Here is a 57,370-nt window from a genome sequence, read left to right as displayed (position 1 = left end):
GGTTTTTGCAGGATGGCATCAGGAACATGCACTTTACCGATATCGTGCAACATTGTGTGCTTTCATACGGTTTTTGCGGGCATGCCGTGAAAACGGAGTGTTGTTTGGCAGTGCCGCATAATTGCCTCAGAACCGGAGCAATTCTGACTTTTTACAGTGATATATCACCGTAAACTAGTTAGAGCAAGGCTGCTAGGATATTCTGGTGAGAGGTAGCTATATGTTGAGAAGCAATCTTAAAAAGATAATGAACGAAAAAAAGGTGACGTATAAAGAGCTTGAAGCGCGAACAGGCTTGTCGAGTCAAACTATAACACGGGCAAGAAATCACCTTATTATCGAATGTCGTATGTCTACGCTTTTGAATATCGCCCAGGCGCTGGATGTAAAAGTTAAAGATTTGTTCTCAGAATAGTCTGTTCCGGAGGAAATAACATTTTGTCTGATTTCAACGATATTTTATTTTTAGATATCTTTTTAAAATTAAATATACTTAATACTCAATACATATAGTTTGTGTTGCATGTTATGCATTTTTGTTGTGTTATTTAAGCTGAATAGGCATAAATAATTTGGCGTTGCTGCAATGGTCACGTACGTTTTCTGCTTTGAATGACCGATAAACACTCCCTGACCGCAACACACTGTGCTGTTGTTCCGACCCTGCCCGCAAAAAACTGCCCTGTTTTTGTACAAGGTCCTGGCAACTGGCGTTGATGGTAATATATTACCATGGTGTGTCAAGAAAATTTCGCTATACTGGTGGGATGGAAAAATATCCTTATTTAAATGAAGCTGTTGCCAATGTTTTGAAGGAAAGGCGCGAAGCTCTTGCCATGAGCAAGCGCAAGCTGTCTGAGCTCGCGATGATAGAGCGGGCGTATATTACCGGGCTGGAGAATGGGAAATGGAATGTGACATTAAATGTTTTCTTTTTCCTGAGTGAGGCGCTTGAGATTGCCCCTGAGAAATTTATTGAGCTGGTCCGGAACGAAATTGAACAATTGAAAAATGAAAGGGTTCATAATCAGTGAACTGATTATGAACCCTTTTGTGTAACAGCGCTGTATATAAAGGCTGTCACCTTTTTACGGTTTTGCTCATGCAGTGTGCGCCCTATTCCGCAGCCACGCTCCCCACAGCCTGAAGGCGGATGTCCGGCGGAATTTCGGCTTGCGAAATAACCGGCACAGAAGGCAGAAAGCGCGTGACAAGCTGGGCCAGGTGCGGCCGTATGACAGGGTTCACCAGCAGTACGGGCTGGCCGTCCGTGTTGACGGCGTTTTCCACGGCTGCACTGATGTTCTGCACCAGCCGCTGGGCCGAAGCGGGGTTGAGCGAAAGAAAGGTCGCTCCTGTATCTGCCTGGCGCACGCCTTCCTGCACCATACGTTCGGCATTGGGGGCAAGGGTGAGCACGGGCAGCGTTCCCTGGCTGTCCAGATAGGGGCGCACGATGGATCGCGCCAGCTTTTCGCGAACGTATTCCGTCAGCATGTCGGGGTTTTTTACGCCTGCGCCAAAGTCGCCCAGTGTTTCCACAATGGTGAGCATGTCGCGTATGCTCACGTTTTCGCGCACCAGCAGTTGCAGTACCTTTTGCACAGTGCCGAGGGGCAGCACGCCGGGTACAAGGTCTTCCACTGCCTTGGGCGAATGCTTGGCCACCGTGTCCAGCAGGCCCTGAACTGCCTGACGGTCAAGGAAGTCGGACAGATGACGTTTGAACACTTCTGTCAGGTGCGTGGCAATGACCGTTGCCGGGTCCACCACAGTGTAGCCCGCCAGCATGGCTTCTTCGCGCTGGCTGTCGGGTATCCAGAGCGCGGGCAGGTTAAAGGCCGGTTCGCGCGTTTCTATGCCGTGAATCTTGGTGGTCACGTTGCCGGGGTCCATAGCCAGAAAATGGTCTACCAGAATTTCCGCCGAAGCCACCTGGTTGCCTTTGATCAGCAGTGAATACTGGCCGGGCTTGAGCTGCAGGTTGTCACGCAGGTGCAGCGAAGGAATGACCACCCCCATATCCAGCGCGAACTGCCGCCGGATGGAGCGTATGCGCGCCAGCAGGTTGCCGCTCTGCTCTTCGTCAACCAGAGGAATAAGGCCGTAGCCCACCTCCAGTTCAAGCGTATCCAGGGGCAGAAGGGCCTGTACTTCTTCGGGAGTATCGGCAGTGCCGGACCCGGCCTTGGCATTCTTTTCCTTGCGCTCCCTGGCTTCTTCATCGGCATCATTTTTCTCCGTGAGGCGCGCCACCGTGAAAATAAGGCCGGCGATGACCAGAAAGGGGATGGTGGGCAGACCGGGAACAATGGCAAAGAGCAGCAGCACGGCCGAAACCATCTTGAGCGCCCGGCTGTTGAAGGTAAGCTGGGCCAGAAATTCCTCACCCATCTTGGCTTCGGAAGCCGCTCGTGAGACCAGCAGGCCTGTTCCCGTGGAGACGATGATGGATGGTATGGTCGACACGAGACCGTCGCCGATGGTCAACAGCGAATAGGTCATCAGGGCCGTGTTCCAGTCCATATCCTTCTGCACCATGCCGATGATGATGCCACCCACAATGTTGACGATGGTAATGAACATGCCCGCGTTGACGTCGCCCGAAACAAATTTGCACGCACCGTCCATGGCGCCGTAAAAGTCTGCCTCCTTGCGCATGCCCTTGCGGCGGGCGGTGGCTTCTTCTTCATCAATAAGCCCGGCGTTGAGGTCGGCTTCAATAGCCATCTGCTTGCCGGGCATGGCGTCCAGGGTAAAACGGGCCGCCACTTCGGCGATGCGCGTGGTACCCGCAGTGATGACCACCTTGTTGAGAATGAACAGGATCATGAATATGACCGCGCCCACCACGTAGCTGCCGCCCACGACAAATTCGCCGAAAGCGCGGATGACCGAGCCTGCGGCGTCAACGCCCATGTCGCCGTTGAGCAGGATGAGCCGGGTAGCGGCCACGTTGAGCGAAAGGCGCAGCAGGGTGGTCACCAGCAGCAATGACGGAAAGATGGTGAACTCCAGCGGGGAGCTCATGAACATGGTGGTAATGAGCACCAGCAAGGATATGGAAATGCTCACGCAGAGCATGATGTCGAGAAAAAATGTGGGCAGCGGAACCAGCATGACCAGAAGGATGATGACCACGCCGGCGGCGAGCATGATTTCTCCGTTACGGGAAAATCTGCTGTAGTCGAGCTTGGGAAGGCTTGCTGAAGCCATTTTTCTGACACCTCGCTTCTGCGCCCTGTTTTGGCACGCACGCTGGAAAAACTATGAATTATGCACCTTTGGCTTGAGCTTCCAGATGGCGGCCAGCACAGTGGCAACAGCCTTGTAAAGCTCTTCGGGGATCATGTCGCCCACTTCAGCAGACTTATACAAAGCCCGTGCCAGAGGCACATTTTCGCGGATGGGAACATTGTGCTCACGGGCCGCCTGCTTGATTTTTTCGGCAAGGTGGTCCGCACCCTTGGCAAGCACCACGGGGGCCGGAGCCTCTGTGGCGTTGTAACGCAGTGCCACGGCTATGTGCGTGGGGTTGGTGATTACCACGTCGGCCTTGGGCACGTCCTGGAGCATACGCTTGCTCATGGCCTCCATCATTTTTTTGCGCTGCTGGCTTTTGACCACGGGGTCACCGTCGGCCTGTTTGTGTTCGTCCTTGACCTCATCCTTGGTCATTTTCATGTTTTCCTTGTACGAATAGCGTGACTGCCACACGTCAAAGGCCGCGATGATGAGGATGGGGATAAGGGCGTAGCTCACCAGCTTGAAGGCCATTTGCAGCATGTACACGGCGACCCCTTCGGTGGTGGCATAGTACATTGGCAGAAAGTTCTGATATTCCTTGTAGATGATCCATGCAGGTATGGTGGACAGTATGAGGGAAAACAGCAGGCTCTTGATGGTGCGCAATATGGTCTGGGGCGAAAAAAGCATCTGCTTGATGCCCTTGAAGATGTTGAAACGCTGTAACTTGGGCTTGAAAACCTTGGTGGTCCACAGCTTGCCCACCTGCAGGCGCTGGGCCAGCATGCTCAGCACAGCCAGGGTAAGCAGGATGGGCATGATGATCTTGCAGACCTCGATCATAAGCTCCAGCGTGAGGCTGTAAACATTTTCCGGGTTGGGGTCGAACTCCCACGCGTGGCTCAAAAAATGGCGGAACAGCTTTTTGATTGCTTCGCTCATGGGGCCTATCCATGCATAAAGAATGGACATGCCGCCAAGCAGGCTTACAGCCTTGCCCAGCTCCTGGGATTTGGGAACGTTCCCCTCGCCGCGCTGCTTTCTGATGCGCTTCGGGGTTGCTTCTTCTGTTTTGCTGGGATCTTTCTGTTTGCCGAACATGCCGTTTCCGCCGTCGTTTTATTGGCACATGGCTGGAAAAACCACGCGCACAGATCAGGATAGCAAGAAGCGTACCCGGAGATGCCCTGCGGCGCGGGCCTGCTGCGCCCTGTTGTGGTCCTGCTGCGGCGCGGTTTTTTACTGCCGGAAAAGAAATGCGGGTGGTGCGGCACGCCCCGTGCGGCCGGGCTTGAGCCTCTGCGGCAACGGGTGTATGGCTGGGGGCAGGCGTAACGCGGCGTGGCCTGTACGGTCTGCCGCGCCGGTATCTGCGGCAATACCTACCTGTGCCGCTGTTTGTGACGGTATCTGCACCAATATCTGCGCAGCATCAACACCGGACGGCCCGGCGCTGCGGCCCGGCTGCGGGACTGCCCGCTGCCGGGGTGTTTTTTGGCCGTTTGGCGGGCCGCTGCCCTGCGATGTTTTTTTGGTGCGGCAACTACTTCAGAGGATGACATGTTTTACGGCTGGAAGATAAGCCTGCTTTCCATGGGCGGCAATTTCATGCTTCAGGGTACGGTGCTCTACTGCATGAATGCATTCATGGAGCCGCTATGCGTCGCGTATGGCTGGACACGGGCGGAACTGAATATCAGCATGGCCGTGGCCGCCCTGGTGGGGCAGCTGGCCATGCCTGTGGCGGCTTCGCTTTCCGCCCGCTTTGCCCTGCGCCGCCTCATGACGGCCGGGGCGCTGGTGGGCGGCGTTGCCACCATTTTGCAGGGCATGACGGGTAATCTTGCGCTCTTTACCCTGCTGTTTACCATTGCCTGGAGCGCCACCCAGATATGCGGCGGCGTTGTGGGCAACGCGCTTGTGAGCAACTGGTTTTACTATTTCCGCGGCCGGGCTTTCGGCCTTGTCAACGCAGGCACGTCGCTTTCGGGCGTGGTGCTGCCGCTGGCAAGCATGGCCCTTATCAATGCTTTTGACGTGAGCACGGCCTATCTTGTGCTGGGGCTGCTCACCTGCGGGCTTGCCCCCCTGTCGTGGTTTCTGGTGCGCGACACGCCGCAGGCCATGCACATGCACCCTGACGGCAGAAAGCACGAACCCCCGGCCGGGCGCTGCCGGATTGCGCCGGACACGTCCTTCAGGGGGCTGATGCATTCGCCCTATGCCTATTGCATGGGCATCGCCTTTGGCCTGGCCCTTATGGTCAGCTCTTCCGTCATGAGCCAGATGAAGCCGCGTTTTGTGGACCTGGGGCTGGCGCCGTATACGTCCATGCTGCTGGCCTGTGCGGCGGCCCTGTGCGCGGCCCTGGGCAAGTATGCGTGGGGCTGGGCCTGCGACCGCTTCACGCCGCTGGCGGCTGCGCACGTCATCATGCTGGCTTGCGCCCTGAGCCTGTGCCTGGGCTTTCTGCCGCCCACGGTGTGGGGCATGACCATCTTCAGCCTCAGCTTCGGCCTGTGTGTCGGCGGCCTGTGGACTGTGCTGCCCGCCGTTGTTTCCTACTACTACGGCAGCGGCAACTTCTTGCCGTCCTACAAGTTCGTGTCGGTTTTCATTGTCCTGCGCTGTCTGGGATATCCAATCATGGGCTATTCTTACGACCTTACTGGAGGCTACCGCGCGGCAGATGTGGTTTTTGTGGTCATGCTGCTGCTTTCTCTGGCCCTGAGCATGTGCCTGCGCGAAGATGACGCCGTGGAAGGCGGCGGAAAACGGCATAACTAGCGCATTTCACCTTGAAAAAGGTCTGTTCCACTTCCACATGCTTATACCGTTTGCGCGCTGTCTGGCAGCCAAAGAGCCGGACGGCCTTTCCTGCCCCTTCGGGCAAGGGCTGAAACGGGCGCGCGTCTTCCCGCGCGGGGCCAGGGGGATGTGCAAAGCGCGTATTTCAGGCTTCTGCCAGCCCGTCCTGCCCGCATTCTTCCGGCCACCACCACGCTGCCCGCTGGCAGAGCAGGTCGATGTCCCCGGCGGCAGCCAGGTTGAGCATCTGCCGGTACTGGCGCACGGCCTCATGGCTGTGAGCGTTGGCTTCAAACAGTCCGGCAAAAAGGCGGGCATCTTCCGTCAGCATTTTTCGGGCCGCATTGTGGCGGCGGCGGAAAGACGGCGTCAGAAAGGGCAGCAGGTCATCCTGCCCGGCCAGCAGCGAGAAATAGGCCAGGCTCGTGATAAAGTTCATGTTCTGTATGCGCGCCATGGCCTTGTCGTGCTTTTCCGCCGTGGTCATGAAGGTACGGCAGCCGATTCTTGTAAAAAAGGCTTCCACCAGAGCCACATGCTCCGGCTCCGCATTGCGGCCGGGGGTCAGGGCAACGGGAAGGTCTGCCTCCGCTTCCGGGCTGGGGCCGAAAAGAGGATGGGTTCCCACCACGGGACCGGGCCAGACGCGCTCCATCTGGCGCATGGGCTGTTCCTTCACCGAAGTGATGTCGGCCAACACCGCCCGCGCGGGCAGGTGCGGGCATACTGCGGCCGCCACCTCGCCGAATACGGCAGCGGGAACGCACAGCACGGCCATATCTGCCCCTGAGCAGGATTCCGAGAGCTTTTCCGGCGCAAGGGGAACGTCCACCCCGACGATACCAAGACCGGCAGCCTCGGCGCGGGCCACAAGCATGGCCCCCATGCGCCCCCGGGAACCGACAATGACTGTTCTGCCCGCGTGTTCTTTCGTTTTTCCGGCCTCCGTTGAGTCCACCGTGTCCGCATCCAGGCTGTCTGCCGTTGTGGCACGGCAGCGGCTTTGGTCTTTGTGCGCCGTCATGCCAGTTTCTCCCAGATATTCCAGAATTGCGGAAAGGATTTGCCGACTACCGAAGGATCGTCCAGGCGCGAACGTACCACGGCTTCGGAGCGGCAAAGGTCAAGCAGGGCCAGCGACATGGCGATGCGGTGATCGTTATGGGCCGAAAGGGTCTGGCCGTCGGGCAGAATGGGGTGATCGGGTTTGCCGTTGTTGCGGCCGCCCAGGCCGTTGACCAGCATGCCGTCCGAAAGTTCGTCCACGACCACGCCGGTTTTGCCCAGTTCCGTGGCCGGAGCCTTGATGCGGTCAGACTCTTTGTGGCGCAGGTGGGCCACGTTACGGATGCGCGTAGACCCCTGGGCAAAGGCCGCCACCGTCGCCACTGTGGGTACAAGGTCCGGGCAGTGCCCCATATCCAGATCCACGCCGTGCAGGCGCGAGGGATAGACCGTCACGGCCAGGGGCTGCACATCCACCCGTGCCCCCATTCTTTGCAGGATGTTCAGCATGGCGCGATCACCCTGAAGGGAGTCGGCCCGCAGGCCTTCCACACGTACCGGGCGGCGGCCGATGGCTCCCGCGGCAAGCAGGTAGGACGCGCCGGACCAGTCCCCCTCAACGGTATATTCTCCGGCACGGTAAGGGCCGGGGTAAACGGTGATGCGCAGGCAGCCGGGCAGGGCCTCGTCCAGCCTGCGCCACGCACCGTCGCCCATGGGCTGCCAGGGGGCTCCGATGTCGCGGCGGGTCTGCACTTCAAATCTGATGCCGTAGTCCGTAAGGCATTGCAGGGTCAGGCCCACATAGGGCCAGGACACGGCCTTGCGGCCGCCCAGGGCCAGGGTCAGGGGCGCTGGTCCCATGGGGGCGGCCAGCAGCAGGCCGGAAAAATACTGGCTTGAAATATCCATGCCCAGTTCCACAATGCCGCCGCAGCGGGCCGGGTCAAGGCCGTGAGCGGTGAGGACACAGGGGGGGCAGTCCGGTTTTTCCTCAAAGCTTGTCTGCGTACCCAGGGCGGCCAGGGCATCGGTCAGTTCCGCAATGGGCCGTTCGTGCATGCGGGCTGCCCCGTGGATACGGAACACCCCCTGCCCGGCGGCCAGCACGGCCGTAAGCAGGCGGCAGGTGGTTCCCGACTCTTCCACATCGCAGGACAGGGGCGCTGCGGCTGTACCGCCGCGGGGGGCGCCGTTCATGCCCGTGACCTGCCAGGCTCCCGAGGCGGGCGTGCTCTCGGGCAGTTCTGCCATTGTTGCCCCGGCTGCGCAAAGGATGGCGCGGGTGCGCTCCAGGTCGCGGCTTTCAAGGGTATGGCGCACAATGGAGGTCCCCCCGGCCAGGGCTGCGCCCATAAGATAGCGGTGCGATACCGATTTGGAGGCGGGAGCCGTAATGGTCACCGTTTCCGTAATTCCGGCGGCTTCCACAGCATGGTTGGCGGCTGCGGCGCCCTTGGTCTGGCTCATGATTCTTTCTGCTCCGGTTCGTCCGTATGAAGGTCAAGGCGGTCCAGCTGCGGTCCCGTGGGGTAGCTGCCCAGAATGCGAAAGCCCGTACAGGCGTGGCCCAGCTGAACCAGCAGGTCGGCATGCCGCGGGTCTTCGAGGTCACTTTCCACATCGGCAAAGAAGACATATTTCCAGCACTGGCCGCGCATGGGGCGCGACTCCAGCTTGCGCATGTTGATGCCGTGTCCGGCCAGCAGGTCCAGCACGCGTGAGAGCGCTCCGGCCTTGTCGGGAAGGGTGAAAAGCAGGGACGTCTTGTCCGCGCCGCCATGCCCGGGCTGGGGATTCTGTAGTTTACCGCCCTGGGCGGCGGAGGCCTTGGGGCCGATGATGACAAAGCGCGTCCAGTTGCCGGGTTCGTCTTCAATGCGGCTGGCAAGGGTGCCAAGGCTCATGAGGTCGGCGAGCTTGCCGTGCCCGATGGCCGCCGCATGCTCCTGATCCGGCCCCTGGGCCGCGCGCTGGGCAGCGGCCGCTGTGGATTCCACAGGTACAAGGCCCGCATTGGGCAGGTGCGTACGCAGCCATGTGCCGCACTGGGCCAGAGGTTGCGGGTGCGAATAGACCGTGCGTACCGCGGCAAGGGACGGGGCGTTGCTCAGCAGGCAGTGCGAGATGCGTGAAAAAAGTTCGGCCTGTATAAAGACCTCATGCTTGAGAAAAAGGTCAAAGCTCACGCCCACTGTACCCTGAAGGGAATTCTCCAGCGGCACTACGCCCAGTTCGCAACGGCCCGATGCCACTTCTTCAAAGACCTGCGCAATATCGTTACAGGGGTGAAAGGTGGCCGCATGCCCCAGGTATTCAATCCCGGCAAAATAGGAAAATGTTCCTTCCGGTCCCAGATACGCAACGTTTTGCGGCCGTTGCAGGGCGCGGGACGATGAAAATATTTCGCGCCAGATGGCCCGCAGATGGTCTTCGGGCAAGGGGCCGGGATTGCGGGCGGCCAGGCTGTCGAGCACCTCTTTTTCGCGCACGGGCCTGAAGATAATGCCCGGCGATCCGGCCTTGATGCGGCCGACCTCGCGGCTCAGGGCGGCGCGACGGTTAAAGAGGTCCAGCAGATCCTGGTCCACCGCGTCTATCTCGTGGCGGATGGTGGAAAGGCGCTCGTCGGCATTGTGGATTTTTTCTTTGCGCCCTGTTCCGCATTCCGGTCCGCACTCCGGCATGGAGGCCGGCCCGGGCCAGCGGCTGTTGCTGTCGCCCATGCTATACCTCCTGTATGTCTTCGCGTACGCGCATGCCGAAATGACGGCCCGCCTCGTCCAGACGGCAGAGCACGCGGTCGCCGGGCTTCAGCCCGACCACGCTTACGGCTTCGCCTTCGGGGGTGGTCAGGCGGATGGTTTCGGCATTCTGGAGGAACACCGTACCGGTTTTTACGCCTTCGGGGGTTTCGACCTGGGCTTCCACAAGCAACATGGGGCGCACTTCTATCTTGACCCTGCCGAGCGTGGCCACGCTGGTTTCGCCTGTGTAATCCACAACAAGCACTTCCTGTCCGGCGCGGAATTCACCAAGGTAGGTAGTATGGTCGCCGGGCAGACGAACATAGGCGTGTACGGCTCCGGCATTGACTCTGAAGGGGCGGGCAGCCACATATTCATTGCGCTCGGTTTCGGCATGCACAAGAAAGGTGAAGGCGCTGGAATTGCCCACCAGCATGCCCTGGCCCTTGCGCAGCAGGGAGAGTGTGTCGGCGCAGACGCGGTGCCCTAGCCCCACAGGCTCCACGCGGGTGACCACGGCGGGCATCAGCTCTTCACGGCTGCGAGCCATCTTGCACTGGGCCACGATATCCTTGAGGTCGGCCACGGCCGCCCTGGATACAACAATGCCCGCCACACCGCGTTCCAGAATACCTGCGGCAAGGCGGGCCTCGTCCAGTGTACCGGCTTCAGCCAGTACGCTGTCGCTCTGGGCCAGAAGGTTTTCTACAGGAATAACCTCCCATCCGCGCGCCAGCACCACGCGTTCGCCCTTGTGCAGTCGTTGCAGTACGGCCTCTTCGTCAGCCTTGGCGCCAAGGGTCACCAGAGGAGTTTCTTCGGCGGCCCATACAGGGCAGCGCGAAAGACCGGCCACCTGTTCCACATGTTCGGCGGGTACAATAACGCCGTCCACGCCCGATTCGAGAGCAAGCGTCACATCGCCCTTGTCAAAGGGGACACAACTGAAATAAATGCGCGACATATTGTTATTCTCCCACCATAGTGATGGCTTGGTCCACACTGGCGTTTTCATGCACGATGGCCCGCAGGGCCTTGACAAGATTAACTCGGCTGGGGTGCTGGAAAACGTTGCGGCCCACGGAAATGCCCGCGCCGCCCGCCTTGATGGAGTCGTGCACCATCTGGAGTATCTGGCGCGTGGACTCCATGCGCTCGCCCCCGGCAATGACCACAGGCACGCAGCAGGAGGCCACAACTTCTGCAAAGCTGTCCACATCGCCGGTGTAGGGAACTTTTACGATGTCTGCACCCAGTTCCACACCGACGCGGGCGCAATGGGCCACCACGTTTTTAGCAAAGCCGTCCTGAATCTGCGGACCGCGGGCATACATCATGGCCAGCAGGGGGATGTGCCAGTTGTCGCAGGCTTCGGCCACCCTGCCGAGGTCTGCCAGCATGAGCCGCTCATTGGGATCGCCCAGGTTGACGTGAACAGACACGCAGTCCGCCCCGTGCTTGATGCCTTCTTCCACCGTGCCGACCAGGGTTTTGGTATTGCCGTTGGGCGTCAGGGCCGTGGAGGCGGAAAGGTGGACGATAAGGCCGATGTCCTTGCCCGCACTGCGGTGCGAGCAGCGCACAAGGCCCTTGTGCATGAGCACCGCGTCCGCGCCGCCCCGGGCCATGTCGTTGACGGCCTCGCGCATATCCATAAGGCCATCAACTGCACCTATGGTAACGCCATGGTCCATAGGTACGATAATGGTTCGCCCGTTTTCACGATTGATAATTCGTTCAAGACGAACTTTTTTTCCAAGGTACATGGCCTGCTCCTTTTAGTTGTTGACGTGCGTATTGCAGTCAAATTGCATATTGCCTGTAGCCTGGACCGCTCGGCGTGGGCATTTTGAAGACCGGCTGCCCATACAAAAAAAGGGCCGCTGGCGGTTTGCCTGCGGCCCTTTGAACTTCCCAACTCGTCTTTTTGCGTCAGCGAAGCTCCCGACCACAGGCATCCATAAAATACGCAAAAAAATACCAGCTATAAAAGCCAGCGGCGTAAGAGGAAGTGTGGTTGGAAGAAATGCGTTGCATAAAAAATCCTTGTTGTTTCTGCAAAAACGTTACGCCGGGTAAAAACTGCTGTCAATACCTTTGGCGAAAAAAATAAAAGGACACCTTTCGGCTGCGTTGTAGCGGAGGCGTGGTTGTTGGAAGCGTAATGTCATTATTTTTATATTTCGCCTGATATTAAGCAGTTATGTTTTATAGCCCGCTTCGGGCACGTGCGCGTAGGGGCGGATGACCGGCATGATTGTTATAAAAGGAACATGTGGTGGTAGTCGGCAGAAAATAGTGATTGATCAATCAATCAGGCGAAGGGGCGTACTGAAAGATTCGCAGAGGCATTTTGCCGGCGACGTTGGTTTTGCAAGTAGAGTAAAAGATTATTTTTAATATACTTCATATAATTCATATCATTACCTTGTGGTTGCGTGAAATGCGCTGTGCTGGGGGCATGTTGGCCTTGACAAGCTTGGGAAAGTTTTCTTAAAAGAAGACATGTCAAATGTTGACATTTAACTTTTAACAATTTCAGAATGTGCGATCGCGTTCGCCATGGCCGAACTCACGCTGCCGGTCACGGCATCGGACAGGACGGACGCGCGGCATTTTGATGAACCCCAGCATCAGGAGGCAAACATGAATCTCAGCAAATTTCCGCGCAGAGGATATGTGAAGGAGGCCACGCCTCTGGAATTTCTGCCAGCCTTCAGCAAGGCCCTTGGCGGCAAGGTCAATGTGTGGATCAAGCGCGACGACCTGTTGCCCGGCACCAGCGGCGGCAACAAGACCCGCAAGCTTGACTTCGCCATTGCCGATGCGCTGGCTAAAGGGGCGGATACCATCATTACCTGCGGGGCCGTGCAGTCCAACCACTGCCGCCTTACGCTGGCCTGGTCGGTGAAAGAGGGGCTGGACTGCCATCTGATTCTTGAAGAGCGCGTTGCCGGCAGCTATAACCCCGATGCCTCGGGCAACAACTTTCTTTTCCGCCTTCTGGGCGTCAAGAGCACCACAGTGGTGCCCGGCGGCAGCCCCATGATGCAGGAAATGGAAAAACTGGCTGAAAAACTGCGGGCCGAAGGGCGCAAGCCGTACATTATCCCCGGCGGCGCTTCCAACGCCATCGGTGCGCTGGGCTATGTGCAGTGCACGCAGGAGATCATGCAGCAGATGTTTGACCGCGGCCTTGACTTTGACCACATGGTCGTACCCAGCGGCAGCGCAGGAACCCATGCGGGCGTACTGCTGGGCATGCTTGGCTGCAATATGAACATCCCCGTGACGGGCATCGGCGTGAACCGCAAAAAGCCCGTACAGGAAGAAGCCGTGTATTCGCTCATGCAGGAAACTGCGGGCCTTCTGGGCGTTCCTACGCCCTTGCCGAGAGAAGCAGTGGTGGCTTACGATGACTACGTGGGTCCCGGCTATTCGTTGCCCACAGCCGCCATGGTGGAGGCGGTGCGCCTGCTCGCCTCTACAGAAAGCATTCTTCTTGACCCGGTGTATTCCGGCAAGGCCATGTCGGGCCTGATCGACCTTGTGCGGAAGGGACATTTTGCCGCAGGCTCCAATGTGCTTTTCCTGCATACGGGTGGTTCTCCCGCCCTGTACGCCTATCTTGACGAGTTCCGCCAATAGTCGGCGCGGGCCGCGTGGGCTGACCACGCGGCCCGTACGTTATATTTCCCCGACGGGAGAGGAAGAGAACCATGCAGAATGACAAGTTGAAAATGTACGGCGGCATATGGGGCGGGCTTGTTCCCCTTGCCATACTGGTGGTGGGGCTTGTGTGGCTTTCCGTGGCGGGCCGGGGCGGCACCAAGCCGTTCTGGGCCTGCGCCTGGCTGGCGCTGGCAGTGGGGCTATTTTTTGCCAGAAGCAAAGAGGAATACTGCAAGGCCGCCATGCGCGGCATCGGCGACAAGACCGGTATTGTCATCGTTACGGCTTGGCTGTTCGCGGGGGTGTTCGGCAAGCTGATGGCGGCGGGGGGGCTGGTGGACGGGCTGCTGTGGCTCGGCATGACCACAGGGGCGCAGGGGGCGGTATTTACCCTGCTGGTCTTTGCCGCGGCCATGCTTTTTGCCCTGGGTACGGGAACCAGCACCGGTACGTGCATCGCCCTGACCCCGGTGCTGTACCCGGCGGGATATTTCCTTGGGGCGGATCCGGCCATGCTCGGCCTGGCCATTCTGTCAGGCGCGGCCTTCGGTGACAACCTGGCTCCCATATCGGACACGACCATTGTGTCTGCGTACACACAGGGCGCCACCATGCGCGACGTCGTGCGAAGCCGCTTTCCGCTCTGTATTGTGGCGGCGGCCTTTACCGCGCTGGTATTCATGATTTTCGGCGGCGGGGGCGAAACCGTGGTGCTGCCCGAGATCCAGGCCAACCTGAATCCTTCCGGCATATTCATGCTGGTGGCCCTGATCGTGGTTGTGGTGGCTGCGCTCAGCGGCAGGCATATCATTGAGTCGCTCATTTACGGCAACGTCACGGCGGCGTTGGTGGGTATGCTTATCGGCACACTCAAGCCCGGCGATATTTTCGGTATTCCCGCCAAGGCGGGGGCTTCTACGGGGATCATCCAGTCCGGTATTGACGGCGTGGTGGGCGCGATCATTTTTGCCATCCTTATTCTTGCCGTTACCCAGATCCTCGTGGAATGCGGCATAATGACCAAGATCCTGGAATTTGCCCACAAGAGTGTGGTCAGCACAGTGCGTCAGGCTGAACTGTTTATCGTGGGGGTGACCATTCTGGCGTCCATTCCCATTTCCGCCAATGCTCCGGCGGAACTGCTGGTGGGGCCGAGCCTTGTGCGCCCCATAGGCGAAAAGTTCAACCTTGCCCCGGCGCGGCGCGCGAACCTTATGGACTGCGCGGTGTGTACCATCTTCTTTATTCTGCCGTGGCACATTGTGGTGGCCGCCTGGTACGGCGCCATGGTGAGCGCGGCAGAAAGCTACGGTATTGCGGCGCCGCCCATCAGCACGGCTCTGTACAATCCGTATTCGTGGGCTTTGCTGGTGGTGCTGATATTCTCTGCCGTCACCGGCTGGAACCGGCGGTATGCCACGCCCGAAGACGCGGCGCCCGAAGCGGCCTAACAGTTGCCCCGACACTCTGTGTCATACCCATAGGCGGCAGGCGGGATGCTCTTATTCCGGCTGCCGCCGCTTCAATTCTATCACCATGGCGTTTCTGTGCGCAGTTGTATTGTACAGTTGTACGGACGACGCAGCGGGAGCGGGTGCCCGCAGCCAATGCTGTGTATCGGTCCGCCTGAACGCCGAAGCGAGCGCCCCGAAGATTGGGAATATAAATTCCCAACAGTAAATGCTCTATGGACAAGGCATCATAATTTGCTAAGACTATCTCCAGGCAAACACATGAGGAGCAAACATTGAGCCACGTTCAGACCTACAGCGCGCAGGCCATAGATTATATCAAGCAGTGTCTGCTTGACGGAACACTCATGCCCGGCGACCCCATCCGCGAAACAGAGATCGCGGAGCATCTCGGCATCAGCCGCGGACCCGTGCGCGAAGCCCTGCAAACCCTTCTGCAGCAGGGGCTTGTGACCGGCCTGCCGCAAAAGGCCAAGCATATCCGCCATCTTACAGCACAGGAAATTGAAGACAGTTACTGCCTTGGGGGTACGCTGGAAGGGGCCTGCATTGTCCAGTCCATGGATAAGTGGGATGATGCGGCCGTGGCCGAAGTGAAGACCATACTGGACGAGATGGCGCGGCAAAGCCGCAGCGCTACAGGGCTTTCGAGCATGAGCGTTGTGGATGAAGCGTTTCACGATGCGCTGCTTTCGCGCTGTTCCAACAGGCTGATGGTCAGCACGGCCCGCAACTCCTGCGCCCATATTTCAAAGTTTCTCTATTATAAAAGCTGGGATACGCTTTTTTCGCCCCAGGAATTCTATGAGCGCCACACGCTCATTTATGATACCCTGTGCAGCCGCGACCTACAGCGTATCGAGCGTGTCCTGCGCGAGCATTATGCCGAATCCGGGCGGCGTCTCGGGCTTCAGTGCGGGCAACGCTAGAGGCTGTTTTTCTGTACTTTTTGCCAGCTTGCTACGTTAAAAAGCCTTTTTACTCCAAGTCGTGCACTGTGAACGTACACGTCTTTTGTAAAAAGGCTTTTTTGCACCTGGCACAAGTTTTCTGATACAGAAATAGCTCCTCCGGTCAGTCGCGTTATGGCTCCCTGGCGGGCCTTGGCCCCAGGGCCGGTAGGCAGCACCGCTGCCCCGAAGGAACTTGCGGTCAAGATGCCGTCTCCATACGCCTTTGCCCAGCCACGCGTAGCGGGCGTCGTGCTGGTTTTACGGGCGGGTGCCTAGGGGGTGCGGGGGCTGCCCTTGTCTTCAGCAGCAGGGGATGTGGCGCGGCGCAGCTTGCGTGTCTGCAGGCGTTTCAGCACAAAGTCCGTCACCTTGACGTTTTCCGGAACCGCCGCCAGCGGAAACTCCGCCCTGCCCATGTTGCGGTGTCCCCCGGCCTGCCCCACGTCATAAAAGCAGGCGTCAGCCAGGCGCCCGATGTCGCGCCCGCCGTCGCCGCGAAAGATGACAATGACAGTCTTGCCCACAATACCGCTCACCGCAATCCACTTCAGCCCGTGCACACGGGTGAAAAAGTCCGCTACAGCCACCAGCAGGTCGGCGCTGTTGACCTCATTGAGCCAGGCAAAGGCCCCGCTGCCCCGGCAGTCGGTAAGACTGCGGAAGGCGCGCGAAAAAAGTGGCAGCCAGTCACGCAGGTATTCGCTGCGCACAATGCGCCGCAGCAGGTTGTTGTCCGCATGGCGTGAAAGCCACTGGTACGCGCGAAAATCGTCCTCATCGCCCGAACGTTCGAAAGCCCCCGTGTCGGTGCGTATGCCGTACAACAGGGCGGTAGCCAGCCTGGGGCCGGGCCGCATGCGCAGGCCCTGCATGTAGCGGGTCATCATGGTGCTGGTGGCCCCGAGGCCGGGGCGGATATCGCAATAGGCGTCGGAAGAATAGGGCGATTCATCTGTGCCGGACGGCAGGGGGTGGTGGTCGATGACACAGTCAAAGACAACGCCGTGAAAAGCCTTGTGATGGTGCGGCTGGGAATCCACTATGGCAAAGCGGTTGTACTGGTCGGCCTTTTCCGCCTGCCACATGCGCACCGGGATGCGCAGATAGCGTATCATGGCGAGGTTGTCGGGCCGGGTGACCTCGTTGACGCGCGCAATGTCGGCATTGTGAACCCGCGGCAACAAAATGCGCCTCAGCGCCAACGCCGAAGCCAGGGCATCGGGGTCGGCATTGATAAGGATGCACCAGCGGTCTTCCTTGTCCAGTGATTGCCGCCATTGCTTCATATTGGCGACAAGTTCGGCAGTGGGCAGCATTGCTGTGTTCATCCTCCCGAGGCCGATGCCCCTGATTGCACGGCGGATACATACGCCGCATGGCTTTGCTTTTGCCTTCAGCCCCAGGACGCATCCGGCGTTTCGCCGGTGGCAAGGGCTGACAGAACAGGCAGGGAAGCCGCCAGGCCCTCCCACTTGAAAACTTCTACCAGATGTGTGGCCGTGCTCGGGGCGTCAGCCATGATGCGCCGCGCAATGCGTCTTTGCGACGGCGTGAGAGCTGTGAGCGGCAGGTGCTGGTCGCCCTTGCCGGGTGCGCTCCAGTGCAGCAGGCCCGCCTGTGAGGGCAGGGCCGAATGCAGCAGCTTTTTCTGAGCATAGCCGAGGAGATGTCCCACGTCCAGACAAAGCCCCAGCCCGTGCTCATGAAGAAAGTTTTTGCCAAGGCAGGCCACATCGCTGTGCGCCACATTTTCCAGCAAGAGAGGAATATGGCGCAGGGCCGGGGGGGCTTCCGGGCTGTCTGCCCCATTTCGCCAGTGTTCTGCAAAATCTGCCAGCAGGGTGCGCTGCAGGTCGGGCGGGCCTTCCGGCGGGTGCAGCACCGCCACGCGCGGGACAAGGCCGGGAACAAGGGCCATGAGCCGTGCAATGACCGCCGCTGCCGTGCATGCGGCCCGGCGTGCCGGACTGGCCTGGCGCACGGCCGGTCCCCGGGACCAGGGAAGGTCTACAGGCAGGTGGGCATGCCAGCGCAAGGGCAGGGCCGCCAGATCCGGCGGCAGGTCGCCGGAGTCATATTGCAGGCAGGCGCTGGATTCAAACAGGCACAACGCCACCTCGTCTACGCGCTCCGCGAGAAAACGCGCATTTTCTGCCACGCCGGCCGGCATGACGAAAGAGGGCGCGGCAATGCGCCCGGCAAGAGGATGCCCGGCGAGAAAGGCGGTGGGCGTCTCTGCCGGGGATGGCGCGGGCGGGGCGCAAGGTGGCGGGCTGGTGGAAAACACTGTGTTGCAATCTGTGTTTCGGAACCGGTCCCGGCGAACGCCTGTCAACTCGCCTGCCGAAACCGGTCCCGTTCAGTATCCTTTTTAGATCAGTCTGCTGCTTTCCCACCCGTGTTCCGCTGCGGCAGCCTCTGCCCGGGGGCCGCCAAGCACGCAGATATGTCCCTTGGCGGCGGCTTCGGCCAGCACTTCCGCGAAATCACGGAAGTGCTTTTCGGTGGTGGAAAGGATTTCCTCGCGCATAAGCGCGCGGGCGGCGTCCGTATCGTTGGTGAGCCAGCGGGCCAGGGACTGCGCACCCTTGGCGTCGGGCAGAAGGTAGCTGTCCAGATCGCCGATGGCGCCCACTATGGCCTGGGTAAGCTGGGCCTTGTCGGGCGTGAAGCCGCGCAGGAAGTCGGCCATGCCGTCAAAGGCCTCCAGGGTGGCTTCCACATTGGGGTCGCGATAGGAGGCGCAGACAAGGGTGCCGCCCAGGCGGTCCAGGTTGCAGAATGCCCCGTATGCGCCACCGCGCACACGCACACGCTCCCACAGGTAGCCCATGCGCAGGTAGCGCAGGATAACACTGGCAGAGCCGTGATATATATAGCCCTGATCATAGATGTTGGCGGCCTTGCCCACATAGTTGATCTGCGCCGGAGCGATGAAGGCTTCGGCCGCAGGCAGGCGCATGGGGGTTTCGCCAATGCCGCCTGCGGCGCCGGGACGCAACTGGGGCAGGGCCTGCAACAGGCGGCGGGCGTGGCTTTCAGCCTGGGACAGGCCGGAAGCCTCGGCGGTGCAGTCAAAGACCGCGCCGGGGCGTGCCACGATGCGGTTGCGAAGCTCTTCAAGGTCGGCCATGACCGTCTGCGGCTCTTTTTCCATACGGCCAAGCATGGCGCGCACGCTTTCAAGGTAGCTCAGGCCCGTGGTGCGCTCGGCCAGAGCGCCCGCGCCGGTGTAGCGCGCCCGCAGGCGCGCGCTTACGGCCGCATGCCCGGCGGACTGAAGGGCGTTTTCCAGGCGGGCCTTGGTTTCAAGCAGCATCTGGCCCACGCGCGCTTCGATGACCTTCTTGTCGGCCAGAGGCTCAAGCAGGATTTCATGTATGATGTTAAATAAATCAGGTAGCTTGTCATACACTGTCTTACCGGAAACGGCCAGATAGCTCACGGTTTTGCGGCTTTCGCGCACGGTACCCAGCAGGGGGTCGGCCCCCACGCCGCCGGTCTTGGCGGCCATGAGCGCCCCAAGCTCCGTAAAGTCGCGTCGCGCCGTACCCATTTCCGTGAGGCTGCGGGCAAAGAGCGGCAGCAGGGGAACAAGGCGGTCAGGCACGTTATCCAGCGGCAGCAACAGGGTGGTGTAGGCAACGCCCTGGGTGGGAAGTTCGTGGCTCAGGATGGCCTCCGGCACTTCCACCACATTGCGGGGGATGGGGGCGTTGTGCGCCGGCAGGTCTTCAAGCCCGAGAGCCGGAATGGTCGCCAGTGCCTCCGGGCTGTCGGGGGCGCTCTGCACTTCTTCAAGGCGCCGGGTGTCGGCGGCCACGGCTGCGCGTTCTTCGGGACCAGCTGCGGCCTGCACCGCATCCATACGGGCTTTTTCCGCTTCATCGCGGGCTTTGCCAAGGCCCGTATCCGGCAGCAGCACCACGGTGGCGCGATGGTTGTTGTTCAGGAACCAGTCTTTGATGGCCTGTTCAAATACGGGTTCGCCTGCCTGGATACGCTTTTTAAGGGCAGCCAGGGGAGCCTCCCACGCCAGGGGAGCCAGGGGGTCGCCGTCATACAGCCAGGTGGACAGCGACTGGATCATGGCTGAAAGCCCGCGCGGGAAACGGCCGGAATTGTTTTCACGGTAGGCGAATTCCACCGTGTTGACGGCAGCTTCCACAGCGGCAGCGGGAATGCCTTCTTCAGCCAGTTGGGCCAGGGTTTCAAAAATGAGTACTTCGGCCGCCGGAACGTCCCGGGGGGCCACGCCCTTGAGACCGGTGGAGTAGTACATCTGGCGGAGGTCTGTTTCCAGCCCGCAGCCCGTGGTGTCTTCACCAAGGCCCGAGGCGATGAGCGCCTTGCGCAGGGGGGAGCCGGGCAGCCCTTCAAGGATGTGCTCGAGCATCTCCATCAGCAGGGCCTGATCCACGTCGCCGCGTTCGCCAAGCAGCCAGTTGACCGTGAACAGGGCGCGCTTTTCACCTTCGGAGGCTGCATAGGGCACTTCGATATGGCGCGGTGTGTCGAGACGCTTTTGCAGGGGAACAGTGGAATCCACAGGACGTGCCGTGTATTTTTCCAGAGCCTGGCCTGCAAGGCGCAGCCGTTCAGCTTCCGGGTCATCGCCCCAGAAGAAAAAGCGGGCATTGCTCGGGTGATAATAGCGGCTGTGGAAGTCGCAAAACGCCTCGTAGGTAAGGTCGGGAATGCACTGGGGATTGCCGCCGGAGTCAAGGCTGTACAGCGTGTCGGGAAAAAGGGACTGCTGGCTCTGCTCGGCAAGCACGGAGTCCGGAGAAGAGTACACGCCTTTCATTTCATTATAGACAACGCCCTTGTAGGCCCAGGGGCCGTCCGCAGATGGGGCATCCACATGCCAGCCTTCCTGCTTGAAAATGTCTTCGTTGATGCGCGGATGAAAAACGGCGTCGATATAGACATCAATGAGGTTGTAAAAATCGCGCAGATTGCAGCTTGCAACCGGGTAGCAGGTTTTGTCCGGAAAGGTAAAGGCATTGAGGAAGGTTTGCAGGGACCCCTTGAGCAGTTCCACAAACGGTTCCTTGACGGGATATTTGTCAGACCCGCAGAGGACGGAATGTTCCAGGATATGGGCCACGCCGGTGGAATCGGTGGGCGGCGTGCGAAAACTCACGCCAAAGCATTTGTTTTCGTCCGTATTGCTGATGGAAAGCATCTGGGCGCCGGTAGCTTCGTGCCGCCACAGACGGGCGGTGCCGTCCACTTCGCGCAGTTGCTGTTCGGTGATCAGGGTAAAGCCGTGGTTGTTCATGTTTTTTCCTGCGGATATTTTTTGTCTTGCATTTTTTGCGGCAGATGGACCTTAACTATAAGGGCTGCTTCAGACTTTGAAAAGGGGCGGTCTGCCTGCCGCCATTTTTTGCGGAAAGCCCGCATCAATGCTTGCCAAGCCAGCGGTGATCATGTATGTACACCCTTTCCATCAAGCACACCCAGGCAGCGGCCCGGGGTGCCCGGCGGAATGCCGCGTGTGGCGGCGTTCATACTCGTGCTTCAGGCGCGACGCCGGGTTGCAGGGTCAGGGCGTGGGTGGAAGAAAACAACCCTTTGGAGGAATCCCCATGGCTTACGTCAGCATGAAGCAAATGCTGGAAACCGGCGTGCACTTCGGTCACCAGACCCGCCGCTGGAATCCCAAGATGCGTCCTTACATTTTCGGCGCGCGCAACGGCATCCATATCATCGACCTGCAGCAGACCGTAAAGCTCTTCCGCATTGCCCACGACAAGGTGGTGGACATTGTGGCCAAGGGCGGCAAGGTCCTTTTCATCGGCACCAAGCGCCAGGCCCAGGAGGCCGTGGCTGCTGAAGCCGGACGCGCCGGACAGTTCTTCGTGACCAATCGCTGGATGGGCGGTACGCTCACCAACTTTGTCACCATCCAGAAGAGCGTTGACCGCCTGAAGAAGCTTGAAAGCATGTTTGCCGACGGCAGCATCAACCGCTACCAGAAAAAGGAAATCCTGCTTCTGGAACGCGAGCTTGCCAAGCTGGAAGAAACCCTCGGCGGCATCAAGAATATGGATCGCCTGCCCCAGATTGCCTTTATCATCGACCCCCATCGCGAAGACATCGCCGTCAAGGAATGCCGCAAGCTTGGTATCCCGATCATTGCTGTCACCGACACCAACTGCGACCCCGATGTCATCGACTATATTATTCCCGGCAACGATGACGCCATCCGCGCCATCAAGCTTTTTGTGGCCGCCTTTGCCGAAGCCTGCATGGAAGGCGAAGCTATGGGCAAGGACCACAAGGGCGAAACCGCCAACGCTGAAGAAGCCATGCAAAAGGCTGCCGCTGTTGAAGCTGCTGCCGAGGCTGCTCCCGCCCAATAGCCGGTTTTCTGCTTTCGCATTCCTGGGGGCAGCGCAACCTGATTTATGGCTGCGCTGCCCCGTTTTGGATGCACCTCTGCAATTCAGGAAGTAATTTTGATAACTCCGGCTGCAGGCCGGACGCATTTGGAGAATACAATGGCTGCTATCACTGCTCAGATGGTGAAAGAACTGCGCGAAATGACCGGCGCGGGCATGATGGACTGCAAGAAAGCCCTGGTGGAAGTAGAAGGCGACCTGGAAAAAGCTGTTGACTGGCTGCGCCAGAAGGGCATGGCCAAGGCTGCCAAAAAGTCCGGCCGCGCCACCAGCGAAGGTCTTGTAACCGTGGCTCTGAGCGATGACGGCAAGACCGTGGCCATGGCTTCGCTGCTGTGCGAAACCGACTTTGTGGCCCGCGGCGACCAGTTTCAGGACATGGCCGCCAAGGTGGCCAAAAGCGTGCTGGACAACGCCCCCGCCGACGCCGCTGCCCTTGAGGCCCTTATGGGTGAAGAAGTGACCCAGCTCATCGCCTCTGTGGGCGAAAACATGCAGCTCGGCAGGTTTGCCCGTCACGTCAAACCCTGCGAAAGCTCCCTGGTGGGCCAGTACATCCACGCCAACGGCAAGATCGGTGTGCTGGTTTTCCTGACCTGCGGCAAGGCTGAAAGTGTCGACAAGCCCGAAGTGCAGGAGCTTGCCAAAAATATCGCCATGCAGGTGGCTGCTGCCAGCCCCATGGCTCTTGATGCCGCAAGCCTTGACCAGGCCGCTGTGGAACGCGAGCGCGAAGTGTATCGCCAGAAGGCTCTGGAAGAAGGCAAACCCGCCAATATCGTTGACAAGATTGCTGACGGCGCGGTGAAAAAGTTCCAGAAAGAAGTGTGCCTTATGGAACAGCCCTACATCCGCGATGACAAGAAGACCATTACCGATGTCGTGCGTGAAACGGGCAAGGCCGTGGGCGATGAAATCACTGTTACCGGCTTTGAACGCATCCAGCTCGCTGCCGAGTAATGACATCTGACTTGTCCGAGCCGGAGCAGCCTGCTGGTCCGGCCATATGCCGGGCGTTTTTGAGCGCATGCTTGCAACGGCATTCCGGTTTTCCGCTTTCCTGTCACGTCCGGCGCGTCCTGCGCCTTGCAACGGAAGCCGAGAATCACCTGATGCCGATGGCAACGGCAATTTACTGACAAAAGGGGGCTTTCGGCCCTCTTTTGTCTTTTTTTTCGGTGGCAGTGGGCCGCCGCATCCGTCATTTCGCAAGAAGGGGCAACCGCCCCGGAGCGTGACACTATGTTCGACTTTTCATGGGTGACACACCTTTCTGCCTGGGCCGGCCTGGGTACACTTGTACTGCTTGAAGTGGTGCTCGGGGTGGACAACCTGGTTTTTATTTCCATTCTTGTCGGGCGCTTGCCCGGTGAGCGCAAACGGCAGGCTTTTCTGGTGGGCCTTGGGCTGGCCCTGCTTATGCGCATGCTGCTTCTTACCGTCATGGCGCGTCTGGCCACGCTGACCACCCCTCTGTTTGAACTGGGGGGGCACGGTTTTGCCGCCCGCGATCTCATACTCATGGCCGGGGGCGTTTTTCTGCTGCTCAAGGGTACAATGGAGCTGCATGACCGGCTGGAAGGCCACAGTGGCCGGTATGCCGGGGACTCGGGGCATCATGCGGATTTCTGGCAGGTCATCTTTCAGATAGTGGTGCTGGACGCCGTATTCTCCCTTGATTCCATCATCACGGCCGTGGGCATGGTGGAGCATGTGACCATCATGATGCTGGCGGTGGTCATCGCCATGGGCATCATGCTGCTGGCAGCGGCTCCGTTGCTCAATTTTATGGAGCGACATCCTACAGTTATCGTATTGTGCCTCGGTTTTCTGCTGATGATCGGCCTGAGCCTGCTGGCCGATGGCCTGGGTTTTCACATTCCCAAGGGCTACATGTACGCGGCCATTGTCTTTTCCATCATGGTGGAAGCGTGCAACCAGTGGGCCTTGCGCAACCGGCGCAGACGCTTCAGCATGCGCGACATGCGCGAATCCACGGCCCGCGTGATCCTGAATATTCTCGGGGGCAACGCCCCGGGGCAGGGCGATGCCCAGCTTGATGCCGCGGCCCTGGCCGGGGGAGAAAAGGAGCAGCTTTTCGCGCCCAAAGAGCGGGATATGCTGGCACGGGTCATACGTCTTGGCGGGCGCACGGCACGGTTCATTATGATTCCGCGCCAGCGTGTGAACTGGCTGGACAGCAATGCCGACCGCAAAACCGTGAACCGGTATGCCGCTTCGTCGCGTCTGGCCTGGCTGCCCGTATTGCGGCGTGACACGGACGAGGTGCTCGGCGTGGTACATCCCGGTGATATCCTTGAGCGCGGCGACTGCTCGCCCGACGGCAAGTGGGATCTCAAGTCTTACATCCGGCCAGCGCCCACGATTTTTGAGCACACGCCCCTGCATGTGATTATGGAGGATTTTCGCACACATCCCACGCCCCTTTCTTTTGTGCGGGATGAGTACGGCAGCGTGGTGGGCGTGATTACCCCGGCGGAACTGTTGAGTGTGCTGGCCGGGCAGATGGGCGACATGCCCGCCGGGCCGGAGGCCTGCCGCCGTCCTGACGGCAGCTGGGTCATGCCGGGACGTCTTACGGTAGACCTGTTCGCAAGCTGGCTGGGCATCAGCCTGCCCAAGCGCCTGTCCAGCGCTACTCTGGCGGGCTTTATTCTGGAGCGGCTCGGTCGCATTCCTGAAAAGGGCGAGCGCCTGCACTATCAGGGGTGGGAACTGGAAATTACCCGTATGGACAAGCGTCGCATTGATGAGGTGCGCGCCGTGCGCATGCTGACCCCGCCGGGCAAAGGCAGAAAAAAATGAAGGGGTGCGTGAGCGATGGGAATGCGCCTACATCACGGGAAGACGCATGCGCAGAGATGGAGGAGCAGTATTTGTTCTTCGAGAAGGGGTTTTGTCGCCCTGCGGACGCGAAAGTCCTTTTCAGTTTATTTTGGGCCGTCTGCGCGGCGGCGGCTCCGGGAGCTTCCCTTCCCGGGGGCGGGTGATCTCCCTGCGCGCCGCGCAATACCATCATTTGCTTTCACCCTGTCGCCAATATGACTGTAGGGCGGCTCTGCCGACCGTTAAGGAATCATTTGAAGGGGTGATTACTCTAACGGATGCGGGTGAAGGCCCCTTTTGAAAAAGGGGCCTTCACCCGCAAGACATGTTAACGGCTGCCTTCAGCCTTCATGTCATTGATAAGGCTCTGCAACACCTGAGACTGTCTCGCCAGTTCCGCGGTGGCCTGCGCGGCCTGTGCCATGGCGGTGGCCGTCTGGCTGGAAATGGCCGCAACCTGTTCCACAGAGCGGTTGATTTCGTCGCTGGCCGCGGACTGTTCTTCGCTGGCCGTGGCGATGGAACGCACCTGATCGTTGGTCTGGTCTACCAGAGCAACAATGCTGTGCAAGGTTTCGCCGGACTGGTTGGCCAGGCTGGTGGCCTCCTGAATCGTACCGATGGACACATCCACCCCGGCCACACTTTTGCGTGTGCCTTCCTGAATACCGCTGATGACCTGGCCCACTTCATGAGTAGCGGTCATAGTTTTTTCAGCCAGCTTGCGCACCTCGTCGGCCACTACCGCAAAGCCCCTTCCGGCCTCGCCGGCCCGGGCGGCCTCAATGGCGGCATTGAGGGCCAGCAGGTTGGTCTGGTCGGCAATGTCGGAAATCACGCTCATTATCTGCCCGATACCTTCGGCCTGATGGCTCAGGGTGTCCATATCCTGCTTGATTTCCATACTTTGCCGTGAAACTTCGTTGATGCCCTGCACCACGCGGGACACTATGGCAGCCCCTTCCTGCGCCTGCAGGTGGGCCTGGTCAGACATTTCTGAGGCGTGCCCGGCGTTGCTGGCAACTTCGCGCACGGTGGCATTCATTTCTTCCATGGCGGTAGCCGTTTCGCTGACGCGTTGTGACTGTTCATCCGCGCCACGGCTGGACTGTTCGATCTGCGCCGAAAGCTCTTCGGAGGCGGAGGTCAGGATACCTACCACTTCTTCAAGCTGTTGTGCTGCTTGCAACATCCCTTCGGCTTTGGCACGTTCTGCGGCGGCCTTGGCGGCGTGTGCTTCCTGAGTGGCTATGTTGGCCTGATCGGCCTGACGGGCCGCTTCAGCGCTTTTTTCTTCGGCTTCGGCGATTTTTTCCTTCATGGTACCGACCATGTTCTGCATCACATGATATACGCCCCCGGCTGTTTTTTGCGGCCTGAACGTCACATTGAGGTTGCCGTGTGCGATCTCGCCCGCCACTTCGGCCAGGTAGCCGGGGTCTTCGCCAAGCTGGCGCATGATGTTGCGGGTGAGCAGAATGCCCATGGCGATGGAAAGCAGAATGCCTGCACCCAGAGCCACATAGAGAAGATAGCTGGACGAATCAGCCAGTTCGGCATTTTTCTGGGCCAGCAACCTGCCCTGCTCAAGCTTGGAGGCCACAAGGTCGCCAATGGCGTTCTGGTAGGCGGTAGATATCTCCCATCCCTTTCCGGTAAGCAGGGCATAGGCCTGGGCCTGCCTGCCATCACTTGCCAGAGACATGACATCGTCTGTCATGGTGCGGAAGTCCTGACGGCGCAGCTTGTATTCCGCCAGGATCTTTTGTGCTTCAGCAGAAATCAGGCTTGATTCCACCTTGGTAGTACCGCTGTCGATAATGGCCCGGTATTGGGGAATTTCTGTCCGTACGCGCTGTTTTACGGCATCTTCATCCGTGGTGACAAAGGTCAGCAGGTCCAGACGGATACGCTGGAAATACACCGACATGTTTATAAGGTCGCCCATAGGTTCCGCCGAGCGTGTATACAAAAACGTGTCGGCCTGGCTCATGTCGTGCAGGCGGGAGTCGGCAAAAATACCCATGGACAGCGTGATCAGGGCAGAAAGGAGAAAACCTGCCAGAAGTTTAGCTTGTAATTTCATAGTAATTTCCTTGGATTTTGCCGCTTCACTCGGCGGTTAATATTTTCCAAACCGCATGAACAGATGTATTTTGAGGGAGTATGCGTATGAAGCGGCCTGAATGCCCCTGACGGGACATGGGAAAGTGGCTTGGCACGCAGGCTAATACCGTTTCGCGCAAAAAGAGTAAAGCTTATTGTTAGGGACGCAAGGGCAAAACCGTTAAAAAATTTCTTCCTGATAGGGAATGCGTTCAAAAACCTTGCGTCGCGGAGTCATGCTTATATGATAATACTGATTTTGCGGTATGTAGATATAGGGTACGTCTTCGCTGCGCTGCTGCAGGAAAAGGGAAAGCAGTACCCGGTTGACAGCCTGATGTCCCACAATCACAAGCGGGGTGTCGCCGGCAAGAAACAGGGCGCGCCGCAGTCCGCGCTGCACGCGCTCGCGCAGCATGGCGTAGCTTTCGCCATTGGGATAGGCGTATGTGTACTTGCTGGCATTGCGCCCGGCGGTCACTCCGGGCATTTTTGCGCGGATTTCGCTGTACAGCATACCTTCGCAGTCGCCGGCCCATATCTCGTCAAATTCCTTGAAGGCCATGACATGAGCGCCGGGGTGTCCCGCCAGCAGCGGCGTGGCGGTTTCGTGCGAACGCAGGCGGGTTGAGGTAAAGACCCAGTTTATGTCCTTGTGGCGCATGTGCCGTGCCAGAGCCTTGGCCTGGCTGCGCCCTCTGGCAGTCAGGGGCGGGTCGCCGCCGATGCGCCCGCGCACGTTGAATTCCGTCTGGCCGTGCCGCGCAAGATACAGACAGTGAACCCAGGCGCTGACCACGATTTCGCGTATGGCAGGATAATAGGGCGAGCCTTCGCAAGGGCGCTCGCCCAGAATGCGGTTGGCGGTGGAGTCTACGCAGAGCCAGAATTTTTCCTCTTCCAATGGCTCATAAATGGCCTCATAATAGCTTATGCGCTTCATAAAGCTTTGCAGGGCTTCATCTTCGCTGTAGGCGGCGTATTCCGGCAGGGTGGCCTTGCGGCGTATGCATGCCTTGAGGAGCAGCTGGTCTTCATTGACACATTCCACAAACAGCACAGGATGGTCGGTAAGCGTTTTTTCAATAAGAATACGTCGTGCGCGGCTTACGTTGGTGGCGTCCAGAATTGCCACCTCGCCTTCGGCGGCCAGCCATGTCCGGGCAAGTTCCATATTCCGGCGGCAGATCATCTCGCGTGCTTCGCGGCCCGATTCGTTGGCGGGATTGTAAAAATCCGGATTTGTGGATTCCGCGCCCATAAGCGCACGGCGCATGTCGCCGTTATTGAACAGTCTGGCCTGAATGCCCTCGGCCAGCAGCCCGTCACGGATGCGTTTTGCCAGAGTGGATTTTCCTCTGGCGGGCAGGCCGACCATGGCTACATAAAGTTTTTGCATACGCCCTCCATTGCCAGAGTAAGATAAATTATCATGAAATAAAAGCGGGTGTGCCAATACCCGGAAAGGAGCATAGTATGAAAGTTATCGGTCTTCTGGGCGGTATGAGCTGGGAAAGCACGGTTTCATACTATCAGATTATCAACCGTGTGGTCAGGCAACGCCTTGGCGGTCTGCATTCGGCAAAATGCCTGTTGTACAGTGTGGATTTTGCCGAAATTGAGGCCTGCCAGGCCGAAGGCCGCTGGGATGAGGCGGCGGCCGCCCTGGCCGGGGGCGCCCGGCGTCTTGAACGCGGCGGCGCGGATTTTTTTCTGATCTGCACCAATACCATGCACAAGGTGGCTCCCCAGGTGGCAGCGGCCGTGCAGATTCCCCTGCTGCACCTGGCCGGGGCTACGGCAGATGAACTGCTGCGCCGGGGCATGACCAGGGCTGCCTTGCTGGGAACGCGCTACACGATGGAAGAAGATTTTTACAGCGGAGTTTTGCGGCAACGGGGCATTGAGGTTCTTGTGCCTGATGCCCAGGACCGGGGCATGATAAACGATGTGATTTTTCAGGAATTGTGCCTGGGGCGCATTGAAGACGGCTCACGCCGCAAGATGTTAACGGTTATCGAGGGCCTCCAGGCCAGGGGCGCACAAGGGGTTGTGCTCGGCTGTACAGAGATCGGCCTGCTGGTGCAGCCGGAACATACGGATGTTCCCTTGCTGGATACCACCCTGCTGCACGCCACGGCAGCGGCGGAAATGGCGTTGGGCCGCTGAGTGGCCCTTGCCGGCTTTGAGCGCCTGCATGAGTGCAACCGGCGCGTGGGCAGGGTGGGCAGCCTGCGCAAGAGCTGTTTTGCCAGGAATTGCGCCTCTGTCGGCCTGAGGGAAAGGCCGTTTTGGCTGCCCAGGGTTGCGCGGGCAACGCCTGCCACGAAAACGTGAGCCGGTTGGCCGTTGCGGGGGCTTGCCGACGACGCAGCGTCTGCGCGTTTGCGGCGGCCCCGCAACGAGCGCTATTAGAGCAATTAACGCTTCAAATGATTGCTTAACGGTCGGCAAAGCCGCCCTAGAATAATTTGACGACAAGGATTTGGAGACAAATTCCTGTAGAATATTTCAAGTGTGAAATGCTCTACAGCAGATTAACTTTGCGAATATACATTTTCAAAGTCCAACTCAAAGTCTGAGGTATGCTCACTTCGGGGTTTAACAGCGCAGATAAACTGCGCTTCCGTAGCGGGCGTCTGCTCACACAGCTGTCAGAGCAATTTAAAGGTTAATTTACTCTAATTTGGGGGGAATACGTATTACAGGGCGATAATGCCGAAAGGCCCGTTCCAGTTCAGGATGTACCCGCGGGTACTGGTCCTGTGCTGTAACGGGCCTTTTACGGTCAATAAACAGGAATTATCGCAACGGCGCCCTGTTTCGGAGCCGTTTTTTTTGAAACTGTTCCGGCGCGTGGGCGCAGGCATCCGCCACAGGGGTGTTCAATGCCGCTTACGCGCTGCCGGACGCCGGAGTGAGTTTACAAATGCAGGGCGGCATATGCTCAGGCATGTGTAAACTGTGTTAGCTGACCAGCAGCTTCAAAAAGCGCTTTTTGCCCAGTTTGATCACATATTCCCCGGCGGACAGGGGCGTTATGGCGTCGTCGCAGCGTTGCCCGTCGATGGAGAGTGCTCCTTCCTTCATGAGGCGTTTGGCCTCACCGCGGCTTTTGACCAGGCCCGCGGCTTCAAGAAAGACCGGAGGGGTGCTGTCTTCGCCGTGCGCGCACTGGTGCTCGGGCATTTCGTCAGGTACGCCGCCATCCGCAAAGACCGCATTAAAGCCCTGCTGGGCTTCGTCGGCGTCTTTCCGGCTGTGGTAACGGCTGACCATTTCGTGGGCCAGCGTTTCCTTGGCGGCTTTGGGGTGCACCGTGCCGGTGGCCACATCCGTCTTGAGGGTGGCGATATCTTCCAGGCTTTTGGTTGAAAGCAGTTCGTAGTAGCGCCACATGAGGTCGTCGGAAATGGCCATGATCTTGCCGAAAATCTCGGAAGGCGCTTCGTCAATGCCGATATAGTTGCCGTAAGATTTTGACATCTTGCGTACGCCGTCAGTGCCTTCAAGCAGGGGCATGGTGAGAATGCACTGGCTTTCGATGCCATAGTGGGCCTGAAGATTACGGCCGACCAGCAGGTTGAACTTCTGGTCGGTGCCGCCCATCTCCACATCGGTCTTGAGGCATACGGAGTCATACCCCTGGCAGAGGGGATAGAGAAATTCGTGGATCGAAATGGGCCGTTGCTCGCGGAAGCGCTTTTCGAAATCGTCGCGCTCCATCATACGGGCGACGGTATAGCTGGATGCAAGCTTGATAAAGCCGGTGGCGTCGAGCTTGCCGAGCCATGCGGAGTTGAAGGCCACTTCGGTCTTGGCGGGGTCAAGGATTTTGAAGACCTGTTTTTTGTAGGTCTCGGCATTGGCGAGCACCTGCTCTTCAGTGAGCGGGGGGCGGGTTTCAGAACGGCCCGAAGGGTCACCGATGCGCCCGGTGAAATCGCCGATAAGAAAGACTACATGGTGGCCCAGTTCCTGAAAGTGACGCATCTTGTGCATGACTACCGTATGTCCCAGATGCAGGTCGGGGGCGGTGGGGTCAAAGCCCACTTTGATGCGCAGGGGAGCGCCGCGCAGGATCTTCTTGCGCAGTTCGTTTTCGTCGATCAGTTCGGCCACGCCGCGCTTGATGGTAGCCATTTGGCGGTCAATGTCGGTCATTTGCCCTATCCTCATGTACCGGCTGCGGTAATAAATCTGTTGCGGTAAAAAATTCGGCACAGAACCGATGTTCTGTGCCTGACTTGGACAGGTGACAGTAGCCTCAACGCGGCGGAGGTGTCAAATTTTTCATTCCCATACACGGGCAGGCAGGGCGCGGCCGGGGCCGCCCCCACTACATGCCGAGCAGCGCGAAAACGCGGCTCTGGCTCAACCCGCCATGCACGGAGAGCGCGGCCACGTTGTCATGGGCGATCATGTTCAGGGTTTCGTCCATAACGGCATCCACCTCATGATCTTCAAGCAGCTGGGGGGTGCTCAGATTGACGATGTCCTGTACGGCTGCGGGGGTGGAGCCGGAATCGTCCTTGCCGGGCAGGGGAAACGCAAAGGCATTGAATTTGTTGAGTCCGGAAATTTCCATGGCAGTGTCCTCATATATGGCCGCGAAGGCGGGTGTGGTCAGATTTTCCGCACAGGGCGGATGCGGAAAAATATGCAAATTAAATGCCATTGCCTATGTATGAAGACCACCGACCCTCTGCCTCCCGCCGTGCAGACGATTCAAACGAAGGCCATAAGGGCACTTCAAACGCTGGCTGTTATGAAGGAAAGATGATTTGCGCAAAGATTGGGTGGCGCATTGTCCGCAGGTACAGACAGGAGGGCAGCATTTTCTGCCGGTCCGGCTGTTTTTGGCCTGACTGCCGCCAGTTCGCTGGCGTTGGCTGGCTGTCGCCGGGTTGTCCGTCACTGGCCGATTGCTTCGGCAGGGGGCGGCAGGGCAGTGGCCAGGCAGGCGGGTGGCTTTGTATGGGCAGCAGCAAGGGGAATGCCACAGAGTTTTTTGCGTAACCGGCCGCCGGGGCAGCTTGGGGCGCGGATTGTACGCGACAAAAAAACTGTTGCAGGCTGCTGTGTCCAAAGGGGCCGGGGGTCAGGCAGTCAGGCGGGATTTACTTGCGCTTGTGATCTCGGCCGGGGCTTCGTCTTCTTCATCCTCGGTGTCATCATAAAGCTCCAGGCAGGCCTGGAGGCGTTCAGAGCCGGTGGCGAGAATGTCATCCCATTTAAGATGCGGACTCTGGGAAAACCAGTCAAGTTCTTCGGTAAACAGCAGCCGCAATGCGGTTCCCTGATCACACAGGCTTTTGCAGGTACCCATTTTTTTGGAAAGAAAGATGTATGGAGGGTCCGAGCCTGCAGCCTTGTTGGGTACAACAAAGAAAAGATATGTGGAAGCCAGGGTTATGGCAGAAATATCATCCGGCAGGCAGGCACAGGCTCCACCCGCGGAAAGATTGATCAGGGGAAGCGGATTGGGGTGGCTGGAGGCGTAGTACTGGGCCAGCAGGTCTTTCAGTTCCGCCCGCGTGGTGGGGGGATTGTCCAGCGGCGTGATGCCGGCCAGGCGGCTGCGGTCTTCATTCCACGGAACCCTTTTATGGCGGCGCATCTGCCGCACTGCGCAACTGCGGGCAAGGCGCAACCGCAGGCTGCGCAGGTCGCCTTTTTCATCCTTGACCTCTTCCAGCGCACCATGCCCGGCCCCTGGTAGCCCATGCGGCTGATGCCGGATTCTTCCCGCTGTTCCAGGCTGAAGAAAAATTCGCAGGTATTTTCTTCAGCCTTGCTTTTGCCCTGCTGGACTTCTGCGTGGCGTGGCACAAACAGCACTTCGCGACCCTCAACATTGCGCAGCCTGCCGTGCATGACGATATCTGTCGGTTTGCCTTCACGTGGCAGACAGCACTTGATGCGCACTGTTACCCGTTGGCGCATGGCGCGGGCGAATGCTTCCGTGGTATTGGAGTTCCAAAGGCAGTAGGAGGTAGGAGCCGTCATGAGGCACTCCGTTCCGCGCTTGTCCAGGCAGACGAAAATCGTCCGCAAGGGCGGATATGTCGTTGGAGCCGGTACACAGGCTCCTGTTCATGAACGCATACGCGAATGGAGAAACTATAGAACTGCAGTAGAGTTTTAACTAATACCCGTAAATATATACGCCAGGCTTATATGCCCGTCAATAATTGCAGACAGTACTATTGCGCATACAGCAGTGCTTTGCCACGCTTCTGGTGCTGCCCGGTTTGCAAGGGGACGGATATTTTTCGGCCGTCCCGTTCATGCAGGCAGCCGTGCCGGGAGCACCTGGATTGCTCCATGCTGCCCGTGGGACCCGCGCACAGGTACGCAGGCAGGAAGTGCGCCCTGTTACAGTTGATGCGGTGTTTTTTTCTTATGCGCAGCGAAGCATGGCAGTGCGTTGCGCGCAGGCCCGGGTAGTTTTATATCGACCGGATATGCATTTCAGAGTTTTTAAAACGCTCGCCCGGTGGCTGGCAGCACACGCTGTCAGCGGTATTTTCCTTTACCTGTGCGCCCGCTGGCAATGCCCGAAGCTGCATCGCGCTGCTGTGATGGACGCATATGCCCGGAGTGTCAGAATACTTGGTGAAGGTAGCAATGTTATTATAGCGTATTTTGCATCTTGCGGCGGAGGATATCAGAAAACCTGTTTGGCGTAAAGGCTTTTCGGCCGTACCTGCAAGAGAGGCCCCCTGCACACAGGGGGCCTCTGATCAAAGGCTCGCTTGCCTTCCCGGCAGGCTTTTTCTGCAGTGCCACCGGAATGGCGCTTGTTCGGCTAGCTTTCCTGCTTGACCTTGGACTTGGTCATGGCAAGGCCCAGGCCTTCAAAAAGTTCGAAGATGGCGAAGCCGTACCACAGGGTGTAGAGCACATAGAAAATGAGCATGGCGCTCATAAGCACGAGGTGTTCGGAAACCTTGGCAGCCGGTACACTGTAGAAGTTGTTGCCCGGTTCAATGGCGCGGCGCAGCACATGGTCGACCACCTGCGATTCGACAATCTTGTGCTGTTTTTGCAGTTCCTTGATGGTGGGTGAAAGCACGTACCACCATGCCGAGGCTACCTTGAGGGCAGGCTCGCCATCATACTTCTGCGCCACGGCTGCGGCGTCATTGTTATAAAGATTGTCAGAGTCATCAGTGGCCGAAGCCAGTATCAGGCCAAGATTGCCGGAAAAGCTGACTTTGCCGTCCTCGGCGCTTACGTTGGTCGCGCCGGACTTTTCAAGTATCATGGCGGCCAGCGGAGCAAGGTCGCCCTTTTTGAGCTTTACGGTAATCTGAACGTCCTTGCCTTCGACGCTCTTGAGGTTTTCACGCACACCGGGGATGAAGTAGGACGAACCCTTGGACAGTTCGTTAAATACGTTGTCCGCATACTGCAGGCCGGTGACATGGTTGCCCAGCTCATCCTTCATGATGGGCATGAGCATGATTGCAAAAAGGATAAGAAACGAAATCAGCAGCAGGCAGCCTCGAATAAAGGGCGCTTTAGCATGTACTAACATAATCAGGCCTCCCCTCTGAGCTTACCGATGTTGGCGAAGAACTTGCTGAAGACCCAGATACCGAAGAATGCCACAACGACCCAGAAAACGACGTTGCCCACACTTTCAATAATGCCCACAACCTTGGGCGACCAGTTGAGCACTTCCATTTCCACCAGTTTTTTGGGCAGGGTGGCCGCGCGGTTGATAAAGCCCGCGATGATGGAGATGGCGTAAAAGCCGCGGATGTGGATGCCCTTGACCACCTTGGTGGTCAGAGCGCCGACCTGGATGCCCAGCAACGAGCCGAGCAGCATGCCGATGGCCAGGGTGTAGAAGACATAGCCGTAAATGGCATACTGGCCGATGGCCGCAAAACCGGCGGTGAATATGATCTGCAGGATGTCCGTTCCTACAGTGGTCATTGAAGACACGCCGAAGATGTACACGAACATGGGGAAGGTGACGAAGCCACCGCCCACACCCATGATGGCGGCCAGCAGGCCTACAAAAACGCCGCCCGCGGCCACAATCCAGCCGGAAATGCGACGGCCGCCGGGTACGAGGTCTTCGTCAAAGGAAATCATGGGGGGTACGCGCAGGCCCTGAAGCTTGACGGAAATGCCGGTCATGCCGGAGCTGCCGCCGTGGGCATCCTGGCTTGCCGCCGCGCCGCCGCGCGAACTTTTCAGAAAGTCAAACAGGGCATAGAAGCCGAGAAAGCCCAGCAGAACAGCGTAGATGCTGCTGATGAACAATTCGGAAAGCAGCGGGTCGGCGTTATACAGGCCCTTGTTGATGGCCCCGCCGATGAAGGTTCCCACAACCGATCCGCACAAAAATGCAACGGCCAGTTTGCCTGATACGTTGCCGAGTTTTTTGTGGACGGTTGTGCCCATGATGGCCTTGGCGAAAATGTGGAACAGGTCAGTACCCACCGCCAGGATGCCCTTGACGCCCACGGCCATGAGCGCCGGGGTAATGATGAAACCGCCGCCGGCGCCGATACACCCGGTGATGAGACCGGCGGCCAGGCCCACTGCTATGGATGCCAGAAAGATGTTTGTGGTGTAAAAGGCTGGCGCATAGGCGGTTTTGCCGCCCAGCATTTCGTGGTACTCATAGGCTTCTGCCAGGCAACCCGCAAGAATGGGAACTGCCAGCGCCAGCAAGAGAAGCAGTTTTTTGCGGTTTTTGAGAATGGAAGTGGAGACTTCCAGGTCCCATTTGGCGTAAGCCCTTGAGCCGCTCAGCAGAAACTCGTAAACTTGTCTGCCAAAACTCATACTCTCCTCCAATACGATTGTGGCCGGCCAACGGCCGTAATCATGGCCCCAACAATAAACGCGCGCGGTCACAGGCGGCTGCGCGGCGCGCCCCGGTGCAGCCTTGTGCCCATAACCAAAAGCTTTTCTTGAATAAAAAAGAAGAGCTGACGGAAATTTCCCCGCGCACAAAATCACCCTGACATATTCTTTGGTTTTTGTAAAAGAAATTTATCACGAGCGGCATTTTTTTCATGGTTTACAAGGAATAAAGTACCCCTCACGTGGTGCTTTTAAGAGCTTTTATCCAAGCTCTTGTCACTAAAGAACAAAAATACGCATCGTTCTGCTTGGTTTCGTGTGATTTCAGGTGTTTTGTCGTGTTATTGTGAAAAAACACACTATTGCTTTTTGGCAAGTCCTTCACTTTGCCCGAAAATCACAAGTTCCAGCCAGTCCAGCGCGAAGTCCAGCGCCGCCACGTCGCCTTCGGGGCTGTCCTGCATGACTGCGGCCTTGCGCTCTTCGCTCGTGTCCACATGGCTGAATATTTTCATGGCCGTCACAAGCTCGCGAAAACGGTCAAGCTGGAAGAGGCAGAGCACCGTCATGGTGGCCATGCGCGGCTCCAGCGGCTTGCCTGTAGCCCGCACCAGGGCCATGAGGCGCATGTAACGATCATTGGCCCTGTTGAAGGGCTGCAGTTCTTCGTTTTCCATCCATTGATGGGGAGTGCGGCTGACGCCCTCGTCAAAGCCGTGGCAGTGGGCCTCGCGCACCACGAAAAAGCGTTCGGCAACGCCGTCTGCGGCCATCTTCGTGCCGCGCCCGATGGGATAATAGCGGCAGGCTCCGGGTCTGTCTTCATATACGGAGCAGCCTGCGGGGCTTACAAAGGGGCAGGGTTCGCCGGGGCCATCCTGCATGCGCAGCATGGGCAGGGGAAAACCCGTGTCGGGAAAGGAGCGCATGGTGGTAAAGGTCGCAAGAAAATCCTCGCTGGTCATGCCCATATGCCGGCGTAGCCGCAGGATGTCGTATGGCGTGAGGGGGAGGGTCAGCTCCGCACAGCAGCGGTTGAAACAGGGAACGCCGGGGTGGCAGTCAAAACAGAAGGTTTCAGCGGGTCCCAGTTCCGGCAGGGTGTCGAGAAATTCGCGGCTGGCGTCATTGCTCATGAAGGCTCCTTATGAGTTGCGGGCATTGCTGGCCCGGCGGCTTGCGGGGGAGGCAGGGGAGAACGGGCGCGCATTGCGCGCCGTGATTTGAAGCGGTTGCAGAACGAGAGTGCTATTGTTTTTACAGGCGCCCTTACGGCGGCGAGGGCAGGTGTTCGCCTGGCGCAAGCGGGTTCAGCCGTTGCCCGAAGGCCGTGCAGATGAAGCAGCGGAATGCGTTTACCCTGTGGGACGGCCTGTATTGCCGGAATGGTTTGTGCCGTGCCGCCACGGGCGGGTTTTGCTCTCCGGCCGGAAGCGTGACTGTTCCGGGATGCGCCCTTGGCGCATCCCGGAAAACAGACGGCGTTCGGGTGTCAGGGGTGAAGGCCGCCCGTGACGGCACGGTCTGGATACGGTTGCCGCCTGAAGCCGTGATTTGCAACGGGTACGTCTGCCTGCGCCTGTTGCGCGGCACTTTCGACCCGCCTTTGCCTGCGGCATTTCAGGGGTGAAACGCTCCTAGATAACTTTGTTCAGGGCGTATTCGATGATGCCTTCCGCCCCGGCTTCGCGCAGGCGCGGTATAAGGTCGCGCACCACATCAACCTGCACGACAGACTCTACTGAAAGCCATTTTTCGTCCCGCAGGGGAGAAACTGTGGGCGAATTGAGCGACGGCAGCATTTCAAGGATGAACGCCAGATTGCCCGCCGGGGCGTTCATTTTGAGGGCGACCAGATTCTCTGCCCGCAAGGCGCCCTGAAGCAGCAGGTCGAGCTGCTCGATCTTGGCGCGCTTGGCCGGGTCGGCCCAGGCGTCCCTGTTGGCGATGAGCACAGGGTAGGACAGCATGACGTCATCAATGATACGCAGGCCGTGGGCGCGGATGGTGGTGCCTGTTTCGGTCACTTCCACAATGCCGTCGGCAAGGCCTTCCACAACTTTGGCCTCTGTGGCCCCCCAGGAGTAGAAGACATTTACGGGGACGCCGGCCTGTTCGAAATAGCGGCGGGTAAGGCCTTCAAGCTCGGTGGCGATGCGTTTTCCCGCCAGGTCGGCGGCACACTGGTAGGGGGCATCGCCCGCCACGGCCAGCACCCAGCGGCAGGGGCGGTTGGAAGTTTTGGAATACACCAGGTCGGAAACGCGCACCACCTTGTCTTCGTGGTTGCGTTCGGTGAGCCAGTCAAGGCCGGTTATGCCCACATCCAGTACCCCGGCTTCGATATAGCCGCCGATTTCCTGCACGCGGCACAGCGAGGCCGTGATTTCAGGATCGTTGATGTCGGGAAAGTAGTTGCGCGTATGCTTGCGGATTTTCCAGCCCGCACGTTCGAAAAGATTGATGGTGGCTTCTTCCAGCGAGCCTTTGGGCACGCCGAGCTTGATGATAGGTTTTATGTCCGCGCTCATGATTCTTTCCTTTATACGCCGTAAACTTTTTGGGGATCAAAGACCATCGGGGCGCACTCGCTGACGGCGCCATCCTTCCATTCCCGGTAAAAGCAGGTGCGCCGTCCCGTATGACAGGCCGCGCCGCCCACCTGGTCCACAACCAGCAGTACCGTGTCGCTGTCGCAGTCCAGCCGCACAGCGAGCACTTTTTGTATATGCCCCGAAGTGCCGCCTTTATGCCAGATCTTTTCTCGGCTGCGGCTCCAGTAGTGAGCCTGGCCGGTCTCAAGGGTTTTACGCCAGGCTTCTTCATTCATATACGCCAGCATGAGCACCTCGCCGCTGGCGTGGTCCTGTGCGATGGCGGGCAGAAGGCCCTTGCTGAAATCGGGGGTGAAAGCCTCGCCGGGGGCGGCGGAAGACTGCGGTTCGGGGGCTGTCATGGTCACTCCTTGAAAAGGCTGCGCCCTGAGCGGCCCGTTACGTGGGCGTTGTTGGGCGGCAAAGGGAATAAACGTACTCGTAAGAGGCATGGGACGCAAGCATCACATGCATGCCGGGCCGTGCACCGGGGCGTACTGTCTGTATCGGGAGGCGGTGGCACTGTTGTTTCACCTGTGACGCATTGGGCGCTACTGGGTTTTTTGCCTGTCCGGGCGGCCTGGCCCATGTGTGCATCTGCGGCAGGGCCTTGCGGGCCGTTTGGCGGGAGCGGATGGGCGAACTTGCGCAATCCGGCTCGCTGTGGCATGCTGACCCGTTAGTAGTTTCATATCTAAACGCGGCGTTCCGCCGGGAAAATATATGCCTGAACATCAATCAAACAGCACGCCAGACAGCAGTTCCACGGCGGTGGAAGGCACATCTGCGCGAGATCCGGAAGCTCCCCTTGAAGGGCTTTCCGTCAGTGAACCGGAAGATGCCCTGCCCAGGGTGAACCTGGAAGACATGCCCGAAGACATGCGCACCGCCTGCGCCCGCGCCGGCTGGCAGGGCCTCATGCCTGTGCAGTCGCTGGCGTTGCCCTACCTGCTGGAAGGGCGCGATATCATGGTGCAGTCACGCACGGGCAGCGGTAAAACGGGCTGCTACCTGCTGCCCATGCTGCCCCGGCTTTCTGCCGACCTCAAGGCTCCCCAGGCGCTTGTGCTGGCCCCCACGCGGGAGCTGGCCGTGCAGGTGGAACGTGAGGCCGCCGTGCTGTTTGAGGGCACGGGCATTGTCACCGTGGCCGTTTACGGCGGCGTGGGTTACAAAAAGCAGATGGACGCCCTGCGCAACGGTGCGCAGCTTATTGTGGGCACCCCGGGCCGTGTGCTGGACCACCTGCTGCGTCGCACCCTGGACCTCGGCGACCTGCGCGAACTGGTCTTTGACGAGGCCGACCGCATGCTTTCCATCGGTTTTTATCCCGACATGAAGGAGATACAGCGCTATCTGCCCAGGCGGCGCATCCACACCTGCCTGTTCTCGGCCACCTATCCTCCGCATGTGCTCAAGCTCTCCGGGGAATTCATGGCCGAGCCAGCCATGCTTTCGCTTTCACAAAATGAAGTGCATGTGGCCGAAGTGCAGCATCTCTTCTGTGAAGTGAAGCCGATGGACAAAGACCGTGCGCTGGTGCGTCTGCTTGAGACGGAAAATCCGGCGTCGGCCATCATTTTTTGCAATACCAAGTCCAATGTTCACTATGTGGCCGGTGTGCTGCAGGGCTTTGGCTATAATGCCGACGAGCTTTCCGCAGATCTTTCGCAGTCGCGGCGCGAAGCTGTGCTTGAAAAAATCCGGCAGGGCAAGCTTCAGTATCTTGTCGCCACGGATGTGGCGGCGCGCGGTATTGATATTCCCGAACTTTCCCACGTGTTTCTGTACGAGCCGCCGGAAGACCACGAAAGCTACATCCACCGCGCCGGGCGTACTGGTCGTGCCGGGGCTGCCGGTACCGTCATTTCGCTGGTGGACGTCATGCAGCGCATGGAGCTTGACCGCATTGCCAAGCATTACAAGATCGGTCTTATCCCCCTGCCGCTGCCCACGGACGAAGATGTGGCTCATGTGGCCGGCACACGCCTGACGGCCATTCTTGAAGGCCGCTTCCGTAAGCTCACGGGGCTTGAGCGTGTGCGCGTGGAACGCTACGCCGCACTGGCGCGCGAGCTTGCTGCAGAGCACGATGATGAAGAAAGCGTTTTGCTGCTGGCGATGCTGCTGGACGAAGCCCATCAGGAAAGCCTGCGTGAAAACCGTTTTCCCGACCAGTCTTCCGGCACGGCCGGGCAGCAGGGGCGTGCCGGTTCCGGCGGCCGTGGCGGCAGAAGCTCCAGAGGGAGCAATGGCCCCAGAGGCGGTGCCGAGCATAAAGAAGAGGGCGCTGCCGAGGGCTGTTCCCGGACCGGAAAACGTCGTAGACGCTCTTCACGCCGCCGTGACGGCGAGCAGGGCAGGGAGGCCGCGCCCAGGAACGCGGCAGGCAAAACGGATACCGCTGAGTAAGCAGACGGGGTTCTATGCGTCACATGGACGGTACACCGGTCGCGCCCGAAGGTGCATCCCCGGAAACAACGCCGGGCGATGCTCTTGCAGGCACGCCGCGGCAGGCTCTGGACAATTTTGCGGCCCTTTTTGAGGACGCAGACTTTACCGTGGAACTGGACTATCTGGGGGTCGGCCGCATGCAGTTTCTGCGCCGCCGCCAAATGCTGCTGGAGCTGCGCGGCCTGTATGTGGCTCTGTGGCGTCTTGCGCTGGCCCGGTCTTTTCCGCAGGACGCCGGGCAGATGTTTGATACGTTTCTGCAGGAGTACAAGGCCGGGCACAAGGACAGGACCAGCGCACAGGTGCTCGTGCGCGCCCGTGAATACTGGGGCATGCTCGAGCCTATGGGCGATGGGGACTTCAGCGAGGTGGCCCGCCACCTCACGTCTTTTTTTGCCCGGACAGACCAGGGAGACAAAAGCGTCAACCTCAAGCTTGTCCTGCATATCCGCAAGGTTTACCAGCTCATATTCGACAGACTTATCTGACGCTGTTCCGGGGCGCGCCTGCATTTGTGCCGCGCATGCCCCGGCCTTCGCCCGTGCCGACAGGCCCGCGCCTTACGCGATTGCGCCTGTCCGGCGGCTACGGCCCGGGCTTGCGCCAGTAAAAATTCACATGTGTACTTTTGCTTTGGAACCGGCAGAACATGAATATCGCACACTCCATTGAAGAACTGGATTTTTCGGAAAACAGCGGCCTTACCATCGGCAATTTTGACGGTGTGCACCTCGGGCATCAGGCGCTCATCCGTCATACCCTGGACGTCTGTTCCGGCGAAGGGCTGACGCCTGTGGTCATGACGTTCTGGCCCCATCCGCGCCAGGTGGTCATGCCCCATCTGGGGCATATGCCGCTGACCACGCGGGAAGAGCGCTTTGCCCGGCTGGAAGCGCTGGGCGTGCGCCATGTGCTGGAACTGCCTTTCACGCATGAACTTGCCGCTCTTGATGCCGCGGGCTTTGTGCGCGCTTTTCTTGAGCCTTTGCGGCTGCGCCATCTGGTGGTGGGCTATGACTTCAGCCTGGGCCGCGACCGTGGCGGGCATGTGGACGTGCTGCGCCGTCTGGGCGCGGATGCCGGATTTTGCGTGGAGCAGCTGCCCCCTGTGGTGGTGGACGGCACCGTGGTCAGTTCCACCACGCTGCGCAAGCTCATAGACGAGGGCGATGTGCGCGAGGCTGCGCGTCTGCTTGGGCGTTTTCACGGTTTCAGCGGCCAAGTGGTGCATGGCGACGGGCGCGGGGCTGGGCTGGGTTTTCCCACAGCCAATCTGGCCCGTCCGGAAGTGGTCATCCCCAGGGCCGGGGTTTATGCCACTCTAGCCACTCCGGCCGGGAGTGAAAAAGCCCGGCCGGCGGTAACCTGCATAGGTTGCAAGCCCACCTTCGGCGAAAATGAGCTGAGTGTGGAAACTTTTTTGCTCGAAGGCGGCGGCGACCTGTATGGGCGGACGCTGCGTCTGGACTTTGTAGAGCGGCTGCGCGGTGAAAAACGCTTTGACTCCGTGGATGCCCTCAAACTGCAGATCGCTGCGGATGTGGAGCAGGCGCGGCGCATACTGGCGGCCTTTGTCCGGCAGTAGGCGCGGGGCCGATGTACAAGAGACGCTTTGCCGTCAGGCCGGTATGGTAATGTACATGTATGGTGTTGCGCGGCGGCAGCATGCCTGTGCCGGGTGCACGGATTGCAATGCTCCGGGGAGCAGGCGGCACGGGCCGGTCCTGATGGACCGGCCCGTGCCGTTTTTTATCTCTGCCGCTGTTTTTTCAGCCACAGGCACACGTTCGTGCGCGCAGCCGTAAGCCAAGGCGCCAGGTGCTACGAGGGATTCTTTTTGGACTGCGCGGCAATCACCTCGGAGAGATGCCTGAGGGATGTCTTCCACAGGTCAAAGATTTCTTCCAGATTTTTTTGGGTCATGCCGTAGCGCATGAAGACGTCCATTTCCATTGTCAGATCCTGATCCTTGTCAAGGTAGGTTCTGGTGTACACTTTCTGGGCGTTCCACTTGTTGACTTCAGCCATGGGAAAATCTTCTGTCTTCCACATGCCGATGAACTGCAGGGCGCTACAGCTCTTGCCATCGGTACAGCCTGAAAACCATATGGCGTATTTGATACCATCCATACGGCCCTGGATGAGGGGCGTACCCTTGGATGTGGAGCTTAGCTCTGCGCTGCCGAAGCCCTTGGCGATTTCGAGTATTTTCTCCTGGTCGGAGGCGGTAATGATATCGCTGTCGGCCATGGCTCCGGCGGCAAAAATACAGGTCAGGCACAGGCTCAGTACGAGCGTTAAAAGTTTTTTCACGGGTATCTCCTGTAATATTGATGGGGGCATTCCGGCAGGAACCGCCGGATAAAAGGTAAAAGCCGGCGTTGGCAAATGCTTTTCGGGCAGCTTTCGATGCCAGTATACAAAGCATTTTTTCTTTGTAAACGCTTTTGATTCCTTATACGAATATCGACCGATGTATGAAACATGGGCTTACAGATATGCGGATATTGCCGTATTCCGGCCGGGAGAGGGCCACGCCGCGGGTGGTTTTTGTCCGGGCTTTGGCGTATGCACAGACGATGATACGCGCTGATCTGCATAACCACACCCTGGCCGCCCACGGCCAGGACACCGTGAATGACATGTATAAGGCGGCCAGCAAGCGACATGTGGACTGGTACGGCCTCTCCGAACATTCCCCCCTGCCGCCAGGTTATTCCTGCCCGCTCTACAAGGGGGACCTTAACGTGACCTTCCCCGCCTATGTGGAGGCTGTGCTGGCGCTCAAGGACAACGCTTTGCCCGGCGGCCCCCGGGTGCTGCTCGGTATGGAGCTGGACTGGCTGCCCGTGAATATGGGGTGGATGGAAAGCCTGCTGGGGCGATATCCCTTTGACTATGTTATCGGCGGGCTGCATTTTGTGCATGATGTACCCATAGGCTCTCCGCGCAGCTGGGGCGAAGGTCTGGCCCTGCCGGAGCGCTTTGCCCGTTATGAAGCCTATTATGAAGAAATGGCCCGGCTTGCAGCCAGCGGGTTTGTGGATGTGGTGGCTCATCCGGACTTTATCAAGGTCTGCTGCTATAACGATTTTCAGGACTGGCTGCGCCAGCCGGGCAGCCTGGATATTGTGGCGCGCGCTCTTGAGGCCATGCGGCAGCAGGATGTCGCCATGGAGGTTTCTTCTGCCGGCTTGCGAAAGGCTTTTCACGAGCCGTATCCCGGTCCGGCCATTATGGGCCTTGCCGCTGATCTGGGGCTGGATATCTGCTTTGGTTCCGATGCCCACGCGGCCGCCGAAACCGTATCCCACTTCGACGATCTGGCGCGCTACACCCGCTCGTACGGCTTCAGCCGCAACCGCATAGCAGTAGGGCGGGAGCGGCGCTGGCTGGAATTCTGACGCATAAGCCTCCTGAAGCAGTCCCTGGGGTATACCTGCATTTCTTGCGGATTCGCCGGGTCGGCAACGACTGTCTTCTGTCCATTGCCCGGCTGCCCGGCCAACCCCGTTGAAGGGATTGCAGGGCGGTGGCGGTGCGCCGTCCACAAGTCCGCAGCGCAAAGCTGTTTTTGCGCGTCCTGTACAGCCCGCGCCTGTTCGCCGTCTGCAAGGCGAGCATTTTCAGCTACCTGTGTTGACAGGGAACTGTATTTCTGAAATCTATACTGAGACTATTCATTCGCCTTATCTGTAAGTGCCGCTATAGTTGAATTCCTACCAAATTACATAGTATTGCCTTCAAGTCATACCGGGGCAGGTAGAACAAGCCCCAGCAGGAGAAATCATGAAAAACCGCAGCGTGTACCTGGGGCTTGTTCTGGCAGGCGTACTGCTTGTCTTCGGCGTATGGGCGCTTTCTTTCTTCGGCTCGACGCTTTCCATAGAAAGGGTGGCTCTTGATTCCGATGCCGCGACCACAAGGATTGCCGTGCCGTCGACTCAGGCCCTGTTCAATCCGCCTCGTCCCGAAGACGCGCCGGAGAGTATCCGCGAGGAGGTCATGCTCGGCTACAAGATCATGACTGAAACGAAAAAATACGCCGGCCAGTATATCGGCAAGGACAGTCAGCTTTCCTGTTCAAGCTGTCATTTCGAGGGCGGCCGGTCCATGGAGAGTTTTTCGCTTGTGGGCGTGGGGGCGACCTACCCGCGCTACCGCGACCGCAATGAATATACCATTGATCTCGGCATCCGCATTCAGGGCTGTTTTGACCGCAGCATGAACGGCACGCCGCCGCCGCTGGACAGCCAGGTGATACAGTCGCTGCTGGTGTACCTGCAATGGATTTCCAAAGATATCCCCGTCTACGCCAAGCTGCCCTGGGCGGTACCCGAAAGTATGGACAATCCCCACAAGCCTGATCCGGCCAACGGCGAAAAGGTTTATAAGGACGTGTGCGCCCGCTGCCACGGTCTTGACGGCGAAGGTACGGACATTGCCCCGCCCGTGTGGGGCGACGGCGCATACAATGACGGCGCCGGCATGCACCGCATCCGCACCCTTTCCATCTTTGCCTGGCGCTTTATGCCCAAGAACGCGCCTTCCCTGACGCAGGAAGAGGCGCTGGATGTGGCGGGCTATATCCATGAGCAGCCCCGGCCGGCCTTCAAGTCCACCCATTCCGACAAGATCGTGCGGCTTATCCCCCTGACGGAAGGGAACTAGCCATGATATTTCCCATATTGCATATACCGGGACTTGGCGATGGCATGACCATCGCCCTGGACGCCGTGCTGCACGTCATCATAAGCCACGGCCTGGCTATCGGTCTTATGACCATGATCATCCTCTTTCAAACCCTCACATGGATGGGCAAGGGAGAGCACTGGGCAAAAATCAGCCGCAGCCTGCTCGGCCCCACCGTGGTGGTCATTACCTCCGTGGGCGCTGTAACGGGTGTGGGCATCTGGTTTATCACCAGCATTCTCGCACCTGAAGGCATCGGTTCGCTCATCCATCTCTTCTTCTGGCCCTGGTTCATAGAGTGGGGGGCCTTTACCTCTGAAGTCATCCTGCTGCTCATCTATTATTACCTGTGGGACAGGCTGGCGGAAAAGCAGCCCGGCAAACTGGCCGCGCTGGGCTGGGGCTATGTGGTCATGGCTGTTTTTTCGGCCATTCTCATTTCAGGCATCCTGGGTTTCATGCTCACGCCTGACGGCTGGCCCTGGGGCCAGGACTTTGATCAGGCCTATTTCAACCCCACCTTTGCGCCGCAGGTCTTTTTGCGCCTGGCAGCCGGGCTTGCCATCGGCTCTCTGCTGCTCACGGCCTGGATTGCCTGGCGCTTCAAGGGAACGGCACAGGAGCGCGGCAGCGCCCTGCGCCTGTCCGGAGGCGTATTTCTGGCCTGCGTGGCCGTAGCCGGAGTGAGCGCATGGGTATATTTCTCCCGCGTGCCCATGACCTATCTGACCCACTGGAAGTTCGCGGTAGCCACGTCATACATGTCGCAACTGCCGGACTTTCTGCCCACTCTCAATGCCGTGGCCGTGGGTGTGCTCTGCCTTGCCGGTCTTGTGGCGATACTGCGCAGCCGCACGGCAAGCCGTATCCTCTGTATTCCGGCCCTGCTGCTTTGTGTGTTCATGGTTATGGAATTTGAGCGTATTCGCGAATTTGTGCGCGGGCCGTATCTTCTGCCCGGCTATATGTACGCCAATCAGGTGCCGCTGGTGGAAAAGCTGGCCCTGGACGAAAAGAATGAAAATTTTCTGCCGCGCATGCGCTGGGTAAACGACAACGGCAAGCTGCCGCCTGACATGGTTGCCGGGCAGGCCCTGTTTGCCGCCAACTGCGGCGTATGCCACACCAATGTCAAGGGCGGCCTCAACAATATCGGCATCCGTGTGGCCGGGCGCACCCTGGACAGTCTTAATGCCATCATTGACATCACTGAAAATCTCGGCCCCTTCATGACGCCCTTTACCGGCTCTGAATCGGAGCGCCTGCTGCTGGCCAATTACATTTATATGCTCGCGGCGGAACAGGGCTATATCAAGACGCAGCAGGCCCATACGGGCCGCGCCGCCGGGGAGGTGAAGTAGTCATGAACACGTGGACCGATCTTTTCCTCCTGCATCCCCTGTCCGAAGGCTGGCAGAACGGCCTGCTTTTCATCTCCTTTGGCTTGCATCTGCTTTTTGCCCTGCTGATCGTGGGTACGGCCATTCTGGGCTTTGTGTTTTTTCTTCAGGACTGGCTTGACCGGGATCAGGCCGGGCAGGCATGGAACAGCCGTTTCATGCACACTCACCTCGGCCTCAAGAGTCTGGCTGTGGTGCTTGGCATCGCGCCCCTGCTGCTCGTGCAGATCCGTTATTCCTATTCTTTTTTCACCACCACGGGGCTGTTCGCCTACGCCTGGCTGGCGGTTATTCCCCTGCTGATCGTGGCCTTTCTGCTTATCGACGCCTTTAATCACAGCATGGAAAGGCGCGCCTGGCTGGCCTTTTTTTGCGGGGTGGTGGGCGTGGGCGCACTGCTTACCGTGCCTGCCGTCTTTACCGGGGCGCTGGCCCTTATGGAGCGGCAGCATCTGTGGGCGCAGTTCGGGCAGAGCGGCGGGCAGGATTTTGCCTCCATGCCCGCCCTGGCGCCGCACTGGCTGCTGCGCTACCTGCATGTCATCGGCGCGGCGCTTGTGCTTGGCGCGGCCTTTCAGCTTTTTTTCTCTACCCGTAATAATCCGGAAAAAGCCCCGCGCCTGCGTAACTGGATTTTCGGCGCGATTCTGGCGCAGGTTCTCATAGGCATTCCGTTGCTGTTCACCGTGGCTGCCGAGCTTGACTGGACCATCATGACGGCGCTCATGATCGGCGCGCTGGCGGCCCTGCTGGCCCTGTGGGTACTGAGGCCGGGGCAGCCCGCGCCATGTGCGGGGGCCGGTACAGATGCGGCGTTGCGACCTGCGGAGGCGGCGGCCCCGCGCAGTCTTCTCTGGCTGTTGCCCCTGGCCTTTGTGGCCATGCTTGTGGGCCGCCAGTTCATCCAGGATCAGGCGATGAATCCCGCTCAGGCCGCCAACGATGCCTATCGGGCCGAAAGGGCCAAGGCCCTTGATCCCTTCCGCCAGCCCGCGCTGGATGGCTATGCGTTCAAGCTCAAGACGGTCTATGACAACGGCGACACCATCTATGATCAGGCCTGCGCGCCCTGCCACGGGCTGGAAGGCAAGGGGGACGGCCCCGTTGCCGGGCGGCTGCTCATCCCGGCTGAAGATATTGCCGCCATACGCGCCAACAGGGACTATGTGTATACGCTGGTACGCGATGGTGTACCCGGATCGGGCATGCCCTATTTCCGCCTTTACGACCGTGAAAAAATCGAAATGGTGCTGGACACCATGAGCGAGCGCTTTGACATGTTCGGCAAGGCCGATGTGGACCCCGACCGCGAGCCGGACAGTGATGCCATGATTGTCTGGGCAGAGTCCTGCTCGGTCTGCCACGGCGTTGAGGGCGAAATAACGGAATTCGGCCATACGCTGCTGCCGCCCCCGCCGGACCTGCAGCAGTATTCAATGACACATGCGCGCGCTCTGGAGGTCATCACCAACGGCTATTCCGGCACGGTCATGCCGCCGTTCCGCCATCTGCCGCAGGATGTGCTGGAAGACCTGACCATCATCAGCAATACCTTCAGGGTAGAAAAATAGGCAGAACGCTGAAACCAGAACGCTGAAACCAGAATGCCCCGGAGAGAACCACGCCTTCAACGGCGTTCCTCTTCGGGGCATTGCTGTGCTGTGTTTGCACCCGCGGGAAAAGAAAGCGGCGCATTGTGGAATATACCGGGCCGGATGCAGTGCCTTCCGTACACGCGGACACTGCGGGCATGCCCCGCATGTGGACTGGTGATTGCCGCGGCCCTTGCTGCCCGTAACGCTGAACCGCCGGAGCACGTTCGTTGTGAACATGCTCCGGCGGTATGTTTTTCAGCCCGGAAAAGCTGTTGCAGACAGGCTCAGGCCTGCACGCCCATGGCGTATTCGCGTTGTTCGCGGCGGCGCACCAGCCAGAAGACCAGAAGCGCGCCAAGCAGCTTGCTTGCGCTCATGGTGATGATTGACCAGGGTGTGGCGAGGCCTATGATGAGCAGAAAAACGATGCTGTCCAGAGGCGCACCCACCAGGCTGGAAATAAGTATGCGCTGCGAGAAGGGGCGGTTGGTAAAGGTATACAGTGCCCAGTCGCCCAGTTCACCGATGGCGAAGGCCGCGGCGCTGGCCAGGGCAAGCTGCGGCGTTGCCATATACCAGCTCACTACGCAGCCCACCAGCATGGCCCACAGCACCTTGTGCCCCACCCGGCGCTGTGCGTAGTCGCGCACCACAAAGATAAAGCCTACCACCAGAGACAGCGGCGGCCACATTTCACCATTGGGCAGTTCCACAAGGGGCGTGACGGCAAAAGCGTAGTTTACGCCCACGATAAGAGCGATATATGTAAGAAGGGTAAACATGGGCGCGAGAGTAAGCGCTGGCGGCATGACCGTCAAGGGGGTGCAGGGGGTGCGGGGCCTTGCAGCTTGACCGGAAGCCGCGGATATGGGACAGAAAAGCAGATTTAGCATGTATCTGGGGCTGGTTCTGAAAACGTCCGCTGCAAAAGCCGCCTTGTTCCATTCGTCGGCATTGCGGGAAAAACCCCATCCCGCCGTATCCGGTACGGCCTCGCCCGGCAGGTTGTTTTTGCCGTGCGAAAGCCCGCTTTGTGCGGGCGGCATGCACTTGAACACAGCCCCTTGAAAAACTTTGCGCCCCTTGTGCGCAGCGTAGGCCGGTTGTCCGGCCAGGAGACGTAATGACCGACCTGCACTACCGTTGCGGATGGGTGGCTCTCATGGGTCCGCCCAATGCCGGCAAATCAACACTGCTCAATGCCCTTCTGGGGCAGAAGGTGACCATTGTCACGCCCAAGCCGCAGACCACGCGCAACCAGATTGTGGGCATCCTCACCGATGACGATGCCCAGACCATTTTTATGGATACCCCGGGCCTTACCCAGGTGCGCGGGCGGCTGAGCAAGACCATGATCCAGGCTGTATGGCAGAGCCTGAACCAGGCCGACATCATCATGCCCGTGCTGGACGCCCATCTCTACATCCGCCACCCCGAATTTCTTGATCGTGACCTCGCCCCGGTGGCCCAGGCCCTTGCCAGCGAAGAGCGCCCGATGATCGTCGTGGTTAACAAGGTGGACCTGTTCGGTGATAAAAGCCGCATGTTGCCCCTGCTGACCCGGCTGCATGAAATGTGGCCGAGAGCCGATATCTTTCCCATTTCTGCCCTGCACAAGGACGGGCTTGCCGACCTGGTGGAGCTTATCCGCAAAAAACTGCCCAAGGGCCAGGCCCAGTTCCCCGAAGACCAGATATCCACCGCGCCCCTGCGCTTCATGACGGCCGAAATTGTCCGCGAAAAGCTTTTCATGCACCTGCGGCAGGAGGTTCCTTACTCCGTGGCCGTGGACGTGGAAAGCTGGGAAGAGGATGAAGAACGCGGGCAGACCGTCATTCATGCCACCATCTACGTGGCCCGGCCCATGCACAAAGCTATGGTCATCGGGCGCGCCGGGCAGTCCATCAAGGCCATCGGCACTGAAGCCCGCAAGGACATTCAGGAACTCGTGGGCGGCAAGGTGCATCTGGAACTGTGGGTCAAGGTGCGCGAGCACTGGACGGAAGACACGGCCTTTCTGCGCGACCTGGGCCTTATGGCGGAGTAGGGTATGGAACTGCTGGATCGCTATCACCGCGTGCTGGAAAGGCTGGACGCCGCCTGTGCCGCTGCCGGGCGGCCCAGGGAAGAAGTCTCGCTTGTTGCCGTATCCAAACTGCACCCGGCCTGCGATGTGGCCGCCGTGGCCGCTGCGGGGCAGGTGGATTTTGGTGAAAATTATGTGCAGGAAGCCCTGCAGAAACGTGAAGAGCTGGAAGCTGCCCCTGCAGCTTCTGCCCTTCATGTCCGCTGGCATATGGTCGGCCACGTGCAAAGCCGCAAGGCCGGGCAGGTGGCCGGGGCCTTTGCGCTGGTACATACGCTTGATTCGCGCAAGCTGGCCGACGCTTTTGAGCGGCGGCTGGCTGATGGCGAGGCCCGTCAGGCGGTGCTTTTTCAGGTGAATATTGCCTCTGAACCGCAAAAAAGCGGCATCATGGCTGCAGATTTACCCGCTTTGGCCGATTATGTACTTGAGAGCTGCCCGCATCTTGATGTCCAGGGCCTCATGTGCCTGCCGCCGGTCTTTGATTCCGGCGATGCCGCACGGCCCCATTTTGCCCTCCTGCGTGAACTGCGGGACGGCCTGCGCGCCCGCACCGGTCTGCCCTTGCCTGTCCTGTCTATGGGAATGAGCGGCGATTTTGAGGCGGCCGTGACCGAAGGGGCCACCCTGGTACGCATCGGTACGGATATTTTCGGGCTGCGCCCGGCCAAAACCTAGCCTCTGGCACAGTGTCTGCATTAGCTGTGGGGGCCGGTTTTTGCGGGTGGCGCGGAGGGATCCGGCTGCGCAGGTTTCGCCCATAAAAATCGCACGCGGCACGGCATTGCCGGTATGTCCGCGTCAGGCCAACGGAGTTTATTATGGCGGCCAAGGAAAAAGACGCCCCGGCCCTGCCCGAAGGGCAGGCTGAAAGTCCCAAAAAGAAGTCCCGGCTCAAGCGCATTGTCATTATTTTGGCAATACTGCTCATGACCTTGAGCGGAGCGGGGCTTGGCGGGTACTGGTGGCTGTATCTGCGCACACCGGCCAATGGTGCTGCGGCTTCGTCGCCGGAGGCGGCAGGCGGAGACCGGCCCGTGGAAAGCGGCGCGCCTTCCGGAGCAGCGTCGGGCGGCCATGCCGCCGCCGGTCTGCCCGGCGGGCAGCCTGCACCCGGTACGGATGTGCGCATTGAACGGCAGAGCGACCTGCCCCGCAGCGGGGGTATGGTGCTGCCGCTGCCCCCCGTTACGGTCAATCTGGCGGACCCCTCGGGGCGGCGCTATCTCAAGATGGGGATGGAAGTGGAGGTGAACGCCGATGTGTCGGCGGCCCTGCAGGCCAATAATGCCCGCATCCGCGATGCCATCATCATGCTGCTGGCAGGCAAGAGCTATGCCGATATAGCCAGTCCCGACGGCAAGGTGCTGCTCAAGGCCGAAGTGGCGGCGCGTCTCAACCAGATTCTGGGTGCGCAGCGCGTTGTTCGTGTATTTTTTACGGATTTTGTGGTGGAATAGGCCGGGCCTCGGCATGCCGGGCGTGTCCGGTGTCACGGCACACGCATCACACCTGCACATCAGGCATCAGGTATATTTTTTTGAGGAAGCTCCCTCAGCCCGCGCAGGTGCGCCGCTGACGGGGCGGGCACTGCTCCAGCCCTTGCGGCAGGAGGCCGTGCATGACGAGGGCCGCGCCGGCTGCTTGCGCGGCCAGGGGCTGGAACCGGCGTCCAGCAGCTTTGAGACCGCATGCGCTTTCAAAGTTAATCTGTTCTAGAGCAGCTTTTCTTACAATGCTCTAAAGAGGTGACCTATGTCTCAGGAAGATCAGGACGATCTGGCCGCCCAGTGGGAAGCCGAACTTGCCAAAGAGGCTGAGACCGCCGCCGCTCCCGCTCCCGATGCGGCCGGAACCGGAGCAGGCACTGCGGCTGCCGGGGCTGATGCCCAGCACCTGGCCGATGAGGCGCTGGCCGCCCAATGGGCCGCAAGCATGGCCGAAGAAGAGGAAAAACAACCACATCAGTCCTTTGGCGGCGCGGGCGCGGGCATGGGAGGCCAGGCCACGGATGCCCACTTCAAGGATATGACCGAAATGGCGCGGCAGCCCGGCGATAACAAGCTCAAGCGCGAGCTGGATTTTATTCTTGATATTCCGCTGGACGTGTCGGCGGAACTGGGGCGCACCCGCCTGCTTATCAACGAGCTGCTCCAGCTGGGGCAAGGCTCGGTGGTGGAACTGAACAAGCTGGCAGGCGAGCCGCTGGAAGTGTACGTCAACGGCAAGCTGGTGGCACGCGGCGAGGCCGTGGTCATTAACGAAAAATTCGGCGTGCGCCTTACCGACATCATCAGCCCCATTGAAAGGGTGAAGCAGCTTGGCTAGCCTTGTGCATGCCGTATCCGCGGCGGGCGCTCTGGCCCTTTCCGTCATTGCTCCGGCATCTGGCGTGGCGGGCCAGGCCGTGCGCGGCACAGTCGGGGCGGCAGCGCCGCCAGCGGCTGATTCGGGCGTTGTTTCCGGCCTGTCCGGCGGGCTGGAACAGATTGTGGAACATGCCGCGGAGCTGGCGCGGCAGGGCCTTGGCGCTGCGGCCCAGGCAGCAGGCCATGTTGCCGAAAATTTCGGCGACAGTCTGGAAAGCGGCCTCGCGGGTGATGTGGCAGGCAGCGCGGCGGCGCATGGGGCAAGCCTTGGCGGAAGTTCTTTTTCGTGGGGTGGCTATGCGCAGGCCGTGGGCATACTTTTTCTTCTGGTGGCGCTGCTGTGGCTGGTGGTCTGGCTGGTGCGGCGCTTCGGCAAGTTCAATTTCCTGCCGCGTCCCGGTGCGCTGCCCAAGGGGGCGTTGGTTATGGAGGCGCAATTGCCGCTGGGGCCGCGCAAGGGGCTGATGGTGGTACGCTTCTTGAATAGAAGGTTGCTGCTGGGCGTTACCGACCAGCACATAACCCTTCTGACCGAGGAGCAGGCGCAGCATGAGCCGCAGAACAAGGATTTTCAACACGTCATGGAAGAAGTGGCTCGCGGGGCTGACAGCCGCTAGCCTTTTTTTCTGGCTGCCTCACCTGGCCCATGCCGCACAGGACATGGCCATGCCCACCTTGCAGCTTACCTTGGCGGGCGGCGCCAAATCGCCTGAAAAAGTCTCCATACTGCTGGAAATTCTCTTTTTGCTGACCATTCTTTCCGTGGCCCCGGCCATCATGCTTACGGTCACCAGCTTTACCCGTATCATCATTGTTTTCAGTTTCTTGCGTCAGGCAATGGGCGTGCAGCAACTGCCGCCCACGCAGATTCTGGCAAGTCTTGCCATTTTTATGACGGTCGTCATCATGTTTCCCGTGGGCAGGCAGATCAATGACGACGCCCTTCAGCCCTACCTCAATGAGCGCATCGACTACAGGGAAGCCCTGGACAAGGCCCAGGCTCCGCTGCGTTCCTTCATGTTCAAGCACACGCGCGAAAAAGACCTTTCCATCTTCTATTCCATCAGCAATATGGAAGCCCCGAAGAACAAGGAAGAGGTTCCTACTATGCTTCTGGCGGCGGCCTACGTTATCAGTGAGCTGAAAACGGCCTTCACCATCGGCTTTCTCATCTACATTCCTTTTCTTGTGCTGGACATGGTGATTTCCAGTGTCCTGCTTGCCATGGGCATGATGATGCTGCCGCCCATGATGGTCTCCATGCCGTTCAAGCTGCTGCTTTTTGTGATGGTGGACGGCTGGAACCTGCTGGTGGGGTCGCTGGTCAACAGCTTTCTGCTGTGAGCGGGCGCAGCCGCAAGTGCTCTGGCATCAATCTTGAATTAAAAGAGCCGCCGGTTGCGGCAGTGTCAAAAAAATCCTGTGAGGTTACGCCATGTCTCCTGATTTTGTTATCGGCTTCGGCCGCCAGGCCATCGAGCTGTGTCTTATGATGGCTCTGCCCATGCTGGGTGTGGGGCTGGGCGTGGGAGTGATTGTGAGCGTCATTCAGGCCGCCACTCAGATCCAGGAGATGACGCTGACCTTCATTCCAAAGATTGTATGCATGTTTCTGACCCTGCTGCTGGCCTTGCCCTGGCTTATGGAGCGCATGATCACCTTCACGCGTGATGTCTTTATCAATATTCCAAACTATGTGCGGTAAGCTGAAAATGTGGCGCGGCAAACACGGCATGCACGCCGCCGGGAAAGTATCCCGGCGCGATCAACAGCAGGCGATGCTTCATGTATCGGCTCTGGTATAATCCGTACTGTGTACAAAAGAGCGTATATGTAGCTGGAAAATGTGCGGATCAGGGTAAGTCTAGAGAAAATTCAGAGAGATTCTGTCTTTTAACAAGAAAAGGAAATGTCAATGACATTTCCTTTTCTTGTTGTCTGAAACAGCAATCGTATGTAGGTTGGACCCCGTATGCATCCGTGGCGGCAGTGCGGCAGTGCGAATTTCTGTTGCCGCCGACCGCTACAGTGGGTGCAGTCCCCCTGCGCGGCGCGGTGAGGGCCGCAGGCGCATCAGGGCTGGCGGGCGCTGCCGGCGGCCGTCAGGTCGGGCGGGTTTTAGGGTTTGAGCCGCGCGGCGGTCAGGCCCAGCAGGATGGCCCCGGCCTGGGCCACGTTGAGCGAATCGAAAGACCGCGCCAGCGGTATGCGCAGCATGTGCGCGCACCGTTTGACAATGCCCGGGCGCAGGCCTTTTTCTTCATTGCCCAGTACCAGAACGGCGGGCAGGCGCACAGGCTCGGCAAAAGCGTCCACACTGGCAGGCCCGTTCTGGCCTCCGGCACCGTAAATCGTCAGGCCCGCTTCTTCGGCGCTGTCCAGCGCATGCCCCAGATTGGTCACGCGCGCTACGGGCAGATGCTCCAGCGCACCGGCAGCGGAGCGCCGGGCGGCAGGGCCAAGGTAGGCGCTGTTGTGGCGCGGCAGGATAATGCCCGCGCCCCCCAGGGCGTACAGGGTGCGGCAGAGCGTACCCACGTTGCCGGGGTCCTGTACCTGGTCAAGGGCCAGGATTATGGGCAGAGGGGCCTGTTCCACGGCTGCAAAGATATGCTCCAGCTCACAAAAGCTGGTCGCCGCCAGCCGGGCCACCACTCCCTGATGGGCCACGGCGTCACGCCCGGCTTCCCGCGCATCGCCGCGCCTGGGACCGCCGGGGCGGCACAGCCGGTCAAGCGCGGCCTGTTCCACCAGCGTGAAGCGGATATCATTTTTCCGGCAGAGGTCTTGCACCTCGCGGGCTTCGGGGCTGCGAAGCCCTTTCTTGCAGAATACGCAGTCAACACGCTGCGGGTCGCTGGACAACAGCTCCAGCACGGGCTTGAGTCCCGGCAGAAGCGGGGCTTCTTCAGATTGTATATGCATGCGCGCCTCCGCGCGGGGGCAAACGGCGGCCACTGGCTGCCGGGCTAAAAATATAGATACAACGGGCGTTCACGACCATGCGGCTGTGTACGCACCTTCCCGGCGCATGGCAAGCCGGGCGGACAAGGAGTGCATTATGACGGAACATACTATGGGCACTGTCGCGCAAGGACGCAAGGGGGCAGGTGCCGGTATTCGCCTTTGTGTGCTGGCTGCCCTGTGCTGCCTGCTGCTGGCCGGAGGCTGCGCCTCGCGCCAGGGCGGCTCGGGTGGCGGCGGTGCTTCTTTTTCCGTCCCTGATGACGATCCCACGCCCTTGAGTCCCAAAGAGGTCGCTGCCCTCAATTCTACCGGGCATGTTGATAAAAGCCTGCCCCCGGAAGCTATGGACGATGTGGCACGTCAATATAAGTATTTTTTGCGCAAGGGACGCAATTCCGTATGTGTGTTCTCGAAACGCGCGGAAAACTACCTGGCCTATGCCCGCAAGGTGTTTCGCTCGCGCGGCATGCCCGAAGAACTGGCTTACCTTGCCATTGTGGAAAGCGGGTACAGGGTGGACGCCCGTTCGCCTGTGGGCGCTACCGGAGCCTGGCAGTTCATGCCGCCTACGGGTGAGCGCTTCGGGTTGACGCAGAACTGGTTTACTGACGAACGCCTTGACCCGTACGAATCCACGGAGGCTGCGGCGGACTATCTGCAGAAGCTGCACGAGTATTTCGGCGACTGGCCCACGGCCATCGCGGCCTATAACGCGGGTGAAGGCAAGATCGGCCGTGCCAAGGCGGGTACAGGCGGCAAGGATTTTTTTGAGGTCAAGGCCCGCAATCACATGCTGGATGAAAAAGCGCAACTGCGCGATGAGACCAAGCAGTATGTGCCGCGCTTTCTGGCAGTTACAAAAATCATGCGTAATCTGCCCGAACTGGGTTTCGAGCCGATCAGTCCCGAAAGCGCGCCCGGCGTGCTGCGCCTTACGGCGCGCCCCGGAACCGATCTCAACGGCCTGGCTGATGCCTGCGGCATGAGCTGGGGCGATTTTACTTCCTATAACCGTCATCATAAACGCCGTATTACTGATACGGACCGTTCCACCTTTGTCTATGTTCCCGCCAGAATAGAGCGCCAGGCCACGGCCTTTCTTTCTTCGCCCCGTTGCA

50 protein-coding genes (2 of these 50 running past the window's edge) are annotated in these 57,370 nt (G+C 59.3%); 25 read left to right on the top strand and 25 right to left on the bottom strand.

Translation table 11 applies throughout. From position 1 onward, the window contains the following. Positions 1-53: the 5' portion of an HD-GYP domain-containing protein gene (locus ACZ495_RS10000; protein ID WP_464262174.1), read on the bottom strand. Its footprint begins 436 nt before the window's first position; 53 of the gene's 489 nt are visible here — the first part of the coding sequence; its start codon is at positions 51-53; the stop codon falls past the left edge of the window. Between the two features lie 152 nt (positions 54-205). Between ACZ495_RS10000 and ACZ495_RS09995 the strand changes: the two genes are divergently transcribed. Both ACZ495_RS09995 and ACZ495_RS09990 read left to right on the top strand, forming a co-directional pair. Continuing rightward, on the top strand, positions 206-415 hold the full coding sequence (locus ACZ495_RS09995; RefSeq protein ID WP_394026512.1) for a helix-turn-helix domain-containing protein: 210 nt from the start codon (positions 206-208) through the stop codon (positions 413-415). A gap of 352 nt (positions 416-767) precedes the next feature. Beyond that, complete coding sequence (locus tag ACZ495_RS09990) at positions 768-1,034, top strand: helix-turn-helix domain-containing protein (protein ID WP_012623974.1); 267 nt, start codon at positions 768-770, stop codon at positions 1,032-1,034. 82 nt (positions 1,035-1,116) lie between these two features. On the opposite strand, the gene flhA is transcribed toward ACZ495_RS09990, so the two are convergent. Together flhA and flhB are read right to left on the bottom strand one after the other, a co-directional pair. Then, the gene (flhA, locus tag ACZ495_RS09985) at positions 1,117-3,216 is read right to left on the bottom strand and encodes a flagellar biosynthesis protein FlhA (RefSeq protein WP_012623975.1); all 2,100 of its coding nucleotides are present in this window, start codon (positions 3,214-3,216) and stop codon (positions 1,117-1,119) included. A gap of 51 nt (positions 3,217-3,267) precedes the next feature. Continuing rightward, on the bottom strand, positions 3,268-4,347 hold the full coding sequence (gene flhB, locus ACZ495_RS09980) for a flagellar biosynthesis protein FlhB (RefSeq protein WP_012623976.1): 1,080 nt from the start codon (positions 4,345-4,347) through the stop codon (positions 3,268-3,270). Positions 4,348-4,806: 459 nt separating this feature from the next. On the opposite strand from flhB, the gene ACZ495_RS09975 reads away from it, so the two are divergent. Beyond that, positions 4,807-6,033, top strand: coding sequence for an MFS transporter (locus ACZ495_RS09975; RefSeq protein ID WP_012623977.1), 1,227 nt, complete (start codon positions 4,807-4,809; stop codon positions 6,031-6,033). A gap of 166 nt (positions 6,034-6,199) precedes the next feature. Here the strand turns inward: ACZ495_RS09975 and ACZ495_RS09970 are convergent, their stop codons facing one another. Genes ACZ495_RS09970 through ACZ495_RS09950 form a run of 5 tightly spaced genes read right to left on the bottom strand, consistent with a single transcriptional unit; the run spans position 6,200 to position 11,572 of the window. Then, complete coding sequence (locus ACZ495_RS09970; protein WP_394026509.1) at positions 6,200-7,078, bottom strand: prephenate dehydrogenase/arogenate dehydrogenase family protein; 879 nt, start codon at positions 7,076-7,078, stop codon at positions 6,200-6,202. After that, a complete protein-coding gene (locus ACZ495_RS09965) occupies positions 7,075-8,529 on the bottom strand; it encodes a 3-phosphoshikimate 1-carboxyvinyltransferase (RefSeq protein ID WP_464262173.1) in 1,455 nt (484 codons plus the stop codon). Before ACZ495_RS09965 ends, ACZ495_RS09970 begins: the two co-directional genes overlap by 4 nt. Beyond that, on the bottom strand, positions 8,526-9,785 hold the full coding sequence (gene pheA / locus ACZ495_RS09960; RefSeq protein ID WP_096152724.1) for a prephenate dehydratase: 1,260 nt from the start codon (positions 9,783-9,785) through the stop codon (positions 8,526-8,528). Before pheA ends, ACZ495_RS09965 begins: the two co-directional genes overlap by 4 nt. 1 nt (position 9,786) lies before the next feature. Further along, positions 9,787-10,770, bottom strand: a complete 984-nt coding sequence (locus tag ACZ495_RS09955; protein WP_394026505.1) for a 3-dehydroquinate synthase II family protein — start codon at positions 10,768-10,770, stop codon at positions 9,787-9,789. A gap of 4 nt (positions 10,771-10,774) precedes the next feature. Continuing rightward, positions 10,775-11,572 (bottom strand): 2-amino-3,7-dideoxy-D-threo-hept-6-ulosonate synthase, encoded by a 798-nt coding sequence (locus tag ACZ495_RS09950; protein WP_012623982.1) that lies wholly within the window; start codon positions 11,570-11,572, stop codon positions 10,775-10,777. 880 nt (positions 11,573-12,452) lie between these two features. On the opposite strand from ACZ495_RS09950, the gene cuyA reads away from it, so the two are divergent. The 3 genes from cuyA (at position 12,453) to ACZ495_RS09935 (ending at position 15,879) form a co-directional block, all read left to right on the top strand. After that, positions 12,453-13,454, top strand: a complete 1,002-nt coding sequence (gene cuyA / locus ACZ495_RS09945) for a D-cysteate sulfo-lyase (RefSeq protein ID WP_296984207.1) — start codon at positions 12,453-12,455, stop codon at positions 13,452-13,454. Between the two features lie 71 nt (positions 13,455-13,525). Further along, complete coding sequence (locus ACZ495_RS09940; RefSeq protein ID WP_072311522.1) at positions 13,526-14,929, top strand: Na+/H+ antiporter NhaC family protein; 1,404 nt, start codon at positions 13,526-13,528, stop codon at positions 14,927-14,929. Between the two features lie 296 nt (positions 14,930-15,225). Continuing rightward, positions 15,226-15,879 (top strand): GntR family transcriptional regulator, encoded by a 654-nt coding sequence (locus ACZ495_RS09935; protein WP_012623985.1) that lies wholly within the window; start codon positions 15,226-15,228, stop codon positions 15,877-15,879. A gap of 296 nt (positions 15,880-16,175) precedes the next feature. On the opposite strand, the gene ACZ495_RS09930 is transcribed toward ACZ495_RS09935, so the two are convergent. The 3 genes from ACZ495_RS09930 to ACZ495_RS09920 all read right to left on the bottom strand — a co-directional run bounded on the left by ACZ495_RS09930 (position 16,176) and on the right by ACZ495_RS09920 (position 21,187). Continuing rightward, positions 16,176-17,231, bottom strand: coding sequence for a DHH family phosphoesterase (locus tag ACZ495_RS09930; RefSeq protein WP_232088755.1), 1,056 nt, complete (start codon positions 17,229-17,231; stop codon positions 16,176-16,178). Between the two features lie 65 nt (positions 17,232-17,296). Continuing rightward, entirely contained in the window at positions 17,297-18,094 is a 798-nt protein-coding gene (gene cbiR / locus ACZ495_RS09925) for a cobamide remodeling phosphodiesterase CbiR (protein ID WP_464262899.1), read from the bottom strand. A gap of 180 nt (positions 18,095-18,274) precedes the next feature. Further along, positions 18,275-21,187 (bottom strand): insulinase family protein, encoded by a 2,913-nt coding sequence (locus tag ACZ495_RS09920; protein WP_464262172.1) that lies wholly within the window; start codon positions 21,185-21,187, stop codon positions 18,275-18,277. Positions 21,188-21,497: 310 nt separating this feature from the next. On the opposite strand from ACZ495_RS09920, the gene rpsB reads away from it, so the two are divergent. The 3 genes from rpsB (at position 21,498) to ACZ495_RS09905 (ending at position 25,139) form a co-directional block, all read left to right on the top strand. Beyond that, a complete protein-coding gene (gene rpsB / locus ACZ495_RS09915; protein WP_012623990.1) occupies positions 21,498-22,274 on the top strand; it encodes a 30S ribosomal protein S2 in 777 nt (258 codons plus the stop codon). A gap of 138 nt (positions 22,275-22,412) precedes the next feature. After that, entirely contained in the window at positions 22,413-23,273 is an 861-nt protein-coding gene (gene tsf / locus ACZ495_RS09910; protein WP_012623991.1) for a translation elongation factor Ts, read from the top strand. 282 nt (positions 23,274-23,555) lie between these two features. Beyond that, a complete protein-coding gene (locus ACZ495_RS09905; protein WP_012623992.1) occupies positions 23,556-25,139 on the top strand; it encodes a TerC family protein in 1,584 nt (527 codons plus the stop codon). A gap of 349 nt (positions 25,140-25,488) precedes the next feature. On the opposite strand, the gene ACZ495_RS09900 is transcribed toward ACZ495_RS09905, so the two are convergent. Then, positions 25,489-27,246, bottom strand: coding sequence for a methyl-accepting chemotaxis protein (locus ACZ495_RS09900; protein WP_296984217.1), 1,758 nt, complete (start codon positions 27,244-27,246; stop codon positions 25,489-25,491). 201 nt (positions 27,247-27,447) lie between these two features. Next, positions 27,448-28,665, bottom strand: coding sequence for a bifunctional nucleoside/nucleotide kinase/histidine phosphatase family protein (locus ACZ495_RS09895; RefSeq protein WP_296984219.1), 1,218 nt, complete (start codon positions 28,663-28,665; stop codon positions 27,448-27,450). A 77-nt stretch (positions 28,666-28,742) separates the two neighbouring features. On the opposite strand from ACZ495_RS09895, the gene ACZ495_RS09890 reads away from it, so the two are divergent. Beyond that, positions 28,743-29,435, top strand: a complete 693-nt coding sequence (locus tag ACZ495_RS09890) for an aspartate/glutamate racemase family protein (protein WP_012623995.1) — start codon at positions 28,743-28,745, stop codon at positions 29,433-29,435. Between the two features lie 798 nt (positions 29,436-30,233). On the opposite strand, the gene tyrS is transcribed toward ACZ495_RS09890, so the two are convergent. From tyrS to hisI, 9 genes are all read right to left on the bottom strand, one after another. Further along, on the bottom strand, positions 30,234-31,430 hold the full coding sequence (gene tyrS, locus ACZ495_RS09885; protein WP_012623996.1) for a tyrosine--tRNA ligase: 1,197 nt from the start codon (positions 31,428-31,430) through the stop codon (positions 30,234-30,236). Positions 31,431-31,605: 175 nt separating this feature from the next. Next, a complete protein-coding gene (locus ACZ495_RS09880; protein WP_464262171.1) occupies positions 31,606-31,854 on the bottom strand; it encodes a hypothetical protein in 249 nt (82 codons plus the stop codon). A 513-nt stretch (positions 31,855-32,367) separates the two neighbouring features. Then, positions 32,368-32,886, bottom strand: a complete 519-nt coding sequence (locus ACZ495_RS09875; RefSeq protein WP_464262170.1) for a hypothetical protein — start codon at positions 32,884-32,886, stop codon at positions 32,368-32,370. Continuing rightward, complete coding sequence (locus ACZ495_RS09870; RefSeq protein WP_464262169.1) at positions 32,790-33,275, bottom strand: hypothetical protein; 486 nt, start codon at positions 33,273-33,275, stop codon at positions 32,790-32,792. Before ACZ495_RS09870 ends, ACZ495_RS09875 begins: the two co-directional genes overlap by 97 nt. Before the next feature lie 802 nt (positions 33,276-34,077). After that, a complete protein-coding gene (locus ACZ495_RS09865) occupies positions 34,078-34,809 on the bottom strand; it encodes a hypothetical protein (protein ID WP_012624000.1) in 732 nt (243 codons plus the stop codon). A gap of 2 nt (positions 34,810-34,811) precedes the next feature. Next, entirely contained in the window at positions 34,812-36,074 is a 1,263-nt protein-coding gene (locus tag ACZ495_RS09860) for a sulfite exporter TauE/SafE family protein (protein ID WP_012624001.1), read from the bottom strand. Between the two features lie 380 nt (positions 36,075-36,454). Beyond that, positions 36,455-37,231 carry a YkgJ family cysteine cluster protein gene (locus ACZ495_RS09855; RefSeq protein ID WP_012624002.1) on the bottom strand — a complete coding sequence of 259 codons (777 nt, stop codon included), beginning with the start codon at positions 37,229-37,231 and terminating at the stop codon, positions 36,455-36,457. A gap of 501 nt (positions 37,232-37,732) precedes the next feature. Beyond that, entirely contained in the window at positions 37,733-38,626 is an 894-nt protein-coding gene (hisG, locus tag ACZ495_RS09850) for an ATP phosphoribosyltransferase (RefSeq protein WP_012624004.1), read from the bottom strand. 11 nt (positions 38,627-38,637) lie between these two features. Then, positions 38,638-39,051 carry a phosphoribosyl-AMP cyclohydrolase gene (hisI, locus tag ACZ495_RS09845; protein WP_296984230.1) on the bottom strand — a complete coding sequence of 138 codons (414 nt, stop codon included), beginning with the start codon at positions 39,049-39,051 and terminating at the stop codon, positions 38,638-38,640. A 361-nt stretch (positions 39,052-39,412) separates the two neighbouring features. Here hisI and ACZ495_RS09840 point away from each other — a divergent pair, with 361 nt between their 5' ends. From ACZ495_RS09840 to ACZ495_RS09830, 3 genes are all read left to right on the top strand, one after another. Further along, positions 39,413-41,101: a DEAD/DEAH box helicase gene (locus ACZ495_RS09840; RefSeq protein WP_464262168.1), complete on the top strand. Its 1,689-nt coding sequence runs from the start codon at positions 39,413-39,415 to the stop codon at positions 41,099-41,101. A 14-nt stretch (positions 41,102-41,115) separates the two neighbouring features. Beyond that, the gene (locus tag ACZ495_RS09835) at positions 41,116-41,631 is read left to right on the top strand and encodes a hypothetical protein (protein WP_083577988.1); all 516 of its coding nucleotides are present in this window, start codon (positions 41,116-41,118) and stop codon (positions 41,629-41,631) included. A gap of 161 nt (positions 41,632-41,792) precedes the next feature. After that, positions 41,793-42,728: a bifunctional riboflavin kinase/FAD synthetase gene (locus ACZ495_RS09830; protein ID WP_296984232.1), complete on the top strand. Its 936-nt coding sequence runs from the start codon at positions 41,793-41,795 to the stop codon at positions 42,726-42,728. A gap of 236 nt (positions 42,729-42,964) precedes the next feature. On the opposite strand, the gene ACZ495_RS09825 is transcribed toward ACZ495_RS09830, so the two are convergent. Beyond that, the gene (locus ACZ495_RS09825; protein WP_012624009.1) at positions 42,965-43,456 is read right to left on the bottom strand and encodes a type III secretion system chaperone family protein; all 492 of its coding nucleotides are present in this window, start codon (positions 43,454-43,456) and stop codon (positions 42,965-42,967) included. Positions 43,457-43,722: 266 nt separating this feature from the next. Here ACZ495_RS09825 and ACZ495_RS09820 point away from each other — a divergent pair, with 266 nt between their 5' ends. From ACZ495_RS09820 to ACZ495_RS09805, 4 genes are all read left to right on the top strand, one after another. Then, positions 43,723-44,547 (top strand): histidinol-phosphatase, encoded by an 825-nt coding sequence (locus ACZ495_RS09820; protein ID WP_464262167.1) that lies wholly within the window; start codon positions 43,723-43,725, stop codon positions 44,545-44,547. 385 nt (positions 44,548-44,932) lie between these two features. Continuing rightward, positions 44,933-45,814 (top strand): c-type cytochrome, encoded by an 882-nt coding sequence (locus ACZ495_RS09815; RefSeq protein WP_394026487.1) that lies wholly within the window; start codon positions 44,933-44,935, stop codon positions 45,812-45,814. A 2-nt stretch (positions 45,815-45,816) separates the two neighbouring features. Further along, positions 45,817-47,196 carry a c-type cytochrome gene (locus ACZ495_RS09810; RefSeq protein ID WP_012624011.1) on the top strand — a complete coding sequence of 460 codons (1,380 nt, stop codon included), beginning with the start codon at positions 45,817-45,819 and terminating at the stop codon, positions 47,194-47,196. A 2-nt stretch (positions 47,197-47,198) separates the two neighbouring features. Next, positions 47,199-48,806, top strand: a complete 1,608-nt coding sequence (locus tag ACZ495_RS09805; protein WP_464262166.1) for a c-type cytochrome — start codon at positions 47,199-47,201, stop codon at positions 48,804-48,806. A 308-nt stretch (positions 48,807-49,114) separates the two neighbouring features. Here ACZ495_RS09805 and ACZ495_RS09800 read toward each other — a convergent pair whose 3' ends face one another. Then, positions 49,115-49,876 carry a VUT family protein gene (locus ACZ495_RS09800; RefSeq protein WP_012624013.1) on the bottom strand — a complete coding sequence of 254 codons (762 nt, stop codon included), beginning with the start codon at positions 49,874-49,876 and terminating at the stop codon, positions 49,115-49,117. A gap of 77 nt (positions 49,877-49,953) precedes the next feature. Here ACZ495_RS09800 and era point away from each other — a divergent pair, with 77 nt between their 5' ends. From era to fliQ, 7 genes are all read left to right on the top strand, one after another. Further along, entirely contained in the window at positions 49,954-50,877 is a 924-nt protein-coding gene (era, locus tag ACZ495_RS09795) for a GTPase Era (protein ID WP_012624014.1), read from the top strand. 3 nt (positions 50,878-50,880) lie between these two features. Continuing rightward, positions 50,881-51,594, top strand: coding sequence for a YggS family pyridoxal phosphate-dependent enzyme (locus ACZ495_RS09790; protein ID WP_012624015.1), 714 nt, complete (start codon positions 50,881-50,883; stop codon positions 51,592-51,594). A gap of 143 nt (positions 51,595-51,737) precedes the next feature. Then, entirely contained in the window at positions 51,738-52,376 is a 639-nt protein-coding gene (locus ACZ495_RS09785; RefSeq protein WP_012624016.1) for a flagellar basal body-associated FliL family protein, read from the top strand. 295 nt (positions 52,377-52,671) lie between these two features. After that, positions 52,672-53,244: a flagellar motor switch protein FliN gene (gene fliN, locus ACZ495_RS09780; protein ID WP_012624018.1), complete on the top strand. Its 573-nt coding sequence runs from the start codon at positions 52,672-52,674 to the stop codon at positions 53,242-53,244. After that, complete coding sequence (gene fliO, locus ACZ495_RS09775; RefSeq protein ID WP_296986662.1) at positions 53,237-53,902, top strand: flagellar biosynthetic protein FliO; 666 nt, start codon at positions 53,237-53,239, stop codon at positions 53,900-53,902. The genes fliN and fliO overlap by 8 nt, the downstream gene beginning before the upstream one ends. Beyond that, complete coding sequence (gene fliP, locus ACZ495_RS09770; protein ID WP_049757349.1) at positions 53,835-54,629, top strand: flagellar type III secretion system pore protein FliP; 795 nt, start codon at positions 53,835-53,837, stop codon at positions 54,627-54,629. The genes fliO and fliP overlap by 68 nt, the downstream gene beginning before the upstream one ends. Before the next feature lie 91 nt (positions 54,630-54,720). Next, positions 54,721-54,990 carry a flagellar biosynthesis protein FliQ gene (gene fliQ / locus ACZ495_RS09765; protein ID WP_012624021.1) on the top strand — a complete coding sequence of 90 codons (270 nt, stop codon included), beginning with the start codon at positions 54,721-54,723 and terminating at the stop codon, positions 54,988-54,990. A gap of 413 nt (positions 54,991-55,403) precedes the next feature. On the opposite strand, the gene ACZ495_RS09760 is transcribed toward fliQ, so the two are convergent. Next, a complete protein-coding gene (locus ACZ495_RS09760; RefSeq protein ID WP_012624022.1) occupies positions 55,404-56,210 on the bottom strand; it encodes a TrmH family RNA methyltransferase in 807 nt (268 codons plus the stop codon). Between the two features lie 136 nt (positions 56,211-56,346). On the opposite strand from ACZ495_RS09760, the gene ACZ495_RS09755 reads away from it, so the two are divergent. After that, on the top strand, positions 56,347-57,370 hold the 5' portion of the coding sequence (locus ACZ495_RS09755; RefSeq protein WP_464262165.1) for a lytic transglycosylase domain-containing protein. The gene runs 644 nt beyond the window's last position; the window shows 1,024 of its 1,668 coding nt (coding positions 1-1,024); the start codon lies at positions 56,347-56,349; the stop codon falls past the right edge of the window.

The sequence above is a fragment of the Desulfovibrio sp. GTC20076 genome, from assembly GCF_055385905.1.
This window is presented reverse-complemented; position numbering and strand designations above follow the sequence as displayed.

Excerpts from the sequence above, each read along its gene's own strand:
- ACZ495_RS09990 (WP_012623974.1), top strand. The coding sequence starts at position 768 with ATGGAAAAATATCCTTATTTAAATGAAGCTGTTGCCAATGTTTTGAAG.
- flhA (WP_012623975.1), bottom strand. The coding sequence starts at position 3,216 with ATGGCTTCAGCAAGCCTTCCCAAGCTCGACTACAGCAGATTTTCCCGT.
- flhB (WP_012623976.1), bottom strand. The coding sequence starts at position 4,347 with ATGTTCGGCAAACAGAAAGATCCCAGCAAAACAGAAGAAGCAACCCCG.
- ACZ495_RS09975 (WP_012623977.1), top strand. The coding sequence starts at position 4,807 with ATGTTTTACGGCTGGAAGATAAGCCTGCTTTCCATGGGCGGCAATTTC.
- ACZ495_RS09970 (WP_394026509.1), bottom strand. The coding sequence starts at position 7,078 with ATGACGGCGCACAAAGACCAAAGCCGCTGCCGTGCCACAACGGCAGAC.
- ACZ495_RS09965 (WP_464262173.1), bottom strand. The coding sequence starts at position 8,529 with ATGAGCCAGACCAAGGGCGCCGCAGCCGCCAACCATGCTGTGGAAGCC.
- pheA (WP_096152724.1), bottom strand. The coding sequence starts at position 9,785 with ATGGGCGACAGCAACAGCCGCTGGCCCGGGCCGGCCTCCATGCCGGAG.
- ACZ495_RS09955 (WP_394026505.1), bottom strand. The coding sequence starts at position 10,770 with ATGTCGCGCATTTATTTCAGTTGTGTCCCCTTTGACAAGGGCGATGTG.
- ACZ495_RS09950 (WP_012623982.1), bottom strand. The coding sequence starts at position 11,572 with ATGTACCTTGGAAAAAAAGTTCGTCTTGAACGAATTATCAATCGTGAA.
- cuyA (WP_296984207.1), top strand. The coding sequence starts at position 12,453 with ATGAATCTCAGCAAATTTCCGCGCAGAGGATATGTGAAGGAGGCCACG.
- ACZ495_RS09940 (WP_072311522.1), top strand. The coding sequence starts at position 13,526 with ATGCAGAATGACAAGTTGAAAATGTACGGCGGCATATGGGGCGGGCTT.
- ACZ495_RS09930 (WP_232088755.1), bottom strand. The coding sequence starts at position 17,231 with ATGAACACAGCAATGCTGCCCACTGCCGAACTTGTCGCCAATATGAAG.
- ACZ495_RS09920 (WP_464262172.1), bottom strand. The coding sequence starts at position 21,187 with ATGAACAACCACGGCTTTACCCTGATCACCGAACAGCAACTGCGCGAA.
- rpsB (WP_012623990.1), top strand. The coding sequence starts at position 21,498 with ATGGCTTACGTCAGCATGAAGCAAATGCTGGAAACCGGCGTGCACTTC.
- tsf (WP_012623991.1), top strand. The coding sequence starts at position 22,413 with ATGGCTGCTATCACTGCTCAGATGGTGAAAGAACTGCGCGAAATGACC.
- ACZ495_RS09905 (WP_012623992.1), top strand. The coding sequence starts at position 23,556 with ATGTTCGACTTTTCATGGGTGACACACCTTTCTGCCTGGGCCGGCCTG.
- ACZ495_RS09900 (WP_296984217.1), bottom strand. The coding sequence starts at position 27,246 with ATGAAATTACAAGCTAAACTTCTGGCAGGTTTTCTCCTTTCTGCCCTG.
- ACZ495_RS09895 (WP_296984219.1), bottom strand. The coding sequence starts at position 28,665 with ATGCAAAAACTTTATGTAGCCATGGTCGGCCTGCCCGCCAGAGGAAAA.
- ACZ495_RS09890 (WP_012623995.1), top strand. The coding sequence starts at position 28,743 with ATGAAAGTTATCGGTCTTCTGGGCGGTATGAGCTGGGAAAGCACGGTT.
- tyrS (WP_012623996.1), bottom strand. The coding sequence starts at position 31,430 with ATGACCGACATTGACCGCCAAATGGCTACCATCAAGCGCGGCGTGGCC.
- ACZ495_RS09880 (WP_464262171.1), bottom strand. The coding sequence starts at position 31,854 with ATGGAAATTTCCGGACTCAACAAATTCAATGCCTTTGCGTTTCCCCTG.
- ACZ495_RS09875 (WP_464262170.1), bottom strand. The coding sequence starts at position 32,886 with ATGCGCCGCCATAAAAGGGTTCCGTGGAATGAAGACCGCAGCCGCCTG.
- ACZ495_RS09870 (WP_464262169.1), bottom strand. The coding sequence starts at position 33,275 with ATGACGGCTCCTACCTCCTACTGCCTTTGGAACTCCAATACCACGGAA.
- ACZ495_RS09865 (WP_012624000.1), bottom strand. The coding sequence starts at position 34,809 with ATGTTAGTACATGCTAAAGCGCCCTTTATTCGAGGCTGCCTGCTGCTG.
- ACZ495_RS09860 (WP_012624001.1), bottom strand. The coding sequence starts at position 36,074 with ATGAGTTTTGGCAGACAAGTTTACGAGTTTCTGCTGAGCGGCTCAAGG.
- ACZ495_RS09855 (WP_012624002.1), bottom strand. The coding sequence starts at position 37,231 with ATGAGCAATGACGCCAGCCGCGAATTTCTCGACACCCTGCCGGAACTG.
- hisG (WP_012624004.1), bottom strand. The coding sequence starts at position 38,626 with ATGAGCGCGGACATAAAACCTATCATCAAGCTCGGCGTGCCCAAAGGC.
- hisI (WP_296984230.1), bottom strand. The coding sequence starts at position 39,051 with ATGACAGCCCCCGAACCGCAGTCTTCCGCCGCCCCCGGCGAGGCTTTC.
- ACZ495_RS09840 (WP_464262168.1), top strand. The coding sequence starts at position 39,413 with ATGCCTGAACATCAATCAAACAGCACGCCAGACAGCAGTTCCACGGCG.
- ACZ495_RS09835 (WP_083577988.1), top strand. The coding sequence starts at position 41,116 with ATGCGTCACATGGACGGTACACCGGTCGCGCCCGAAGGTGCATCCCCG.
- ACZ495_RS09830 (WP_296984232.1), top strand. The coding sequence starts at position 41,793 with ATGAATATCGCACACTCCATTGAAGAACTGGATTTTTCGGAAAACAGC.
- ACZ495_RS09820 (WP_464262167.1), top strand. The coding sequence starts at position 43,723 with ATGATACGCGCTGATCTGCATAACCACACCCTGGCCGCCCACGGCCAG.
- ACZ495_RS09815 (WP_394026487.1), top strand. The coding sequence starts at position 44,933 with ATGAAAAACCGCAGCGTGTACCTGGGGCTTGTTCTGGCAGGCGTACTG.
- ACZ495_RS09810 (WP_012624011.1), top strand. The coding sequence starts at position 45,817 with ATGATATTTCCCATATTGCATATACCGGGACTTGGCGATGGCATGACC.
- ACZ495_RS09805 (WP_464262166.1), top strand. The coding sequence starts at position 47,199 with ATGAACACGTGGACCGATCTTTTCCTCCTGCATCCCCTGTCCGAAGGC.
- ACZ495_RS09800 (WP_012624013.1), bottom strand. The coding sequence starts at position 49,876 with ATGCCGCCCGCACAAAGCGGGCTTTCGCACGGCAAAAACAACCTGCCG.
- era (WP_012624014.1), top strand. The coding sequence starts at position 49,954 with ATGACCGACCTGCACTACCGTTGCGGATGGGTGGCTCTCATGGGTCCG.
- ACZ495_RS09790 (WP_012624015.1), top strand. The coding sequence starts at position 50,881 with ATGGAACTGCTGGATCGCTATCACCGCGTGCTGGAAAGGCTGGACGCC.
- ACZ495_RS09785 (WP_012624016.1), top strand. The coding sequence starts at position 51,738 with ATGGCGGCCAAGGAAAAAGACGCCCCGGCCCTGCCCGAAGGGCAGGCT.
- fliN (WP_012624018.1), top strand. The coding sequence starts at position 52,672 with ATGTCTCAGGAAGATCAGGACGATCTGGCCGCCCAGTGGGAAGCCGAA.
- fliP (WP_049757349.1), top strand. The coding sequence starts at position 53,835 with ATGAGCCGCAGAACAAGGATTTTCAACACGTCATGGAAGAAGTGGCTC.
- fliQ (WP_012624021.1), top strand. The coding sequence starts at position 54,721 with ATGTCTCCTGATTTTGTTATCGGCTTCGGCCGCCAGGCCATCGAGCTG.
- ACZ495_RS09760 (WP_012624022.1), bottom strand. The coding sequence starts at position 56,210 with ATGCATATACAATCTGAAGAAGCCCCGCTTCTGCCGGGACTCAAGCCC.